The organism is Neoaquamicrobium sediminum (assembly GCF_040970315.1).
GTDB classification, from domain to species: Bacteria; Pseudomonadota; Alphaproteobacteria; order Rhizobiales; family Rhizobiaceae; genus Aerobium; species Aerobium sediminum.
The window spans coordinates 340714-397232 of the sequence record NZ_JAZHFV010000001.1; the positions used below are offsets into that span (position 1 = coordinate 340714).

At 63.6% G+C, this 56519-nt stretch carries 55 protein-coding genes and 1 tRNA gene (2 of these 56 only partly in view); 32 read left to right on the plus strand and 24 right to left on the minus strand.

Translation table 11 applies throughout. From position 1 onward, the window contains the following. From V1479_RS01680 to trxA, 6 genes are all read left to right on the plus strand, one after another. A protein-coding gene (locus V1479_RS01680; RefSeq protein ID WP_368801969.1) for a sensor histidine kinase crosses the window boundary here: on the plus strand, positions 1–1754 show its 3' portion. 787 nt of this gene lie to the left of the window's left edge; only the last 1754 of its 2541 coding nucleotides appear in the window; its start codon lies beyond the left edge, outside the window; its stop codon occupies positions 1752–1754. Between the two features lie 5 nt (positions 1755–1759). Next, the gene (gene tsaE, locus V1479_RS01685; RefSeq protein ID WP_368801384.1) at positions 1760–3256 is read left to right on the plus strand and encodes a tRNA (adenosine(37)-N6)-threonylcarbamoyltransferase complex ATPase subunit type 1 TsaE; all 1497 of its coding nucleotides are present in this window, start codon (positions 1760–1762) and stop codon (positions 3254–3256) included. After that, on the plus strand, positions 3253–3963 hold the full coding sequence (locus V1479_RS01690; protein WP_368801385.1) for a nucleotidyltransferase family protein: 711 nt from the start codon (positions 3253–3255) through the stop codon (positions 3961–3963). The genes tsaE and V1479_RS01690 overlap by 4 nt, the downstream gene beginning before the upstream one ends. After that, positions 3960–7076 carry a double-strand break repair protein AddB gene (gene addB, locus V1479_RS01695; protein WP_368801386.1) on the plus strand — a complete coding sequence of 1039 codons (3117 nt, stop codon included), beginning with the start codon at positions 3960–3962 and terminating at the stop codon, positions 7074–7076. The genes V1479_RS01690 and addB overlap by 4 nt, the downstream gene beginning before the upstream one ends. Beyond that, positions 7073–10597: a double-strand break repair helicase AddA gene (addA, locus tag V1479_RS01700; protein WP_368801387.1), complete on the plus strand. Its 3525-nt coding sequence runs from the start codon at positions 7073–7075 to the stop codon at positions 10595–10597. Before addB ends, addA begins: the two co-directional genes overlap by 4 nt. A 72-nt stretch (positions 10598–10669) precedes the next feature. Then, positions 10670–10993: a thioredoxin gene (gene trxA / locus V1479_RS01705; RefSeq protein WP_173188623.1), complete on the plus strand. Its 324-nt coding sequence runs from the start codon at positions 10670–10672 to the stop codon at positions 10991–10993. Between the two features lie 55 nt (positions 10994–11048). Here the strand turns inward: trxA and V1479_RS01710 are convergent, their stop codons facing one another. The 7 genes from V1479_RS01710 to V1479_RS01740 are packed head-to-tail and all read right to left on the minus strand — an operon-like array spanning position 11049 to position 17171. Beyond that, positions 11049–12386, minus strand: coding sequence for a bifunctional folylpolyglutamate synthase/dihydrofolate synthase (locus V1479_RS01710; RefSeq protein ID WP_368801388.1), 1338 nt, complete (start codon positions 12384–12386; stop codon positions 11049–11051). A 43-nt stretch (positions 12387–12429) separates the two neighbouring features. Then, positions 12430–13353, minus strand: a complete 924-nt coding sequence (gene accD / locus V1479_RS01715) for an acetyl-CoA carboxylase, carboxyltransferase subunit beta (RefSeq protein ID WP_173188619.1) — start codon at positions 13351–13353, stop codon at positions 12430–12432. 45 nt (positions 13354–13398) lie between these two features. Continuing rightward, the gene (gene trpA / locus V1479_RS01720; protein WP_173188617.1) at positions 13399–14238 is read right to left on the minus strand and encodes a tryptophan synthase subunit alpha; all 840 of its coding nucleotides are present in this window, start codon (positions 14236–14238) and stop codon (positions 13399–13401) included. A 3-nt stretch (positions 14239–14241) separates the two neighbouring features. Next, positions 14242–14571: a divalent-cation tolerance protein CutA gene (gene cutA / locus V1479_RS01725; protein ID WP_368801389.1), complete on the minus strand. Its 330-nt coding sequence runs from the start codon at positions 14569–14571 to the stop codon at positions 14242–14244. Between the two features lies 1 nt (position 14572). Then, the gene (gene trpB, locus V1479_RS01730) at positions 14573–15793 is read right to left on the minus strand and encodes a tryptophan synthase subunit beta (RefSeq protein ID WP_173188613.1); all 1221 of its coding nucleotides are present in this window, start codon (positions 15791–15793) and stop codon (positions 14573–14575) included. 26 nt (positions 15794–15819) lie between these two features. Beyond that, positions 15820–16479, minus strand: coding sequence for a phosphoribosylanthranilate isomerase (locus V1479_RS01735; RefSeq protein WP_173188611.1), 660 nt, complete (start codon positions 16477–16479; stop codon positions 15820–15822). A gap of 32 nt (positions 16480–16511) precedes the next feature. After that, positions 16512–17171, minus strand: coding sequence for a hypothetical protein (locus V1479_RS01740; protein WP_173188609.1), 660 nt, complete (start codon positions 17169–17171; stop codon positions 16512–16514). Positions 17172–17305: 134 nt separating this feature from the next. Here V1479_RS01740 and V1479_RS01745 point away from each other — a divergent pair, with 134 nt between their 5' ends. Further along, on the plus strand, positions 17306–17524 hold the full coding sequence (locus tag V1479_RS01745) for a hypothetical protein (RefSeq protein WP_173188607.1): 219 nt from the start codon (positions 17306–17308) through the stop codon (positions 17522–17524). On the opposite strand, the gene V1479_RS01750 is transcribed toward V1479_RS01745, so the two are convergent. The 4 genes from V1479_RS01750 to V1479_RS01765 form a co-directional block, all read right to left on the minus strand. Then, positions 17525–18289, minus strand: coding sequence for a M48 family metallopeptidase (locus tag V1479_RS01750; protein WP_368801390.1), 765 nt, complete (start codon positions 18287–18289; stop codon positions 17525–17527). Between the two features lie 119 nt (positions 18290–18408). Then, on the minus strand, positions 18409–18846 hold the full coding sequence (locus V1479_RS01755; RefSeq protein ID WP_368801391.1) for a DUF2852 domain-containing protein: 438 nt from the start codon (positions 18844–18846) through the stop codon (positions 18409–18411). A gap of 106 nt (positions 18847–18952) precedes the next feature. Then, positions 18953–20107: a benzoate/H(+) symporter BenE family transporter gene (locus V1479_RS01760; RefSeq protein WP_368801392.1), complete on the minus strand. Its 1155-nt coding sequence runs from the start codon at positions 20105–20107 to the stop codon at positions 18953–18955. After that, positions 20107–20889: an alpha/beta hydrolase gene (locus tag V1479_RS01765; RefSeq protein WP_368801393.1), complete on the minus strand. Its 783-nt coding sequence runs from the start codon at positions 20887–20889 to the stop codon at positions 20107–20109. The genes V1479_RS01760 and V1479_RS01765 overlap by 1 nt, the downstream gene beginning before the upstream one ends. A gap of 216 nt (positions 20890–21105) precedes the next feature. Here V1479_RS01765 and infC point away from each other — a divergent pair, with 216 nt between their 5' ends. The 9 genes from infC to V1479_RS01810 all read left to right on the plus strand — a co-directional run bounded on the left by infC (position 21106) and on the right by V1479_RS01810 (position 28727). After that, the gene (gene infC / locus V1479_RS01770) at positions 21106–21642 is read left to right on the plus strand and encodes a translation initiation factor IF-3 (protein ID WP_368801970.1); all 537 of its coding nucleotides are present in this window, start codon (positions 21106–21108) and stop codon (positions 21640–21642) included. A 120-nt stretch (positions 21643–21762) separates the two neighbouring features. Beyond that, positions 21763–22416 carry a methyltransferase family protein gene (locus tag V1479_RS01775; RefSeq protein WP_368801394.1) on the plus strand — a complete coding sequence of 218 codons (654 nt, stop codon included), beginning with the start codon at positions 21763–21765 and terminating at the stop codon, positions 22414–22416. 175 nt (positions 22417–22591) lie between these two features. Next, positions 22592–22801, plus strand: a complete 210-nt coding sequence (gene rpmI / locus V1479_RS01780; protein WP_173188599.1) for a 50S ribosomal protein L35 — start codon at positions 22592–22594, stop codon at positions 22799–22801. 34 nt (positions 22802–22835) lie between these two features. After that, positions 22836–23237 (plus strand): 50S ribosomal protein L20, encoded by a 402-nt coding sequence (rplT, locus tag V1479_RS01785; RefSeq protein ID WP_368801395.1) that lies wholly within the window; start codon positions 22836–22838, stop codon positions 23235–23237. Between the two features lie 127 nt (positions 23238–23364). Then, positions 23365–24462, plus strand: coding sequence for a phenylalanine--tRNA ligase subunit alpha (gene pheS / locus V1479_RS01790; protein ID WP_368801396.1), 1098 nt, complete (start codon positions 23365–23367; stop codon positions 24460–24462). Continuing rightward, positions 24459–24878, plus strand: coding sequence for a GFA family protein (locus tag V1479_RS01795; protein WP_438620475.1), 420 nt, complete (start codon positions 24459–24461; stop codon positions 24876–24878). The genes pheS and V1479_RS01795 overlap by 4 nt, the downstream gene beginning before the upstream one ends. A gap of 3 nt (positions 24879–24881) precedes the next feature. Continuing rightward, the gene (gene pheT / locus V1479_RS01800) at positions 24882–27362 is read left to right on the plus strand and encodes a phenylalanine--tRNA ligase subunit beta (RefSeq protein WP_368801397.1); all 2481 of its coding nucleotides are present in this window, start codon (positions 24882–24884) and stop codon (positions 27360–27362) included. A 124-nt stretch (positions 27363–27486) separates the two neighbouring features. Then, positions 27487–27717, plus strand: coding sequence for a hypothetical protein (locus V1479_RS01805; protein WP_368801398.1), 231 nt, complete (start codon positions 27487–27489; stop codon positions 27715–27717). Between the two features lie 23 nt (positions 27718–27740). Then, positions 27741–28727, plus strand: coding sequence for a Gfo/Idh/MocA family protein (locus tag V1479_RS01810; RefSeq protein ID WP_368801399.1), 987 nt, complete (start codon positions 27741–27743; stop codon positions 28725–28727). Here the strand turns inward: V1479_RS01810 and V1479_RS01815 are convergent. Further along, positions 28724–29080, minus strand: a complete 357-nt coding sequence (locus V1479_RS01815) for a DUF423 domain-containing protein (RefSeq protein WP_368801400.1) — start codon at positions 29078–29080, stop codon at positions 28724–28726. The genes V1479_RS01810 and V1479_RS01815 overlap by 4 nt on opposite strands. Positions 29081–29257: 177 nt before the next feature. Further along, positions 29258–30628 (minus strand): HD-GYP domain-containing protein, encoded by a 1371-nt coding sequence (locus V1479_RS01820; RefSeq protein ID WP_368801401.1) that lies wholly within the window; start codon positions 30626–30628, stop codon positions 29258–29260. A gap of 275 nt (positions 30629–30903) precedes the next feature. On the opposite strand from V1479_RS01820, the gene dnaK reads away from it, so the two are divergent. The 10 genes from dnaK to V1479_RS01870 all read left to right on the plus strand — a co-directional run bounded on the left by dnaK (position 30904) and on the right by V1479_RS01870 (position 39877). Continuing rightward, positions 30904–32820, plus strand: a complete 1917-nt coding sequence (gene dnaK / locus V1479_RS01825; protein WP_368801402.1) for a molecular chaperone DnaK — start codon at positions 30904–30906, stop codon at positions 32818–32820. Positions 32821–33035: 215 nt separating this feature from the next. After that, positions 33036–34163, plus strand: coding sequence for a molecular chaperone DnaJ (gene dnaJ / locus V1479_RS01830; protein ID WP_368801403.1), 1128 nt, complete (start codon positions 33036–33038; stop codon positions 34161–34163). Between the two features lie 109 nt (positions 34164–34272). Further along, complete coding sequence (gene pmtA, locus V1479_RS01835; RefSeq protein ID WP_368801404.1) at positions 34273–34875, plus strand: phospholipid N-methyltransferase PmtA; 603 nt, start codon at positions 34273–34275, stop codon at positions 34873–34875. 90 nt (positions 34876–34965) lie between these two features. Next, positions 34966–35556 carry an NADPH-dependent FMN reductase gene (locus V1479_RS01840; RefSeq protein ID WP_368801405.1) on the plus strand — a complete coding sequence of 197 codons (591 nt, stop codon included), beginning with the start codon at positions 34966–34968 and terminating at the stop codon, positions 35554–35556. Beyond that, positions 35553–36137, plus strand: coding sequence for a histidine phosphatase family protein (locus V1479_RS01845; protein ID WP_368801406.1), 585 nt, complete (start codon positions 35553–35555; stop codon positions 36135–36137). The genes V1479_RS01840 and V1479_RS01845 overlap by 4 nt, the downstream gene beginning before the upstream one ends. Beyond that, on the plus strand, positions 36127–36825 hold the full coding sequence (gene pyrF / locus V1479_RS01850; protein ID WP_173188579.1) for an orotidine-5'-phosphate decarboxylase: 699 nt from the start codon (positions 36127–36129) through the stop codon (positions 36823–36825). Before V1479_RS01845 ends, pyrF begins: the two co-directional genes overlap by 11 nt. 20 nt (positions 36826–36845) lie before the next feature. Then, a complete protein-coding gene (locus V1479_RS01855; RefSeq protein WP_173188577.1) occupies positions 36846–37139 on the plus strand; it encodes a DUF1330 domain-containing protein in 294 nt (97 codons plus the stop codon). Further along, complete coding sequence (locus V1479_RS01860; protein ID WP_368801407.1) at positions 37129–37683, plus strand: GNAT family N-acetyltransferase; 555 nt, start codon at positions 37129–37131, stop codon at positions 37681–37683. The genes V1479_RS01855 and V1479_RS01860 overlap by 11 nt, the downstream gene beginning before the upstream one ends. A gap of 141 nt (positions 37684–37824) precedes the next feature. Further along, positions 37825–39102, plus strand: a complete 1278-nt coding sequence (locus V1479_RS01865) for a polyhydroxyalkanoate depolymerase (RefSeq protein ID WP_368801408.1) — start codon at positions 37825–37827, stop codon at positions 39100–39102. A 151-nt stretch (positions 39103–39253) separates the two neighbouring features. Then, entirely contained in the window at positions 39254–39877 is a 624-nt protein-coding gene (locus V1479_RS01870) for a transglutaminase-like cysteine peptidase (RefSeq protein WP_368801409.1), read from the plus strand. A gap of 210 nt (positions 39878–40087) precedes the next feature. On the opposite strand, the gene V1479_RS01875 is transcribed toward V1479_RS01870, so the two are convergent. The 5 genes from V1479_RS01875 to V1479_RS01895 form a co-directional block, all read right to left on the minus strand. Next, positions 40088–41620: a YifB family Mg chelatase-like AAA ATPase gene (locus V1479_RS01875; protein WP_368801410.1), complete on the minus strand. Its 1533-nt coding sequence runs from the start codon at positions 41618–41620 to the stop codon at positions 40088–40090. A 239-nt stretch (positions 41621–41859) separates the two neighbouring features. Continuing rightward, positions 41860–42342 (minus strand): SRPBCC family protein, encoded by a 483-nt coding sequence (locus V1479_RS01880; RefSeq protein WP_368801411.1) that lies wholly within the window; start codon positions 42340–42342, stop codon positions 41860–41862. A gap of 80 nt (positions 42343–42422) precedes the next feature. Then, complete coding sequence (gene gshB / locus V1479_RS01885; protein ID WP_368801412.1) at positions 42423–43364, minus strand: glutathione synthase; 942 nt, start codon at positions 43362–43364, stop codon at positions 42423–42425. Between the two features lie 92 nt (positions 43365–43456). Continuing rightward, positions 43457–43840 (minus strand): GtrA family protein, encoded by a 384-nt coding sequence (locus V1479_RS01890; RefSeq protein ID WP_368801413.1) that lies wholly within the window; start codon positions 43838–43840, stop codon positions 43457–43459. Further along, the gene (locus V1479_RS01895; RefSeq protein ID WP_368801414.1) at positions 43837–44829 is read right to left on the minus strand and encodes a glycosyltransferase; all 993 of its coding nucleotides are present in this window, start codon (positions 44827–44829) and stop codon (positions 43837–43839) included. Before V1479_RS01895 ends, V1479_RS01890 begins: the two co-directional genes overlap by 4 nt. 91 nt (positions 44830–44920) lie before the next feature. Here V1479_RS01895 and V1479_RS01900 point away from each other — a divergent pair, with 91 nt between their 5' ends. Continuing rightward, a complete protein-coding gene (locus tag V1479_RS01900) occupies positions 44921–46705 on the plus strand; it encodes a GtrA family protein (protein WP_368801415.1) in 1785 nt (594 codons plus the stop codon). Positions 46706–46811: 106 nt separating this feature from the next. Beyond that, positions 46812–48164: a putative bifunctional diguanylate cyclase/phosphodiesterase gene (locus V1479_RS01905; protein WP_368801416.1), complete on the plus strand. Its 1353-nt coding sequence runs from the start codon at positions 46812–46814 to the stop codon at positions 48162–48164. Positions 48165–48180: 16 nt separating this feature from the next. Here V1479_RS01905 and V1479_RS01910 read toward each other — a convergent pair whose 3' ends face one another. Together V1479_RS01910 and V1479_RS01915 are read right to left on the minus strand one after the other, a co-directional pair. Further along, on the minus strand, positions 48181–48540 hold the full coding sequence (locus V1479_RS01910) for a septal ring lytic transglycosylase RlpA family protein (protein ID WP_173188553.1): 360 nt from the start codon (positions 48538–48540) through the stop codon (positions 48181–48183). Between the two features lie 142 nt (positions 48541–48682). After that, the gene (locus V1479_RS01915) at positions 48683–49561 is read right to left on the minus strand and encodes an amidohydrolase family protein (RefSeq protein WP_368801417.1); all 879 of its coding nucleotides are present in this window, start codon (positions 49559–49561) and stop codon (positions 48683–48685) included. 209 nt (positions 49562–49770) lie between these two features. Between V1479_RS01915 and V1479_RS01920 the strand changes: the two genes are divergently transcribed. The 4 genes from V1479_RS01920 (at position 49771) to V1479_RS01935 (ending at position 53581) form a co-directional block, all read left to right on the plus strand. Then, the gene (locus V1479_RS01920) at positions 49771–50103 is read left to right on the plus strand and encodes a DUF1330 domain-containing protein (protein WP_368801418.1); all 333 of its coding nucleotides are present in this window, start codon (positions 49771–49773) and stop codon (positions 50101–50103) included. Between the two features lie 639 nt (positions 50104–50742). Further along, positions 50743–52350: a sensor histidine kinase gene (locus tag V1479_RS01925; protein WP_368801419.1), complete on the plus strand. Its 1608-nt coding sequence runs from the start codon at positions 50743–50745 to the stop codon at positions 52348–52350. A gap of 34 nt (positions 52351–52384) precedes the next feature. Then, positions 52385–52795, plus strand: coding sequence for a response regulator (locus V1479_RS01930; protein ID WP_368801420.1), 411 nt, complete (start codon positions 52385–52387; stop codon positions 52793–52795). Positions 52796–53161: 366 nt separating this feature from the next. After that, on the plus strand, positions 53162–53581 hold the full coding sequence (locus V1479_RS01935; protein WP_368801421.1) for a hypothetical protein: 420 nt from the start codon (positions 53162–53164) through the stop codon (positions 53579–53581). 44 nt (positions 53582–53625) lie between these two features. Here V1479_RS01935 and V1479_RS01940 read toward each other — a convergent pair. The 4 genes from V1479_RS01940 to V1479_RS01955 form a co-directional block, all read right to left on the minus strand. Further along, positions 53626–53710, minus strand: a tRNA-Leu gene (locus tag V1479_RS01940). Positions 53711–53831: 121 nt separating this feature from the next. Further along, positions 53832–54452: a 2,3-bisphosphoglycerate-dependent phosphoglycerate mutase gene (locus tag V1479_RS01945; protein ID WP_368801422.1), complete on the minus strand. Its 621-nt coding sequence runs from the start codon at positions 54450–54452 to the stop codon at positions 53832–53834. A 39-nt stretch (positions 54453–54491) separates the two neighbouring features. Then, complete coding sequence (dapB, locus tag V1479_RS01950) at positions 54492–55292, minus strand: 4-hydroxy-tetrahydrodipicolinate reductase (RefSeq protein WP_368801972.1); 801 nt, start codon at positions 55290–55292, stop codon at positions 54492–54494. Positions 55293–55294: 2 nt separating this feature from the next. Next, positions 55295–56519, minus strand: the 3' portion of a protein-coding gene (locus V1479_RS01955) for an ABC transporter ATP-binding protein (RefSeq protein WP_368801423.1). It continues 599 nt past the right edge of the window; only the last 1225 of its 1824 coding nucleotides appear in the window; its start codon lies beyond the right edge, outside the window; it ends in the stop codon at positions 55295–55297.

The following is a 56519-nucleotide window of genomic DNA, read 5'->3' on the forward strand; positions in this document are numbered from 1 at the left end:
TGAATGCGGCCTATGCGCAGGCGGTGGAAGCAGCAAACGCTGCGGCAGCCATCCACGAAAGCCGCGAATTCCTTGGAACCAGCGCACGCGAGCAGATCGCGCGCGACCACCTTTCGTCGCCCGTCTTCGCGCAACGCCTGTCGACCGTGATCGGCGGCGATCGGCGCATCTTCACGGTTACGGACGTGGTCGACGGCGAGGGTTCCGCAGGGCTGGCTTGCGATGTCAGCGATGTCGAAACGATCCGCGAGGAGCACGAGCGTACGGTCCGCAGCCATGCCGATACGCTTGACCAGCTCAACACGGCGGTCGCGATATTCGATACGGACCAGAAGCTGCGCTTCTTCAACCAGGCCTTCCAGAAGCTCTGGGAGCTCGATCTGTCCTTCCTGGAAAGCCGGCCCGACAACACGTTGCTGCTCGACAGGTTGCGCAGCGACGGCAAGCTTGCCGAACAGCCCGAATGGCGCCGCTGGAAGGAGAACCTGCTGGGGGCCTATCGCGCCGTGGAGCCGCAGGAGCATCTGTGGCACCTGCCCGATGGCCGTACCCTGCGTGTCGTCGCCAACCCGCAGCCCAATGGCGGCGTCACCTGGGTGTTCGAGAACCTCACCGAGAAGATCAATCTGGAAAGCCGCTACAACACGATCGTGCGGGTCCAGGGCGTCACGCTCGACAATCTCGCGGAGGGCGTCGCCGTGTTCGGCCCGGATGGGCGCGTGCGGCTCTCCAATCCGGCTTTCGCGAACCTTTGGGGCATGCCCGAGGGGCTGGTGAAGGCCGGCACGCATATCTCCGTGATCCGCGCTGCTTGCCAGACGCTCGCCAAGGCGAGCCCCTGGAGCGAACTCGCCGCCGCAGTGACCGGCTTCGACGAGGATCGTCAGGACCGCCACGGCCAGGTCGAGCTCAATGATGGCAACGTACTCCGCTTCGCGGTTATCCACCTGCCGAACGGGCAGGTGATGACGACGTTCATCGATGTGACCGACAGTGTGAACGTCGAGCGCATGCTCAAGGACAAGAACGAGGCTCTCGAGCGGGCCGACCAGCTCAAGAACGATTTCGTCCGCCACGTCTCCTACGAGCTGCGTTCGCCGCTGACGAGCATCAGCGGGTTCACCGAATTGCTGGCTCAGGAGACGGCCGGGCCGCTCAATCCGCGCCAGCGCGACTATGTCGACCACATCGCCTCCTCGTCTTTCGAACTGGAGACAATCGTGGACGACATCCTCGACCTGGCCACCATCGATGCCGGCATCATGGAGCTGGAGATCAGCGAGGTTGTCATCGAGCGTACGGTGCGCTCCGCAGCAGATCTCGTGGCCGAGCGGCTGCGCGAACATTCCATTGCACTGGACATCGAACTGGAGCAGGCCCCGGCCTCATTCCACGCAGATGAAAACCGCCTCCGGCAAATTCTGTTCAATCTGCTCAGCAACGCTGCCAATTATGCGCCGGAAGGATCGACGATACAGCTGACCTGCATGCGCGATCCGGCGGGCGTCGCTTTCAGGGTTCATGACGACGGGCCGGGCATCCCGCCCGATGTGCTCGACGGAATCTTCCGTCGGTTCGAGCCGCATGCCAATGGCGGTCGCGAGCGCGGCGCCGGACTTGGCCTGTCGATCGTCAAAAGCTTTGTCGAGCTGCATGATGGTTCGATCGAGATCGATACCGGTGAAGGCCGCGGCACGACGGTCATCTGCCGCTTCCCCATGGCGCCGGAAGGATTCCGGGAGGCGGCGGAATAGCGTTCATGGTCGAGCGCTCGATCGAACTGGATCTGCCGGACGAGATCGCCTCGTCCATCCTTGGCGAAGACCTGGCTGCGATGCTGCGCCCCGGTGACGTGCTGGCGCTTCACGGCGATCTAGGGATGGGCAAGACGACGCTCGCACGCGCAATCATCCGCGGCCTGTACGGGGAGCCGGATCTGGAGGTTCCTAGCCCGACCTTCACGCTCGTGCAGGCCTACCAGGCGCGTTTTCCGATCCACCACTTCGACCTCTATCGTCTGACCGCCGCGGATGAATTCGAGGAGCTGGGTTTCGACGAGGCGGTCCGCGATGGCGTGGCGTTGATCGAATGGCCGGAACGCGCGGAAGAAAGATTGCCCGGCGACGCCGCCGCGGTTGTCCTTTCCGAACATGGAGCCGGCCGGCGCGCGCGCATTACAGGCCCGGCAGAGTTCATGGCGCGGCTCGACCGGTCTCTGGCCATCCGCGGGTTCCTCGACCGGTCCGGATATCGCGGGGCGACCCGCGCCTATCTGGTTGGAGATGCTTCTGCGCGCGCTTACGAAACCATATCTCTCGAGCAAGCCGCGCCGGTCATCCTGATGAACGCGCCACGTCCGCCGTCGGGTCCACCAGTCCGCGACGGCAAGCCCTATGCGCAGATCGCACATATATCGGAATCGGTGGTCCCGTTCGTCGCCATCGCACGGGCGCTGCGTGACAAGGGCTTCTGCGCTCCGGAGGTCTACGCATCGGATTTCGAGCGGGGGCTGTTGCTGATCGAGAATCTCGGCAGCGAGGGTGTTCTCGATGCCGACGGCGAGCCGATAGGCGAGCGCTATCTTGCTTCGGCTGAACTTCTGGCAGGCATACATCGCCACGAATGGCAGCCGCAGATCGAGGCTGCGCCAGGCACAGTCCACACGATCCCGCCCTTCGATCGCGACGCCCTTTCGATCGAGAGCGAACTGCTTGTCGACTGGTATCTGCCCCATATTGCCGGCCGCCCGGCAGCGGATGCGGAACGCGTGGCCTTCTCGCAGGCGTGGGGCGCCGTGTTCGACACGCTCGAACACTGCGAGAAAAGCATCCTTCTCCGCGATGTCCATTCTCCCAACATCATCTGGCGGGAGGATCGTTCGGGTAGCGATCGCATCGGGCTCATCGACTTCCAGGATGCCATGATCGGCCCATCCGCCTACGATGTCGCATCGCTCGCCATGGACGCCCGGGTCACGATCCCGGCGGAACTGGAAAACGCAATTGTCGAGGCATATGTCGCCGCGCGCCAGGCGCAGGGCGGCTTCGACCGGCAGGCTTTCGAGGCGGCCTATGCCATCACGGCCGCGCAGCGCAACACGAAGATCCTCGGCATCTTCGTGCGTCTCGATGTCCGCGATGGCAAGCCCGGCTATCTGAAGCACCTGCCTCGCATTCGTTCTTATGTAGCCCGCGCCATCACGCATCCTGCGCTGCGCCCGGTGCGTGACCTTTATGCGGAGCTCGGTATCCTATGAAGACGGCGATGGTTATGGCTGCCGGGCTCGGCAAGCGGATGCGACCGCTGACCGACACCATGCCGAAGCCGATGATAAGCATAGCCGGCAAAACCCTGCTCGACCGCGGCCTTGACGCCTTGGCTCAAGCGGGGGTGGAGAAGGCGGTGGTCAATGTCCACTACCTGCCACGGCAGATCATCGATCATGTGGGCCAGCGCAGCCGACCGCATATCGTCGTGTCCGACGAGAGTGGATTGCTGCTCGATTCCGCAGGCGGCATTGTCAAGGCGTTGCCCGAACTTGGGGCCGAGCCCTTCTTCATTCTCAACGCCGATACGTTCTGGATCGATCGTGACGGCCAGGATCTCGAGCAGCTTGCACTTGCGTGGGACGGCACGCGCATAGATATTCTTCTCATGCTCGCCCGACCCGACGATGCCACCGGACATAGCGGCTCGACAGATTTTCTGCTCGACGCCGAAGGCAGGCTTGCGCGCGCCCGCGGCGCGCCGGAGGGCCTGATCTATGCCGGGGCGGCAATCGTGCATCCCCGCATCTTTGAGGGCGCGGCTGCGGAGCCGCATTCGCTCAACATCTATTTCGACCGCGCCATTGCGGCTGGCCGGCTGTTTGGCATGTCCATGCGCGGCCACTGGATCACCGTCGGCACGCCGGATGCGGTCGCAGCGGCGGAAGCCGCGATAGCGCGCCATGGCGGGTCATGACCGGCCGCCCTGCGCCGCGCGTTTTCACCATTCCACCCGGCCAGCCGTTCCTGCCGACACTGGCTGACGCTATCCTGTCGGGCCGTCTGGTGCCGGGCTTTGCCGTTGATGGCGATCCGCTCAAACTGGCTTCGGCCACCATCTACCTGCCAACACGCCGTGCCGCCCGCGCGCTTCGCAGCGCGTTCGTCGACCGACTTGGCGGCGTGTCCGCCATCCTGCCGACGATCCGGCCGCTGGGCGAGTTCGATGAGGACGCTGCGATATTCGAGGGCGGACAAGCCGACGAACTGACGCTGGCGCCGCCGATCGAACCGCTCGACCGCATTCTGCTCCTGAGCCCACTGGTTCAGGCCTGGAAGCGCCGCCTGCCTGCCCATGTGGCCGCGCTGTTCGACGAAGAGGTGGTGGTGCCGGCCTCGTTGGCCGATGCGATCTGGCTGGCGCGCGATCTTGCCGCGCTGATGGACGAGATCGAGACCGGCGGTGCGGAATGGAATCGCCTCACGCAGCTCGTGCCGGAAGATCTTGCCAACTGGTGGCAGGTGACGCTCGAATTCCTGCAGATCGTCACCGGCGCTTGGCCCGACCTTCTGAGAGAACGCGACCGTTCCAACCCGGCAGCGCATCGCAATGCGACGATCCTCGCCGAGGCCGAGCGTCTTGCGGGCAATCCGCCGGTTGGCCCGGTGATCGCTGCCGGCTCCACAGGCTCGATACCCGCGACAGCGCAGTTGCTGGCAGCCATCTCGCGGCTTCCCCAAGGCGCGGTCGTGCTGCCCGGGCTGGACTTGGTGCTCGACGAGGCAAGCTGGCGCGAGATTGGCCGGCCTGATAGCCCGCCCGCCAGCTTCGGACACCCACAGGCCGGCCTGAAAAAGCTGCTCGGCGTATTGGGTCTCGGCCGCGATCACGTGGTCGAGGTCGCCACGTCGCTTCCGTTCGTTGCCGCTCGCATCGCGGCGGTCAACGAAGCGCTTCGTCCCGCCGAGACGACAGACGCCTGGATTCGCAATCGCGATGCGGCAACGCCGGAAGCGTTCGAAGGCGTTCGCCTCGTCGAAGCCGCCAACGAACGCGAAGAGGCACTGGCGATAGCGGTGGCGTTGCGGCTGGCCATTGCGGACGGAAACAGATCGGCGGCACTGGTAACCGGTGATCGCGAACTAGCGCGGCGGGTGGCGGGCGAACTGCGCCGTTTCGGGATCGAGGCGGACGATTCCGGCGGCACCCCGCTGGTCCTGACGCCGCCCGCATCATTGTTCCGGCTGATGCTTCAGACCGCTTTCACGCCGGGCGATCCGGTTTCGATCATGGCGCTTCTCAAGCATCCGCTGCTGCGGGCGGGTCTGGGTCGCGAGCGGGTCCGGGACGGCTCGGAAACGATAGATCTGATCGCGCTGCGCGGCGGGACCGGAAGGCCGGACATCGCCAGTCTGGGCGCGGATTTCGAACGCCAGTTCGAGGAACGTCGCGCGAACCCGAGAAAGCCGCCCTGGCTCGCACGCCTTCGAGGGGATCAGGTAGACGCGGCGCAGCTCCTGCTCGTCAAGGTCGCCGAGGCCATGACTGCGCTGTCTGCCTTGCGCGGCAATGACGTGCCGATTGCCGCGCTCGTCCGGGCGTCGGTCGAGTGCTTCGAAGCGCTTGGCCGCGACGCCGATGGATCGCTGACAGAACTTTATCGCGGCGATGCGGGCGAGGCCTTCGCTTCTTTCCTGCGCTCACTGGCCGGCACCAGCGTCTCGCTCGATGTGGAGGCAGGACAGTGGCCGGACGTGTTCGAGGCCCTGATCGCCGGCGCCACGGTCAAACCCTCGGTCACGGGCGACAGCCGCATCGCGATCTGGGGGGCACTTGAAGCTAGGCTCCAGTCGGTCGACACGCTCGTGATCGGCGGCCTCAACGAAGGTTCCTGGCCCCGCAAGGCGGAGCCCGATCCGTTCATGTCGCGGTTCATGAAGGCCGGCATGGAGCTGGAGCCGCCGGAACGGCGTATCGGTCAGGCCGCGCACGATTTCGTCATGGCAATGGGCGCGCCCGAAGTGGTACTGAGCCGCGCGGCGCGCGCGGGCGACGCACCCGCGCTCGCGTCTCGCTGGCTGCAGAGGCTGAAGACATTTGCCGGCGAAGAAGCCGTCGAATCCATGGCTGCCCGCGGTCGCACCCTGCTCGAATGGGCGCGCGAGCTGGACAAGGCCGAGCCCGTCCCCTTTGCGCCGCGGCCTTCACCCAAGCCGCCGCTTGCGCTGAGGCCGCAGCGTTTCTCCGTCACTGAGATCGAGACCCTGCGCCGGGACGCCTATGCGGTCTATGCACGGCGCATCCTGAAGCTGGAGCCGCTGGAGCCTCTGTTGCGCGACCCCGGAGCGGCGGAACGCGGCACGCTGTTCCACGACATTGTGCACGCATTCGCGATGTCCGGCACCGATCCGTTTGCGCCCGAGGCGGAAGCGAGTCTGATCGAGATCGGCCGAGAGCTGTTCGATCGCGCAGCACTTCCGGCCGACATCGACGCAGTCTGGTGGCCGCGCTTCGTGCGCATGGCGAGCCACTTCATCGTGTGGGAGCGGGGACGGCCACCGGGCATAAAGGGCAGGCTCGCCGAGGTGAAGGCAGACGCCACGCCTGTCGGCGTGACTGGCATCTCGCTTTCCGGGCGTGCCGACCGTATCGATCTGCGGGCAGCCGGCATGGCCGACATCATCGACTTCAAGACTGGATCGCCCCCTTCCAAGGCGCAGGCGCATACGCTCCTGTCGCCCCAACTGGCGCTGGAAGGCGCGCTCCTGATGCGCGGCGCCTTTGCCGATGCGGGCGCAGCCACGCCGGCAGAGCTCGCCCATGTGCGCATGAAGGCCAATGGCGAGGTGATCGAAGAGTCGATCCTCGAATACAACCGGCAGGTCAAATCCGCTGACCAGCTCTCGACCGAGGCGTGGGAGCGATTGGAGCGGCTGCTCGCGTATTATGGCAGCGAGACGACGGGCTATCTGTCGCGTGCCTTGCCGTTCCGCGAGGGCGACACCAGCGGCGACTACGACCATCTCGCGCGCGTGCTCGAATGGTCGGCCGGTGGGGACGGCCCGGGTGATGGGAGCGAGGGCGAATGAGCGCGCGGCTCACGGTCCCGGAGGATACGCGTACGGCGCAGGCTACGGCCTCGATGCCGGGCGTTTCGGCCTGGGTGTCGGCCAATGCCGGCTCGGGCAAGACGCACGTGCTCTCGCAGCGGGTCATCCGGCTGCTCCTCGGTGGCGCCGAGCCGTCGCGTGTCCTCTGCCTCACCTATACGCGCGCGGCAGCGGCCAACATGGCGAACCGTGTCTTTGCCAGCCTTGCCCGGTGGACCATGCTGGACGAAGACAAGTTGGCTGCCGAACTGGCCGAACTTGACGGCAGAAGCCCGGACCAGAAACGTCTTCGCTTTGCCCGCCAGCTTTTTGCCCGTGCGCTGGAGACCCCCGGCGGACTGAAAATCCAGACCATCCACGCCTTCTGCGAGGCGGTGCTGCACCAGTTCCCGCTGGAAGCGAACATTGCCGGCCATTTCCAGTTGCTGGACAGCCAGATGGAGGCGGCGCTGGTGGCCGAGGCGCGCCGCGAAATGGTCGCGCTGGCTGCCGGCGATGCGCAGCCGGAACTCGCCGAAGCGTTTGCAAGCGTGTTGGACTATGGCGGTGAAAGCGGGCTCGAGTCCCTGCTTGGTGCGATCATCGCGCAGCGTGGCGCGTTGGGCCGCTTCATCTCTAACGTGGGCGAGGGCGACACGCACTTTCGTCCATTCTTTGCCGAATTCGGATTTGCCGGCGAGGAAACGCCGGCATCCCTGGCCGAAGCCATCTGGCCCGACCCGTATTTCAATCCTGCACTGGCCAGGGCCATCGGCAGCCGGGCATCGGCGGCCGGCAAGTCGATCGCCGCGACCTTCTCCGCTGACCTTGCAGGCGCCTGCGCGCTCGCCGATCCCGTCGAGCGGCTGAAAACCTTGCGCACGATCTTCTTGACCAGGAAGGCCGGTATCTGGTCGCCGAAATCCGCGACGCGGATCATGGCCAAGGGCGTCGGCGAGTATTTTCCGGAGTTCGCGCAGGAGTTCGAACGATTTGCCGGTGCAATCGAGACGACCTGCGACCGCGTCGCGCTCCTGTCCATGCTGGAAGCCACCCGTGCGGCGCTGGTCCTCGCAGACTGGCTGATAGCACGCTACGAACGCCTCAAAAGTGCGCGCGGCTTCCTCGACTTCAATGACCTCATCGCGCGCACGGCGGCGCTGCTATCCCGCGAGGATGCCGGTGCCTGGGTGCAGTACAAGCTCGACAAGGGCATCGACCATATCCTGCTCGACGAGGCGCAGGATACGAGCCCGGACCAGTGGGCGGTCGTCAACGCGCTCGCGGCCGAGTTCTTCTCCGGACAAGGCGCGCGCGAGAACGAGAGCCGAACCGTGTTTGCGGTGGGCGACGAAAAGCAGTCGATCTATTCCTTTCAGGGTGCCGAGCCCGAGTCCTTTGCGCTCAGTGGGCGGGCCTTCCGCGATCGCGTTCTGGCGGCTCGCGGGGCGTTCGAGCAGGTCAAGCTCACCCGTTCTTTCCGTTCGACGGAGGATGTGCTTTCGGCGGTCGATCTCGTCTTTGCTTCCGAGGTGGCGCGCGACGGCCTCACCCGCGACCCCGAGCCGGTCGAGCATCTGGCCATTCGCGAGAACGCGCCGGGCCATGTCGAGCTATGGGAATCGTTAAGCCCCACCGTGGTCGAGGAGCCAGACGACTGGACCGAGGCGATCGATCATGCGTCCGCGCCCGCCGTGCGGCTCGCGCGCCAGATCGCCGACACCGTGGCACACTGGCTGTCATCGGATGAAATGATCCCGGGTCGCGGCAGACGTCTGACGCCTGGCGACGTGATGGTGCTGGTCAGGAAGCGCGATCGCTTCATCCACGCGCTTGGCCGCGAACTGAAGACGCGCGGCATTCCCGTTGCCGGCGCCGACCGGCTGATGTTGACCGGTCACATCGCCGTTCAGGACCTGATGGCGGTGGCGCGCATCGCCCTGCAACCGGAGGACGATCTCTCGCTTGCAGCATTGCTCAAGAGCCCGGCCTTCGGGTTCAGTGAAGAGATGCTGTTCGAGCTGGCTGCGAGGCGGCCGGAGGGCCGCTCCTTGCTTTCAGCGATGCGGGCCGCCGGCGAGAGTGACGACGCAATAGCCCAGGCCTGGCAAACGCTGACTCGCTGGAGAAATGAAGCCGGCTACAGGCCGCCATTCGAGTTCTTCGCCAACCTGCTTGCCCGAGATGGCTTACGCCGAAAGTTCATAGCCCGGCTGGGGCCGGAGGCGGGCGACGTGGTCGACGAGTTCCTCAATTTCTGTCTTGCCGCCGAAAGGACCGGCGTGAACAGCCTTGAGGCGCTGATTGCTTTGCTCGACGGCGGCGGCCCGGAAATCAAGCGCGAGATGGATCAGACCCGCGGCGAGGTGCGTATCATGACGGCTCATGCCGCTAAGGGGCTGGAGGCACCCGTGGTGTTTCTCGTCGACAGCGGCTCGGCGGCCTTTTCCGACAGTCACCTTCCGCGCCTCGTGCCCTTTGCCGCGCCATCCGGCGGTTGGGTCGGCAACGGGTTTCTGTGGCGCGCCACCGCCGACATGAACAACAGCTTCGCTCTCGGCTTGTCGGCATCCGCCCGTCGCAAGGCCGAGCAGGAATATCGGCGTCTCCTTTATGTGGGCATGACACGTGCCGAGGACCGGTTGGTTATCTGTGGCTACCATGGAAAGCGCGGTCAACCCGAGGGGAGCTGGCACGCGCTGGTGCGCGATGCGCTCATGGCGTCCCCGCATACGAGCGAAGTGCGGAATCCTGCCACAGGCGAAACCGTCCTGCGTTACCAAGTGACGAAAACAGGTGCGGTCGTCGCGGCGCAGGGGACCGTCGAGAAGCCGGGTTCGGCAAATCCGCCGCCGCACGCCCTGTACCAACCGTTACCACCCGCCCCTTTGTTGCCCCGCCCGCTGTCGCCGTCGGGTGCCGGTGCGACGGTCGAACGCGATGCGGACGTCGTGCCCGGGTCCCGCTCGCCGGTACTCGACGCGCCCGCCGCGCAGTCCTATGCGCTCGAGCGCGGGCTGGCGGTGCACAGGCTGCTGCAGGTTCTGCCGGCGGTACCCTTCACCGAACGCGCCGCCGCCGGGAGCCGCTATATTGCGCGCATCGGAAATGCCTGGCCGGATGGAGAGGCTGAACGACTATGGGACTCCGTCGATACCGTGCTGCACGATCCCGGTTTCGCCGCGATCTTCGAAGATGGGTCGCGCGCCGAAGTTGAAATCATGGGCCGCGTAGCGCTCGGAAGCGGAGAGCGCGCCGTCTCCGGACGCATCGACAGGCTTGTCATCACCGAAGATGCAGTGCTGATCGTCGACTACAAGACCAATCGTCCGCCGCCCGGCAGCCTGCACGAAGTGCCGGAAACGCATATCGCTCAGATGGCGCTATATAGAGCGCTTCTAGCACCGCTCTATCCGGATCGTGAAATCCGGGCTGCCCTTGTCTACACCGAGGCGCCGGTGTTGATTGCCGTGTCGGCGCAGACGATGGACGACGCGCTTGCCCGACTCACCCATGCGTGACAGAACAATGCTTGAATGGGGCTTCCGAGAGTCCCACATATCTGGCGACACAATCCTATCAAGGAGACCCACATGGCCACCGTCACCACAGACAAGAACACCTTCCAGGCCGAAGTGCTCCAGGCTTCCGAGCCTGTGGTGGTCGATTTCTGGGCAGAATGGTGCGGCCCCTGCAAGATGATTGCGCCCGCGCTCGAGGAAATTTCCACGGAACTCGGCGGCAAGGTGAAGATCGCCAAGCTGAACATCGACGAGAACCCGGAACTCGCCGCACAGTACGGTGTGCGCTCTATCCCGACGCTGATGCTCTTCAAGGACGGCGAAGTCGCCGACATGAAGGTTGGCGCCGCTCCCAAGACTGCGCTGTCGGCATGGATCGGTGGCGCCGTCGCCTGACGGTCACGCAGGTACCGACAAAAAGCCCGGCCTTAGCGCCGGGCTTTTTCTTTGATCACACAGGCGGTGTGCCGTTTTTCGCCAGCACTTCGCCGACAAGGTAGAGCGATCCCGAGATCAGGATGCGCGGGGGATGCTCCGGATCGTCCCAGGCGTCCCGCAGCAGCATCAGAGCGTTCTCGACCGATGCGACCGGTTCGGCAGCAAGCCCCGCCGCAATGGCACGGGCAGCCAGCTCGTCGTTGGGCACGCCTGCATCGCTTTCATTGACCGGCACCGTGAAGACGTGCCGCACCATGCCGACGAAGTTGTGAAAATAGCCGGTCTGGTCCTTGGTATTGATCATGCCGGCGATCAGCACCAGCGGCAGAGGCCGCTTTTCCTCCTGGTCGGCCAGTGCCTCGGCTACGGCCGCGCCTGCACCGGGATTGTGCCCACCATCGATCCAGATTTCGGCGCCGCGTGGTGCGAGGTCCACCAGCCGCCCCTCGGTCAGCTTCTGCATGCGCCCCGGCCAGTAGACGCGCGCCATCGCCGCTTCGGCAACGCGGTGGCCGATCTCGAAGCCGGCCGCCTTGACGGCGGCAATGGCTGCGGCGGCGTTGGCATATTGATGCCTGCCGGGCAGGCGTGGCGGCGTTACGTCGAACAGCCCGTCATCGTCCTGATAGATCATCCGGCCGTTTTCCTCGAAGGCCAGGAAATCCTGCCCGTAAACAAGCAACGGGCAGTCGAGGCGGTCGGCGGTTTCGATCAGGACATCGCGCGCGTCCTCGTATTCCTGCGCGCCGATGACCACCGGGCATGAGGGCTTCATGATCCCGGCCTTCTCGGCCGCGATCAACTCTACCCGATCGCCCAGATAGGCTTCATGGTCGAGCGAGATCGGCATGATGAGGCTGACCGCCGGCCTGGCGATCACGTTGGTGGCGTCGAAGCGTCCGCCCAGTCCCACCTCGACGATTGCCACGTCTGCCGGATGTTCGGAGAACAGCAGGAACATCGTCGCGGTGAGGATTTCGAAGACGGTGATCGTCTCGCCCTGATTGGCCTCGGCAACGCGGGCAACCGCGTCAGCCAGCACCGAATCCTCGACCAGCCGGCTGCCGCCGGGCGCGCCGATGCGATAGCGCTCGTGCCAGTTGACCAGGTGCGGCGAGGTATGAACGTGGCAGCTCAGACCCGATGCCTCGATCAGAGCGCGCGAAAATGCGGCGGCCGAGCCCTTGCCGTTGGTGCCGGCGATATGGATCACCGGCGGCATGCGATCCTGGGGGTTGCCCAACCGCTCCAGCAGTCGCGAAATGCGGTCCAGCGAAAGGTCGAAACCCTTCGGATGAAGGGTCATCAGGCGCTCGATCTCGCGCTCTGCGGCGTGTGCTTGCGTGGTCATCGTGACCAATCCCGGCGTCGTTGCAGGGCTTTCGACCTCAAGATCATGCTTCCGGGCGGTTCTCTACAGCCGGTTCGGCAGGCGGCGGCAGGACTTCCATCTCGGGGTCTGCCACCACCTTTTCCTTGACCAGTATCTTCAGAAGCCGCGCCACGGTTTCCTTCATCTCCAGCCGCGACACGACCATGTCGACCATGCCGTGCTCCATCAGATATTCGGAGCGCTGGAAGCCTTCGGGAAGCTTTTCGCGGATAGTCTGCTCGATCACGCGGGCGCCGGCAAAGCCGATCACCGCGCCCGGCTCGGCGATATGGATGTCGCCCAGCATGGCGTACGAAGCGGTCACGCCGCCCGTGGTGGGGTTGGTCAGCACCACGATATAGGGCAGGCCCGCTTCCTTCAGACGGTCCACGGCAACGGTCGTGCGCGCGAGCTGCATCAGCGACAGGATGCCCTCCTGCATGCGCGCCCCGCCCGAGGCCGAGAACAGCACCATCGGGCGCTTCAGTTCGACGGCGGTTTCGAACGCCTTCACGATCGCCTCGCCGGCCGCCATGCCGAGCGAACCGCCCATGAAGGCGAAATCCTGCACGGTGACGACGATCGGCAAGCCCTCGATGGCACCGGTGGCCGAAAGCACCGCGTCTTCGAGGCCGGTCTTGGTCCGGTAGTCCCGGAGGCGGTCGGTGTAGCGCTTCTCGTCCCGGAACTTCAGCGGATCGGCCGCGACCTTGGGGTTCTCGATCAGCTCGTAGGCGCCGTTGTCGAGAAACGCCTTGAGGCGTTCCTTCGCCGAAATCTTCATGTGGTAGCCGGAAGATGGGATAACCCACTGGTTCCCCTCCAGCTCGGTATGGAACACCATTTCGCCGGTCTCCGGATCCTTGATCCAGAGATTTTCAGGCATCTCGCGGCGGCCGAGGAAGGAATTGATCTTCGGGCGGACGAAATTGGTGATCCAGTTCATGGCGATGTCCTCGATACTGCGTACAGGCTCTAGATGGAGCGTCTATCAGGCCGGAGCAAGGCGGGCACGCCGAACACCGTGCGCCAGCCCGTCGACCAGGGTCGCAACCGCCTCGGCGGGGTCGGCGACCAACTTTCCGTCCGCCCCGATGACATTTGCGACGGCGTTGACGATCGCGGTGCCGACCACCACGCCATCCGCGGAAGCCCCGATCGCGCGCGCCTGCTCCGCCGTCTTGACGCCGAAGCCCACACAAACCGGCAGCTCGGTATGCGCCTTGATGCGCGCGACGGCCGAGCCGACCTTGCTCGTATCGGGCAGGGCCGAGCCGGTGATGCCCGTCATCGATACGTAATAGACGAAGCCCGAGGTGTTTTCGAGCACCTTGGGGAGGCGCTTGTCATCCGTCGTGGGCGTGGCGAGGCGGATGAAGTTGATGCCGGCCTTCACCGCCGGAATGCAGAGCTCGTTGTCCATTTCCGGCGGCAGGTCGACGATGATGAGCCCGTCAATGCCCGCCTCTTTCGCGTCTTTGAGGAAGCGATCCACACCGTAGATGAAGATCGGATTGTAGTAGCCCATCATCACGATCGGGGTCTCGTCGTCCCCTTCGCGGAATTCGCTCGCCATGCGCAGCGTCTTGGCCAGCGTCTGCCCGCTCTTCAGCGCGCGCAGGCCTGCCGCCTGAATTGCGGGACCGTCCGCCATCGGGTCGGAAAACGGCATGCCAAGCTCGATCACGTCGGAGCCTGCCTTGGGAAGCGCCTTCATGATCGCCAGCGAAGTGTCGTAGTCGGGGTCGCCGCCCATGAAATACGTCACGAGCGCCGGCCGGCCCTCGGCCTTCAGTTTCGCCATGCGGCGGTCGATGCGGGTATCGGTCATGGATCAGGGTTCCCTGGTTTCGGCGGCCAGCCAGTCGGCATAGCCCGCGTTGATGGCAACCAGTTCGGTCGCGACGATCGACGGCGTCTCGTATGGGTGGATGGAGCTTACGAGCTCTGCAACGGCTTCGAAGTGAGCGGAACGCGACTTGAGCAGCAACGGTATCTCGTCGGCCTGCTCCACTGCGCCCTTCCATCGATAGATGCTGGAAATCTGCGGAAAGACATTGGCGCACGCGGCGAGCCGGTCGCCGACCGCCGCTTCCGCTATGCGTTCGGCAATGGCGCGATCGGGACAGTTGATCCAGATGTCGACGAATTGCGCGCCGGCCAACTCAGATCTCCATGCCCATCATCTTGGCGACGGTGTGCACGTCCTTGTCGCCCCGGCCGGAGAGGTTGACGACGATGATCTCGTCCTTGCCCATCTTCGGTGCGATCTTCATCGCATGCGCGATGGCGTGGGACGATTCGAGTGCCGGGATGATGCCCTCGGTGCGCGTGGTGAGCTGGAAGGCCTCCATCGCCTCGTCGTCCATGATCGGCACGTAGTCGACACGGCCGCTGTCGCGCAGCCACGAATGTTCGGGGCCTACGCCCGGATAATCGAGCCCGGCCGAGATCGAATGGCCGTCGAGAATCTGCCCATCGTCGTTCTGCAGCAGATAGGTACGATTGCCGTGCAGCACGCCGGGCCTTCCGGCATTCATCGAGGCGCAATGTTCGTCGCCGTCGAGCCCGTGCCCACCAGCCTCGATGCCAATGATCTTGACGTCCTTGTCGTCGAGGAAGGGGTGAAAGATGCCGATCGCGTTGGATCCGCCGCCGACGGCGGCGATCACCACATCGGGCAACCGGCCTTCCTGCTCCAGGATCTGGCCGCGCGCCTCGGTGCCGATCACCGACTGGAATTCGCGCACGAGTTCCGGATAGGGGTGCGGGCCGGCCGCGGTGCCGATCAGGTAATAGGTGTCCTCGACATTGGTGACCCAGTCGCGCAACGCCTCGTTCATGGCGTCCTTGAGCGTGCCGTGGCCGGCCGAAACCGGCTTCACCTCCGCACCGAGCAGCTTCATGCGGAAGACGTTGGGCTTCTGACGCTCGACATCGGTGGCGCCCATATAGACAACGCAAGGAAAGCCGAACCGCGCCGCGACGGTGGCCGAGGCCACGCCGTGCTGGCCGGCGCCGGTTTCCGCGATGATGCGCTTACGGCCCATCCGCTTGGCCAGAAGGATCTGCCCGAGGCAGTTGTTGATCTTGTGCGAGCCGGTGTGGTTGAGGTCCTCGCGCTTGAAGTAGATCTTCGCGCCGCCGAGATGCCGGCTCAGCCCTTCCGCGAAATAGAGCTTCGAAGGTCTGCCGGCGTAATGCGTCGACAGTGCCTGCAGCTCGGCCTTGAATTCAGGATCGTTCTTGGCTTCGTTCCAGTGGGACTCGAGATCGAGGATCAGTGGCATCAGCGTTTCGGCAACGAAACGACCGCCGAACATACCGAACATGCCCTGCTCGTCGGGGCCGGTACGGAACGAATTGGGGGTCACAGGCTGGTTCACGGCCGGTCTCCTCGGGAACGGTCCCGTCAGGCGGCGCTTCTGCCCCGTGCAATCCTGACGGATTTGAAGAAATCTTCGATCAACGCCGTGTCCTTGACGCCCGGTGCACTTTCCACGCCCGACGAGATGTCTATGCCGGGCGGGTTCGCTAACCTCAGCGCGTCGCCGATATTGGCGGCGTTCAATCCTCCCGAAAGCATGTAATCGATGCTCGGGTCAAGGCCTGCCAGCAGACGCCAGTCGAACGAAACGCCGTTGCCGCCGGGAAGTTCTGACCCCCTGGGAGGCTTGGCGTCGAACAGGAACCGGTCCGCGACCCCACGCCAGGGGGCGATCCGGTCGAAATCAGCCGCCGCGCTGACCGAAAAGGCCTTCATCACCGGCAGGCCGTAGCGCGCCTTGACCTCGGCCACGCGTTCGGGGCTTTCCTTGCCATGAAGCTGCAGCATGTCCGGCGCCATTGCCTGGACGATCGCGTCGAGAAACGCGTCGTCCGCGTCGACGGTAACGGCCACCGCCTGCGCCTTGCCTCTCGCGGCCAGCCGTAGAGCACCCGCCTGCTCCGGTGCCACGTTGCGAGGGCTCTTGGCGAAGAAGATGAAGCCGACATGCGAGGCGCCGCCCGCAACGGCAGCATCCAGCGTCTCCGGCGTCTTCAGTCCGCATATCTTGATGTCGAAGGTCATACGTTTCTTATCGGCACGAAAAACGGCAGATTTCAAGAAGCTGCCACGAGACCGAGCACGATGCCGCCAATGATGCCGAGCAGCAGCACGGCGGGAGCCAGAAGCAGCGAACGCACAACGGTCTGACGTGCGTAGTCGCGAAAGAAGATATACTGCACGGCCAGAAACCAGAGGGTCACCGCCGCGAACGCGGCATAGACGGGCATGGAATCGTGCTGGATGTTGACCAGCGTCGGCGATGCGATCAGCGCGAAAGGGGCGCAGATATAGCACTGCAGATAAAATGGCGTTCGCAGCGTTTCGCGAGAGATAGAGCCCGGCGTCAGCAGGTCGAGCAGCAGCGCGCCGCAGAGCGGAAAAAACGAAAACACCACCATCCTGTAGAAGATCAGGAAGAACCATGAGCTCGTAAGCAGGCTGCCGATGGTTGTCCCAAGCAACAGGGCGCGCTGTTCGTCGGTGAAGGGAGTGAGGAGCGTACCGATGGTGATCGAGATGAAGATCATGAGCGCCGGGCGCATGGCCTCCGAAAAGGCCACGTCTGGATCGCCTCGCGATTCGGCGTAGACATATTGCAGTGTTGAAGCCGGGCGCACGATCATGCGCAGCAGTGTCAGTGGATAGAAAAGTATCCACATCATCACATCGTAGATGCCCTGCTCGACTGCCTTGGCGAAATTGAAGAAGTCCAATCCGGCCTCCGGGGACGCGCAACGTGGCAACGCTTGCCATGAAATGCCGACCAAGTCGAGAAACCCGGCGGTTCAATCCGATGGCGTCATGGTCTAGGTTTAGACCTGATCCAGCGAGGCGGGAGAAGGTGGCGATGAGCGATAACGAAACGATGAAGGTGCGCGCAAAGCTGGAGCAGGCCCGCTCCGTAATCGCATCGCTGCTCGGCGATGGTCTGGCAGCCGGTTCCGAAGGCCAGCGCGCGCTCGACTATTTCGCAAGCGATCGGTTCGAGCCCGATTTCCTACCGTGGCCTCGAACCGCCTCCGAAGGCACCCGCCCCGAAGACCTCAACGCCGCGAACGATGATTGACTAAGCGAACTGTATCGCCTGCAAGGAGCCGCCATTGCGTTTGAGCCATGCGCGGGCCTCGTCCGTTCGTGGGCAGAGTTCGCGACACAGTGCCCAGAACTTCGGCCCGTGGTTCATTTCACGCAGATGCGCGACCTCGTGGGCAACGAGATAGTCGATCACCGTCGGGGGCGCCATCATGATGCGCCACGAGAAGGACAGGCTGCCATCGGCCGTGCAGGACCCCCAGCGTGAAGAGGTATCCTTGAAGCGCACAGCTTTCGCCGCCCTGCCGACGGCTGCGGTGTGCTTGGCCACCAGCGCCTCGATGTCGCGCTTGGCCTCGCGCTTGAGGAAGTCTGCTAGACGCCGGGGCAGATGCCGCCGCTCTCCGTGCACGAAAAGCGCAGGCACATCGTCTTGCCGGCCCACGGTGACGGTTCCGCGCTTGCCCGGTTCGTGGACGATGAGATGAGGCACGCCTCGTAGCGGGATCTTGATACCCGTCCGCACCTGCGGCTGATCCGGCACCTTGGCGAGTTTCGTCTCCAGCCAGCCCTGGTGTCGGTCGAGAAAGCGCTCGACCTCGCCGCGCGCCAGACCGGGCGGCACCGTGATCCGCAGCCCCCGACCGCCCGCATCGATGCGCAGCGTCAAACGCTTGGCACGGTCGTTCTCGACGATCCGCAGCGGCAATTCGCGGCTTCCGACCACGTGAAGGCGCTCCTGCGCAACGCTGCGCGTTGCCTTCGTCGTGCGGGATTGTCTGAGAAAGCCAAGGACCATGTCGATAATCTATCCGATTCGCCGTGGTGGTGGAGTGACAGCAAATACGCTCAAACGAAAACGGCGCTGGAGATTTCCAGCGCCGTTTCCGGGAGGATGCACTTGCGTGCAAACCAGTATCAGACTTCGTCGAGCAGGCCTTCGCCACCCTTCTTGCCCTTGCGGGGGGCAGGGGTAGACTTCGAGCGTTCGGCCATGAAGCGGTCAAACTCCTGCTGGTCCTTCGCCCGGCGAAGTTCGCGGGCATAGTCGTCGAATTCCTCGCGCATTTCGTCGAGCTTGCGACGCTCTTCAGCGAGGCGCTCGAGTTCCTTGGCGCGCCAGTCGTCGAAAGCGACGTTTCCTGTCCGTGCGTGCATGTGTGCTCCTTTCCGGCAAGAGCCGAAAAAGCTTTCGCGGGTCCTGCTCCAGTCACCCTTGAAATCTTCAAGGCGATCGCCCCACAGAATGTAGGCGAGCATGGCAAGGCCGAGCGGCCAGAACACCATGAAACCAACGACCATCAGCGCGATGGTGGCAGGCGTCCACGCAGGACGGATCAGAGCGGTCTTGGTCATGATCATCCGTTCCCTTTGGTTGGGCGCAGCCCCGATCGGCTGCATGATTTCGAAATGGGAACGGCCAAATCGCCATTCAAGACTGGGCAGTGGAAAACCGGATAAGCTACTGTTTGGAAAAGCGGATTTTCGCTGCGTCCAGCGCCAGAACGACAATGCCGGCGACCAGGCCCCAGAAGGCGGAGCCGATCCCGGCCGCTGTGAGGCCGGACGCGGTGACCGCGAACGCCACCGTGGCGGCGATGCGATCGCCCGGTTCGGCGATGGCGATCGATAGCGCGTTGGCGAGCGGCGCCAGAAGGCCGAGGCCGGCGACGAGCACGATGAGGCTCGGCGGCAGCACGGCAAAAAGTGACACCAGTGATGCGCCGAACAAGGCGAAGACCAGATAGGTCAGGGCGTAGAATGGGCCTGTCAGCCAGCGCTTCTGCGGATCGGGATGCGCGTCCGGGCCGGTGCAGATCGCGGCCGAAATCGCCGCAAGGTTGGTCGTGATCGCGCCGAACGGTGCCGAAACAAGCGAGAAGAAGCCGGTCACGGCAATCAGCGGGCCGGCCGGCGGTTCGTAGCCCGATGCCCTGAGTACGGCGAGACCCGAGAGGTTCTGCGACGCCATCGTCACCAGATAGAGCGGGATCGCCAGCCCGATGACCGCGGTTGGCGAGAATTCTGGCGTGATCCAGGTCAGGGTGGAGATTTCCAGCGGCGGCAGCGCCGGCACCCGGCCCGTCAGCCATGCCAGGACAACACCTCCGACAAGCACGAAGAGCACCGACATGGCCGGACTGACCAGCCGGATCAGAAAGAATGCCGCCAACAGCGGCAACACGAGCCCGGCGTCCGCCTGGGCCGTTCTTGCCGCCGCCATCACGAAGCTGACGACAATGCCGGCAAGCATGCCAGATGCCACCGATGCCGGAATCCGCGAGATCAGGCGGGTTAGCGGCTTGAACAGACCTGTTGCGACCAGCAGCAGGGCGGCGACGATGAAGGCGCCAACGGCCTGCTCTATGGTGAAACCCGAACTCGCCGCGACCAGCGCGGCGCCCGGCGTCGACCATGCCGTCACCACCGGCATGCGGTAGCGCCATGAAAGCCAGGCCGTTTCGAAGGCCATCGCCAGGCAGACCGCCGCGACCCAGCTCGTCGTCTGCTCGCGTGTGGCCCCGACCGCGGTCGCCGCCGCGATGATCAGCGCCAGCGTTCCACCGAAGCCGACGATTGCCGCGACGAACGCGGAAGCCGGGACGGATGTGCGCATCAGGAGCGTTCCGCCGCGCGTTCGACCAGGCCTTCAAGGGCGGCGACCATCATCGACAGGTCCTGCGGCCGCGACAGGCGATGGTCGCCGTCGCGAACCAGAGAAAGCGTCACGTCGTCGGCCGGCAGGTGCTCGACAAGCTTCAGCGCATGCTCGTAAGGCACGTCGGGATCGGCCATGCCCTGCAGGATATGCACCGGGCAGTGCGTATCGATGAGCCCGACCATGACCCGGTTGGCGCGCCCGTCTTCGAAAAGCGCGCGCGTGTAGATGTTGGGCTCCGGAGAATAGTCCGACTGCTCGGCGAAAAAACCTTGTTCCTCGAGATCGCGGCGCTGGCTGTCGGTGAGCTGCGGCTCCATCAGCTCGACCGTGAAATCGGGCGCCGGGGCCAGAAGCAGCATGCCGGCGACACGGTCGCCTCCTCCAGCCTTGTGCAACTCCTGCACCATGCGCAGCGCGATCCAGGCGCCCATCGACGACCCGACGAGAATCTGCGGTCCGACCGTGCGCTGGCGGAAAACGGCGAGGCTCTGCGCCAGCCAGCGCGAGATCGTCCCGTCCGCAAAGGCGCCACCCGATTCACCGTGGCCCGAATAGTCGTGGCGGGTGAACGCATGGCCATGCTCCGCCGCCCATTGGTCGAGAGTCTCGGCCTTCGTGCCCAGCATGTCGGAACGGTAGCCGCCGAGCCACACGATGCCTGGCGTCTTGCCGTTGCGGTGGCGCACGGCGATGCGGTCACCATCGACCGACAGGTATTCGGGAGTGCTGTTTTGCATGGACGAAACCTCCGGGCCTTCCTATATGACGAGCTTGCCGGCACGCCTACCCCCGTGACGATCACCCGGTGACGCTCGTTCCCTCGAGGCAAAGCGTTCAGGGGGCTCGTGATTCTTCCGCTCATGTGCTAATGACGGTCGCGCCGAGCGCGCTGCAAGGCATGCGCAGGCATATTCTACAACCAATCTCGTCAACGATTCGAGGAGACTACGACCATTCGCAGACCACACAGAGCCGCAGCCCCGGTCAAGGAAGGGCCGCGCGCAAATCTCGAGATTCGCGTTCCGCAGGTGCAGCTTATCGATGCCGAAGGTGTGAACCGCGGCGTCGTTTCAATCAATGATGCGCTGCTTGCCGCGGAAGACGCCGGCATGGATTTGGTCGAGATCGTGCCCCACGCCCAGCCTCCGGTGTGCAAGATCGCCGACCTCGGCAAGATGAAATATCAGAGCCAGAAGAAGGCCGCCGAGGCTCGCAAGCGCCAGAAGACCATCGAGATCAAGGAGATCAAGATGCGTCCGAACATCGACGACCACGATTATGAGACGAAGATGAAGGCCGTTCGCCGCTTCTTCGACGAAGGCGACAAGGTCAAGCTGACGCTTCGTTTCCGCGGCCGCGAAATGGCGCATCTGGAGCTTGGTATGCAGCTCCTCAACCGGGTCAAGGAAGAGGTCGGCGAAATCGCCAAGGTCGAGGCCGAGCCGAAGCTCGAAGGCCGTCAGATGATGATGGTCCTGGCGCCCAAATGACGGCGCAGACCTCCTGAAACGAAATATGGAAGGCCGCTTCGGCGGCCTTCTGCTTTTTTGCCACGATTGCGTTTCAATGCGCGGTGACGGGCAGGTAAACTTCGCGGGGAGGCGGTTTTGATGACCGACACCAGTCGCCACGCCTCAGGGCAGGCCAAGTCGTACGACGAATTGCGTCGCTATCAACGTCGCCGGCGCTACGTACTCGCCTTGCTGATCGGTCTGATTTTCCTGGCGCTTTTATTTGTCCGCTCCGAGGCGGCTCCCGGGCAGGCGATGCACGAATACATGGAATGGATCGGCGGTGTGCTGATCCTGGTGGCCATCCTGGGACGCACGTGGTGCACGCTTTATATTGGCGGACGCAAAAGCGCGGAGATTGTCACCGAGGGCCCGTATTCGGTGACCCGCAACCCTCTCTATGTGTTTTCCGCGATAGGCGCAGCAGGTATTGGCGCCATGACCGGCAGCATCATCATCGCGCTGGCCTTCGCCGTGCTCACATGGCTGGCCTTTCTGGCTGTGATCCAGGTCGAAGAACGTTTCCTGGAGCAGAATTTCGGTGATCCCTACCTGCGCTATATGGAGCAGGTTCCCCGCTTCTTTCCCAAGCCCTGGCTTTTCAGGGAAAGTGAAATGCTCGCCGTGAAGCCCAAGCTGCTTTACCGTACCTTCACCGACGGCCTCTTTTTTGTGCTCGCCTTTCCGTTCTTCGAGTTGGTGGAAGGGCTTCAGGAGGCTGGAGTTCTGCCAGTGATCCTGCATGTCTGGTGAGCGGGCAGTCTTCTAATCGGCTGTTGCGCTTTTTCGGGCTCGCCGCTATAAGGCCGCGTTCAAAACAGAAAGCCGCCCGGCAGGGCATGCCGTGGCGGTCTTTTATGCTTTTCGGACTTTGGTCGGTCCGAAGCAAGACAACGGCGCTTCACTGCGTCTCCAGAAAGGAAGCAAAATGCCCAAGATGAAGACCAAGTCGGCCGCCAAGAAGCGGTTCAAGATCACGGCCACCGGCAAGGTGAAGTCCGCTGCTGCGGGCAAGCGCCACGGCATGATCAAGCGTACCAACAAGTTCATCCGCGATGCCCGCGGCACGATGGTTCTCGCAGAACCGGATGCCAAGAAGGTCATCAAGAACTTCCTGCCCAACGGCGGCGGCCTCTGAGCCGGCTGGATACGAGATTTAAGGAGATCATGACATGGCACGCGTGAAGAGGGGCGTTACCGCCCACGCCAAGCACAAGAAGGTTCTTTCCCAGGCCAAGGGTTTCTACGGCCGCCGCAAGAACACCATCCGCATCGCCAAGCAGGCGGTCGAGAAGTCGCTGCAGTACGCCTACCGCGACCGCAAGAACCGCAAGCGCAATTTCCGCGCCCTGTGGATCCAGCGCATCAACGCGGCCGTCCGCGAGCACGGCCTGACCTATGGCCGCTTCATCGACGGCCTCAACAAGGCCGGCATCGAGATCGACCGCAAGGTTCTGTCCGACATGGCCATCCATGAGCCGCAGGCATTCGCTGCGCTGGTCGCCAAGTCGAAGACCGCGCTCGAATACCTCAAGGACACCACGCCGAATGCTTTTGAAAGCGCTGTCGCTTAAGACCAGCGCTTCCCAAGCATTCGAAAACTGATATTGGGAAACCCGCGCTGGCAGGGCTGGCGCGGGTTTTTTCGTATCCGCCGAGCGCGTTTCACGTGAATCTGACCGCAGGAAGTGACCCGAAGACATGAGCGCACAGCAAGCCGAACTGGAACAACTTGAAGCCGCGCTGCTTTCCGACATCGCCGGCGCGGCCGACGAGCAGGCGATCGAGGCGGTGCGCGTCTCGGCCCTTGGCAAGAAGGGCAGCGTCTCCGAGAAGTTGAAGACTCTGGGCGCGATGAGCGCGGAAGAGCGTCAGGTGATGGGGCCGGCGATCAACGGCCTGAAAAACCGCGTGGCCGAGGCGCTCGCCGCGCGCAGGAACGAGCTGCGCGATGCGGCGATCGACGCCCGTCTCGCCGCGGAAAAGCTCGACGTGACTCTGCCGGTACGTCAGTCGCCCGCCGAACGTGGCCGCATTCACCCGATCAGCCAGATCGTCGACGAAATCGCCGCGATCTTCGGCGACATGGGCTTCTCGATCGCCGAGGGGCCGGACATCGAGACCGACTACTACAACTTCACCGCGCTGAATTTCCCGGAAGGCCACCCGGCGCGCGAGATGCACGATACGTTCTTCTTCAATCCGAACGAGGCGGGCGAGCGCATGCTTCTGCGTACCCACACCTCGCCGGTGCAGATCCGCACCATGGAAACGCAGAAGCCGCCGATCCGCATCGTCATTCCGGGCAAAACCTACCGGCAGGATTCGGACGCCACCCATTCGCCAATGTTCCATCAGCTCGAAGGGCTGGTGATCGACAAGACCGCCAATGTCGCCAACATGAAGTGGGTGCTAGAGGAGTTCTGCAAGGCCTTCTTCGAGGTGCCGTCGCTCAACATGCGGTTCAGGCCGTCCTTCTTCCCGTTCACGGAACCGTCGCTGGAGGTGGACATCCAGTGCGATCGCTCGCGGCCGGGCGAAGTGCGCTTCGGCGAGGGCAACGACTGGATGGAAATCCTCGGCTGCGGCATGGTGCATCCGAACGTGCTGCGTTTCGGCGGGCTCGATCCGGACGAATATCAAGGCTTCGCCTGGGGCATGGGTATCGACCGCATCGCGATGCTGAAATACGGCATGCCGGACCTGCGCGCCTTCTTCGATGCGGACGTGCGCTGGCTCCAGCATTACGGCTTCCGCCCGCTCGACATGCCGACGCTGTTCGGCGGGCTGAGCTCGTGAGCAAGGTCCACACCGGCTCCTGCCGCTGCGGACTCATCTCGGCGGAGATGAGGACGGAGCCGTTTCTGCGCTCCTATTGCCACTGCCGCGACTGTCGCAAGCAGACAGGCGCGCCGTTGATGGCTTTTGTCGCCTGGCGCGAGACCGAGATCGCCTGGTTCGGCACGCCGAAGACGTTTCGTTCCGGCGGCGTGGAGCGCTCGTTCTGCGAGCATTGCGGCAGCCAGATCGGCTATCGCGACGACCTGTTGCCGGGCGATCTCTATTTCGCGCTCGGCTTCATGGACGAGCCGGAGCGCTATCCGCCGACACTGCACGCCTTCGAGAAGCGGCGCCTGCCATTCGTGCATATGGATGACGGCCTGCCCCACCTCGACGGCTTCTCCATCGAACGCCAGCCCGAGCAACGGAACTGAACCATGAAATTCACCCTTTCCTGGCTGAAAGATCACCTCGACACCGACGCCTCGCTGGCTGAGATCGTCGACACGCTCACCATGATCGGCCTCGAGGTCGAGAGCGTTGACGACAAGGCGGCGCTGAAGCCGTTCGTCATCGCCAGGGTCCTGACCGCCGAACAGCACCCCGACGCCGACCGGCTGCGCGTGCTTTCGGTCGATACGGGCTCCGGCGATCCCGTGCAGGTCGTCTGCGGCGCGCCGAATGCGCGCGCCGGCCTTGTAGGTGCGTTCGCGGCCCCCGGGACCTATGTTCCGGGCATCGACGTGACGCTGTCGGTCGGCAACATCCGCGGCATAGAAAGCCGCGGCATGATGTGTTCGGAGCGCGAGCTGCAGCTTTCCGACGAGCACGACGGCATCATCGACCTGCCGGAGGATGCGCCCGTCGGCACGCCGTTCGCGACCTGGGCCAAGCTCGATGACCCGGTGATCGAGATCAACCTGACGCCGAACCGGCCGGACGCGACCAGCGTCTACGGCATCGCGCGGGACCTTGCAGCGGCCGGACTCGGCACGCTGAAGAATGGCCCGGCCGCACCGGTGGCTGGCGAAGGCGTCTGTCCTGTCAAGGTGACGATCGAGGCGCCGGAGCTCTGCCCCGGTTTCGCGCTGCGGCTGGTCAGGGGCGTGAAAAACGGCCCGTCGCCGAAATGGATGCAGCAGCGCCTCATCGCCATCGGCCTGCGTCCGATCAACGCGCTGGTCGACATCACCAACTACGTCACCTTCGACCGTGGCCGCCCGCTGCACGTCTTCGACGCGAAGAAGGTTGCGGGCAATCTTGTCGTGCGTCGCGCGAAGGAGGGCGAGACGGTGCTGGCGCTCGACGGGCGTGAATACACGCTTACGCCGGACATGTGCGCCATCGCTGATGATAATGGGGTCGAATCGATCGCCGGCATCATGGGCGGCGAGCATTCGGGCTGCGACGAGACGACGACCGACGTGCTGATCGAATCGGCGCTGTGGGACCCGATGGCGACCGCCCGCACAGGCCGTACGCTCGGCATCGTCAGCGATGCCCGCTACCGGTTCGAGCGGGGCGTCGATCCCGAGTTCATGGTGCCAGGCATCGAGCTGGCGACGAAGCTGGTGACCGAGCTGTGCGGCGGCACGCCCAGCGAGACTGAAGTGGCGGGTTATGCAGGCCACGAGCCCAGGGTCGTTTCCTTCCCCTTCGCCGAGGTGAAGCGTTTGACCGGCATCGAAGTCGCGCCGGAGGAAAGCCGGGCGATCCTGTCGCGTCTCGGCTTCACGGTGGCCGATGCGGTCGAGATGACGATTTCGGCTCCTGGCGGGCTTGCCGAGCTTATGCCATCGAGCGGCGTGCATGCCGTGCCGTCCGGCGACCGGGTCGACGTGGCGGTGCCTTCCTGGCGTCCGGACGTCGACGGCAAGGCCGACCTGGTCGAGGAGGTGATGCGCATCCACGGCGTCGAGAAGATCGACCCGCAGCCGCTGGTCTCCCACGATGCCGTCAACGGCCGCATCCTGACGACCCTGCAGATCCGCACCCGCGCCGCAAAGCGCGCTCTGGCCGTGCGCGGCATGATGGAGGCCGTGACCTGGTCGTTCATCCCCGCAAGGCATGCCGAGCTCTTCGGCGGTGGACAGCCTGAATTGAAGCTGGCGAACCCGATCGCGGCCGACATGTCGGACATGCGCCCGTCGCTGCTGCCGGGGTTGATTGCCGCTGCCCAGCGCAATGCCGATCGCGGCTTCGCCGACGTGGCGCTGTTCGAGGTGTCGGGCACCTATGAGGGCGACAGGCCGGAGCAGCAGCGCCGGGTGGCCGGCGGCGTACGGCGCGGCACGGCGAAGATGGAAGGTCAGGGGCGCCACTGGGCCGGCAATGCCGCATCCGTCGGCGTCTTCGACGCCAAGGCCGATGCCTTCGCCGCGCTCGAAGCCTGCGGCGCGCCGGTCGACAAGCTTCAGGTCGAGGCAGGCGGCCCGGCCTGGTACCATCCCGGTCGTTCGGGCACGATCAAGCTCGGCCCCAAGGTAGTGCTGGGAACTTTCGGCGAGTTCCACCCCAAGACGCTCGAGGCGCTCGACGCTGCAGGCCCGCTATGCGGCTTCGAGGTGTTCATCGACGTCGTTCCCGAGCCGAAGGCGAAGGCCACGCGCACCAAGCCGCGGCTGGACCTGTCGCCGTTCCAGGCGGTGCGGCGTGATTTCGCCTTCGTGGTCGACAGAAACGTCGAGGCAGCCGCGCTGACCCGTGCGGCGGGCGCCGCCGACAGGAAGCTGATCACCGGCGTGCGCGTCTTCGACATCTTCGAGGGGCCGTCGCTCGGCGCTGACAAGAAGTCGGTCGCCATCGAGGTCGCCATCCAGCCGGTCGAGCGCACGCTCACCGATGAGGATTTCGAGGCGCTGGCAGGCCGCATCGTGGAGAACGTCGCCAAGCAGACCGGCGGCGTACTGCGGGGGTGATGTGTCGAGACTGACGCCGCTCGAGTTGTTCTTCGTCCGAGAATTCTGTCGAGCCGTGAAGCTTTCACTTACACCGGTTGAAGAGCTACGTGTTCGGAAGCGGAGGCAGGCTCTAACTGGCTTCATGACTGAGTTCGAGTCTGGGTCAGTCGCAGATGCTTTGAGATGGAATAAACGTGTTTTCGAGAGCCAGCGCATTGCGATCGTAGGTCCCGAAAGAATCGAATGCGGGATGCTTCTTTTCTTCGATAAAGAGTCAGGCAAACTCGATGCCGTTGAAGGCTTTGTGTATGGCGAGAGGTGGCCTGACGCGGAAGAACCGTTCTATTGGTCGGAAACCGAGCGTTTGAGCTAGGGCATATTTAAGGAGTAGAGGTCATGTTCCGCTGGGGGGTTCTCTCCACCGCAAAGATCGCCCGCGAGCAGGTGATTCCTGCTATCGTCGAAGCCGACAACGGCGTGCTTTCGGCGATTGCCAGCCGCGATGCCGAGCGCGCACGCGCCGCCGCGCTGCGCTTCGGTGCCCCGCATGCCTTCGGCTCCTACGAAGCGATGCTCGCCTCCGACACAATCGATGGCGTCTACATCCCGCTGCCGACCTCGCAGCATGTTGAATGGGCAATAAGGGCGGCCGATGCCGGCAAGCATGTGCTGGTCGAGAAGCCGCTGGCGCTGAAGGCGGGCGACATCCAAGCGGTGATAGAAGCGCGCGACCGCAACGGCGTGTTGATCTCGGAAGCCTTCATGGTCACGCACCATCCGCAGTGGCTGAAGGTGCGCGAGCTGGTTCGCGGCGGGGCCATCGGCCGGCTGCGCCACGTGCAGGGGGCGTTCGCCTATCACAATGTCGATCCGCACAACATGCGCAACCAGCCCGAGCTTGGCGGCGGCGCATTGCCCGACATAGGTGTCTACCCGACCGTCACTACCCGTTTCGTCACCGGCGCGGAGCCGATACGCGTCCAGGCAAGCGTCGAGCGCGACCCCACCTTCGGCACCGACATCTACGCCAGCATGCGCGCCGATTTCGGCACTTTCGAATTGTCCTTTTACGTCGCCACCCAGCTTGCGGCGCGGCAGTCGATGGTGTTCCACGGCGATGCGGGGTTCATCGAAGTTGCAGCCCCGTTCAATGCCGGCGGCTACGACCACCACCGTGTCACCCTGCACGACCGCGACCACGCGCAAGCGCAGGTGTTCCGTTTCCCCGGAACACAGCAATACCGGTTGCAGGCGCAGAATTTCGCCCGCGCCGCCCGTGGCGAGGACGCGCCGGTCTTCACGCTCGAGGATTCGGTGAAGAACCAGAAGCTGATCGACGCGATCTATCGCGCGGGTGAAAAGGACGGCTGGGAGCCGGTCTAACGTCTGGAGCTGCCAGCGAGCGCCGAGGCAGCGACGCCAAGCCAGCCGGCGATCAGCAGCGTACCCCCGGCGGGCGCGGCCATCGGGAACAGCCTCGACCCGGCGTAGTGACGCGCGAGAAGATCACCGCAGAAGAGCAGCAACCCGAGGAGCAGGATAGCCCCGCCACCTTTCAGCAAGCGGTTGCCGCCGATCAGGCCGATCGCCAGCAAGGCGGGCGCATGGGCAAGCAGGAACGAGGCGGCGGTGCCGACATTGCCGCCGCCGGCATGGGCCGCGACTGCCGAAAGGGCGACACCGGCCGCGCCGGCCAGGCCACCGACCACGATGAAAAAGCGCCCGCTGTCCGCCATCCTGCTACCGGGTCCTTTCAGATTGGGAGGTGTTGATGGCAGTTTGCAGCCAGCCGCGCAAGCATGGGCACACCACGTTTACAGACGGGGCGGGCCAAAATAGGGGGCGGTTTTTGGTCTGCGGAGATTCCGCACTGGTCTGCTCAGCGACATGCCCGCGGGCCTGTTACCGAAGCGTCAGGCCGCAGCCGCCTCCACAGTCGTCATGGCGCGGCGCAGGGCAGCGAGGCAGCCGGGATCGACAGCGGTGCCAACGTCGCGCTCCATGATTGCGAAGGCTTCCGAGACGGGCAGCGCCGCCCGGTAGGGCCGCTCGGCGGTCAATGCATCGAAGATGTCTGCGGTCGTGACGATGCGGGTGTCCGTGTCGATCGCGTCGGCATGCAGTCCGCGCGGATAGCCCTTGCCGTCAAGGCGCTCGTGATGTGCGCCTGCGATCCGGGACAGTTCACTGAAGATGCGGATCCGCCGGAGAATCTTTTCCCCCAGAACGGGATGGTTTCTGACGGAGGCCCATTCCGCCTCGTCCAGCTTGCCGGCCTTGTCCAGTATCTGGTTGGAAACGCCGAGCTTGCCGATGTCGTGCAGCAGCGCCGCCCGTTTCAGACGGCGCCTTCTGTCGTCGGAGTATCCGAGCTCCTCAGCGATCATGTCCGTGAAAAGCGCGACGCGCTCGCTGTGGCCACTGGTGAAGGGAAACTTTGCGTCGATCACCTTCGCGAAGGCGGCTGCGATGTCGTCGAGATAATCATCGTCGACCGGCTGCTGCACGTCGCCTTCTATCAGATCCGCCACCGCGAGTTGAAGTTCCGGCGAATCGAGCATGGTCCAGAAATGGGGCATCTGCGCCGCACGCTCGAACGCCTCTACCACCCTCGGGTCAAACCACGTCCCCGATCGCGCCCGCAGCTCGGCAATGGCCCGCTCGCTCCCGGCGCTCGCATGGAAAACATCGGCGATCTGCGCGGCGAGCGCGATGCGCGCATGTATGGAAATGGCTTCGGCTTCGAGCCCCATGGGATTGCCCGTGCCGTTCCAGTGCTCGTCCAGCTCGTGCACGCCGCGCGCAACCGCTTCGGGAAAGCGCATCTGCCGCACGATCTCGGCGCCCGTCTGGCAGCGTGTCTGGAACAGCTCGTTGACGATGGTCCCGCCGTGCATCGCTATGTTGAGAAGGGCGCGGAAGCGCTCCGCCAGCTTGGCTTTCATGCCGGTGCGTGACAGCACGAAGCCCAGAATGTGGGGCATGCTGTCCTTGACCAGATGGAAATCCTGCTTCAGCGCGATATCGTCGGCCAGGTAGAGCTGGCATATCCGCGCGGCATTGCTGCTGCAGCCGACATCCTTGAGCAGGATCGTGTAATAGAGATCCGAAAGCTCCGGTTCGGAAAGACCAAGCTCCCTGCCCGCGTGAAAACCCAGCCAGCAGGCTCTGACGCAGTGGCCCGTCGGATGGCCCTCGCTGATGTCGAGCGCATAGCTGAGCGCGCCGACGAGCTCGGAAAGGCGGATTCCCGCCTGCGCAGCAGTTTGTAGATCGTCGCCCATGGTTTCCCCCGACCAACCCATCATGGGCTCAGGGTATTAAGGGGCTCACGGTATTAAGGGAGTGTTGAGTTGTATCCAAAAGAGGTTGTGCAACGCCCTTTCCGGCGAAATCGCCTGTCACAGCGACTTGCGTGTCAAATCGGTGCTTCTTATATACGCCGCAACGTCGCGGGGACGTCGAACATGGCGGTTCCGCGAAAATCCAGAGTGTAAGGGGCCGTCCCCCGGAACGCCTCATAGGGTCCAGGACGACCTGCTAGACGGAGAGAATGAACATGGCCAAAGTTATCGGTATCGACCTCGGGACGACAAATTCCTGCGTCGCCGTGATGGACGGCAAGGACGCCAAGGTGATCGAAAACGCCGAAGGCGCGCGCACCACGCCCTCCATGGTTGCTTTTTCGGACGACGGCGAACGCCTTGTCGGCCAGCCTGCCAAGCGCCAGGCGGTGACCAATCCTGAAAATACGCTTTTCGCGATCAAGCGGCTGATCGGCCGTCGTTATGACGATCCGGTCACCGAGAAGGACAAGAAGCTCGTCCCCTACAAGATCGTCAAGGGCGACAATGGCGACGCATGGGTCGACGCCGGCGGCAAGAAGCAGTCGCCGAGCCAGATTTCGGCGATGATCCTGCAGAAGATGAAGGAAACGGCGGAAGCCTATCTCGGCGAAAAGGTCGAGAAGGCGGTCATCACCGTTCCCGCCTATTTCAACGACGCCCAGCGCCAGGCCACCAAGGACGCCGGCAAGATCGCCGGCCTTGAGGTCCTGCGCATCATCAACGAGCCGACCGCGGCCGCACTCGCCTACGGTCTCGACAAAAAGGACGGCAAGACCATCGCCGTCTATGACCTTGGCGGCGGCACCTTCGACATCTCGGTTCTGGAGATCGGCGACGGCGTGTTCGAGGTGAAGTCGACTAATGGCGACACCTTCCTCGGTGGTGAGGACTTCGACATGCGTCTGGTCGAATATCTGGCCGACGAGTTCAAGAAGGAACAGGGCATCGACCTGAAGAACGACAAGCTGGCTCTTCAGCGCCTCAAGGAGGCCGCCGAAAAGGCCAAGATCGAGCTGTCGTCCTCTTCGCAGACCGAGATCAACCTGCCCTTCATCACGGCCGACCAGACCGGCCCGAAGCACCTGACGATGAAGCTGACCCGCGCCAAGTTCGAATCGCTGGTTGACGATCTGGTGCAGCGTACGATCGGCCCCTGCAAGGCGGCGCTGAAGGATGCCGGCCTCAATGCCGGCGAGATCGACGAGGTGGTCCTGGTCGGCGGCATGACCCGCATGCCCAAGGTCCACGAGGTCGTGAAGCAGTTCTTCGGCAAGGAGCCGCACAAGGGCGTGAACCCCGATGAGGTTGTCGCCATGGGCGCGGCCATCCAGGCCGGCGTGCTCCAAGGCGACGTCAAGGACGTGCTGCTGCTCGACGTGACCCCGCTGTCGCTGGGCATCGAGACGCTGGGCGGCGTGTTCACCCGCCTGATCGAGCGCAACACCACGATCCCGACCAAGAAGAGCCAGGTCTTCTCGACCGCCGAGGACAGCCAGTCGGCTGTGACGATCCGGGTCTTCCAGGGCGAGCGCGAGATGGCGGCGGACAACAAGATGCTCGGCCAGTTCGATCTGGTCGGTATCCCGCCCGCACCGCGCGGCGTGCCTCAGATCGAGGTCACGTTCGACATCGACGCCAACGGCATCGTCAACGTTTCGGCCAAGGATAAGGGTACCGGCAAGGAGCATCAGATCCGCATCCAGGCCTCCGGTGGTCTGTCCGACGCCGACATCGAGAAGATGGTCAAGGACGCCGAAGCCAATGCCGACGCCGACAAGAAGCGCCGCGAGGCGGTCGAGGCTCGCAACCAGGCGGAAGCGCTCGTCCATTCGGCCGAGAAGTCGCTGAAGGACTATGGCGATAAAGTATCCGAGGACGACCGCAAGGCGATCGAGGATGCCGTGGCCGAGTTGAAGACCGCGATCGAGGGCGACGACGCCGAGGATATCAAGGCGAAGTCGAACGCGCTTGCTGAAGCCTCGATGAAGCTGGGCCAGGCCATGTACGAGGCCAGCCAGGCGGAAACCGCCGAGGCGGATGCCAAGGCTGACGCTGAAAAGAGCGGCGAGGATGTCGTCGATGCCGATTTCGAGGAAATCGACGACGACGACAAGAAGAAGTCGGCCTGAACGGCCTGATGAACGACGGAAACCCGGCCTTGCGCCGGGTTTTTCCGTGGACGGACGGGAGCCGCCCTCCCGAAGTCGCCAAAGCCGATCCTTAGAGCGCGGACTATGGCAAAAGCGGCCAAGGCTCATTAAATCGATGTCCAGCCGCGTGAAGGCGCAGACCTAGAACCTGCGCCGACGCTTGAACCAAGGCGGCCAACCGCCCAGGAAAGACGATGAAGGCTGATTTCTACGAAACGCTCGGGGTGCAGAAGGGGGCGGACGAAAAGGAACTCAAGAGCGCGTTCCGCAAGCTCGCCATGCAGTTCCATCCCGACCGCAATCCCGGCGATTCCGCCTGTGAGCAGAAGTTCAAGGAAATCAACGAGGCCTACGAAACGCTCAAGGACCCGCAAAAGCGGGCCGCCTATGACCGTTTCGGCCACGCAGCTTTCGAAAATGGCGGCATGGGTGGCGCGCAGGGCTTCGGTGCCGGTGGTTTCGCCGATATCTTCGAAGACATCTTCGGCGACATGATGGGTCGCCAGCGGCGTTCCTCCGGCGGCCGCGAGCGTGGCGCCGACCTGCGCTACAACATGGAAATCACGCTCGAAGAGGCTTTCAACGGAAAGACCGCCCAGATCCACGTGCCGGCTTCCGTGGTCTGCGACGAGTGCACGGGAAGCGGAGCGAAGCCGGGCACCCAGCCGGTGACCTGCTCGATGTGCCAGGGCTCAGGCCGCGTGCGCGCCTCGCAGGGCTTCTTCTCGATCGAGCGCACATGCCCGCAATGCCAGGGCCGCGGCCAAACCATTGAGGACCCGTGCCCGAAATGTTCGGGCCAGGGCCGCGTCACCGAAGAGCGCTCGCTCTCGGTCAACATTCCAGCAGGCATCGAAGACGGCACCCGCATCAGGCTCGCGGGCGAAGGCGAGGCGGGCTTGCGCGGGGGTCCATCGGGCGATCTCTACATATTCCTGTCGGTGAAGCCGCACGAATTCTTCCAACGCGACGGCGCCGATCTCTTCTGCAAGGCGCCGATCTCCATGACCACGGCCGCGCTTGGCGGTTCGTTCGAGGTGGCCACGCTCGATGGCACGCAGACGCGGGTGAAGGTTCCTGAAGGCACCCAGAACGGCAAGCAGTTCCGCCTGCGCGGCAAGGGCATGCCAATCCTCCGGCAGCCGACGATCGGCGATCTCTACATTCAGGTGGCGATCGAGACGCCGCAGAACCTGACGAAACGTCAGAGGGAATTGCTTGAGGAATTCGAAAAGATCTCCTCGCAGGAGAACAACCCGCAATCGACGGGCTTTTTCACCCGCATGAAGGACTTCTTCGAATCGTTTGGCGACAAGGCGTAGCGGTTTTGACGCGCCTTTATTTCGAGGTAAAATTTGCAGGCACGCTTGCAACGTAAAAACGCCACTTTAGTTTAGTAAGCGACATTTCCTACCCGGGAGGCGACATCGCATGGCAGAAACCCCTCGCAGGTCGCTTGCGCGCCGCTTCGATGAAGAACTGCGCTTCTTCAAAGGCTGGATCGACAAGCCTCGTGCGGTGGGTTCCATCGTGCCCACGAGCAGCGTCACGGCTCGGAAGATGGCGACCGTCGTAAATCCCGAGTCCGGACTTCCTGTGCTTGAGCTGGGGCCCGGCACGGGCGTTATCACCAAGGCCATTCTCGAAGCTGGCGTGAAGCCCGAAAATCTGTGGTCAATCGAATATTCGCCGGACTTTGTCGAGCATCTGCGCCTGAATTACCCCGGCGTGAACGTCATCCATGGTGACGCCTTCGATCTGGACAAGACGTTGGGCGACAAGCGCGACACCGTATTCGATTCCGTCATTTCGGGTGTGCCGCTGCTCAACTTCCCCGTTGCCCAGCGCATTGCATATGTAGAGAGCCTGCTCGATCGTATCCCCGCCGGCCGGCCGATCGTGCAGCTCACATACGGTCCGCTCTCGCCTGTTCCTCCGGGCAAGGGCAACTATACGGTGGCGCATTTCGACTTCATCATAAGGAATCTGCCGCCGACCCAGCTGTGGCTCTACAGCAGGCCAAAGGCTTCCTGATGAAGCGCGGCCGATAAAACGCCGCCACCTTTGACAAGCAGGTCGGATCGGACTATGCGGTGCCGACCCAACGGGAGGCCACCCCCCGACATGACGCCAAAAATCCTTGTCTTCGCCGGCTCGATCCGCACCGGAGCCTATAGCGGCAAGACGGCGGACGTGGCGCAGAAGGAACTGGCGGTGCAGGGCGCGGAAGTGACGCGCATCTCGCTTGCCGACTATCCCCTGCCGATCATGGATCAGGACCTCGAGAAGGAAAAAGGCGTCCCCGAAAACGCCTATCGGCTCGCGCGCCTCTTCGCCGCCCATGACGGCATCCTGATCGCCACGCCCGAATATAACGGCTCGATGCCGCCCCTTCTGAAGAACGCCATCGACTGGATCAGTCGCGTCAAGACCGACGACGGAAAGCCGCTGCGCCCGCTACCGGGCAAGGTGGTCGCGATCTGCTCGTCGTCGGACGGCCACTTCGCTGGCATTCGCAGTGCTGCGCATCTGCGCGCCGTTCTGGCGCATATCCAGATGGACGTGATCGCGCCGCAATGTTCGGTGCCCAACGCCGACCAGGCCTTTGACGAGGATGGCGCATTCCGCGAGGAGCGGCTGCGCAAGTCGATGCATCGCGTTTGCGAGGTACTGATCGAGCGCGCCTGGCAGGCCTCTGACAGGGTGGCGCGGTGATCGGCTACTATCTCACCCATCCCCAGGTTGAGATAGATTCAAAAATTCCCGTTCCTCTCTGGAGACTTTCAGGCGTTGGTCGCTCCCGTGTCGAAGCGGTGCTCGACAGGCCGTGGCTGCGAACGGTGAAACGCATTCTGTCGAGCGACGAAACCAAGGCGGTGGAGGCTGCAGCCATGATCGCCGCCCATCTGCGCGTGCCGATCGAGATCGACCCGCAGATGGGCGAAAACGACCGGTCTTCGATAGGGTTTCTTGAGCCTCTCGCCTTCGAGGCCGCCGCCAATCAGTTTTTCGCTGAACCGGACAAAAGCTGGAACGGCTGGGAACGTGCCGTCGACGCAGCCGATCGCATCGAACGCGCGGTGAAACGCGCGCTGACAGGCCACGAGCCCACGGAACCGGTCCTACTCGTCGGCCATGGCGGCGTGGGAACGTTGCTCAAGTGTCGGCTGACCGGCGCGGCCATCGCGCGCAACAGGGACCAGCCACCCGGCGGCGGCAACATCTTTGCATTCACCCTGGCCGATGGCGGCCTGCTTTGCGACTGGACACCGATGGAGGATTTCGATGGTATCTGACAACATGACCGAACGACTGATCGTGGGGCTGGACCTGCCGAATGTTGCCGACGCCGAAAAGGCGGTTCGGGACCTCGACGGCGTCGCGAGTTTCTACAAGATCGGGTACCGGCTGGCCTTCGCCGGCGGACTGGAACTCGCCCGCGACCTCGTCGCCGACGGCAAGAGCGTCTTCCTCGACATGAAGCTGCTCGACATCGACAACACGGTGGCCCAGGGCGTCGAGAGCGTCGTCAACATGGGGGTGACCATGCTCACGCTGCATGCCTATCCAAAGGCCATGCGCGCGGCGGTTGCCGCTGCCAAGGGGTCGGATCTGTGCCTGCTGGGCGTCACGGTGCTGACCTCGATGGACGAGCAGGATCTTGTGGAGGCGGGTTACGAATACGATCCGCACACGCTTGTGCTGCGCCGCGCGGAGCAGGTACTTGCGGCCGGCATGGGCGGCATCGTCTGCGCTGCCACTGAAGCGGCGGCGGTGCGCAAGATCGTGGGCGCGGACCTTGCAGTGGTCACGCCCGGCATCAGGCCGGCCGGTGCCGACCATGGCGACCAGAAACGCGTGATGACGCCGGCGGACGCGCTGCGCGCCGGCGCAAGCCACCTCGTAGTGGCAAGACCGATCGTTGCCGCGCCGGACAAGCGCGCGGCCGCGCAGGCCATTCTGGCCGAGATGCAGGCAGCCTGAGTCAAACCAGGGAGGATGAAATGCCAAAAGGATACTGGATTGCCCATGTCGATGTACGCGACCCCGAGCGCTACAAGGACTATGTCTCGACTGCCAAACCGGCATTCGAACGCTTCGGCGCACGCTTCCTCGCGCGAGGCGGCGCCTCGCAGGCCATGGAGGGAGCCGGCCGCGCGCGCAACGTGGTGATCGAGTTCCCGTCGATGCAGGCGGCGCTCGACTGCTACAACTCGCCAGAGTATCAGGCCGCAAAGGCGATCCGGGTCACCGTCGCCGACGGTGAGATCACTATCGTGGAAGGCAATGACGGCTGAACAGGCATTCGTGGCGGCATTCGAAGCGCCGCCGGGCTACAGCATCCGTGCGCATCGCCCGGCTGACGATGCAGCGCTGCTGAGAATCGAGAACCGGGCAGCGCAGCTCTTCCGGGCGCATGGCTATCCCGAGATCGCCGACAATCCGTTTGCCAGCGTCGACGACTTCCGCGCGATGGCGACTGGGCACGAGGTGCTGGTGGCGGTGGCTGGCGAGGGCAGACCTGTCGGCTATGCCGTTTCCGGAGCACGGAGCGATTTCCTGCATTTGCGGGAGTTGTCGGTCGATCCCGATCATGGTCGCCGGGGCCTGGGCTCCGCATTGGTACGCGCGGTGATCGCACGCTGTCTTGAACGGGCACTGCGCGGCGTGACGCTGACCACGTTCAGGACCGTCCCGTTCAACGCCCCCTTTTATGCCGCGCTGGGGTTCGTAGAACTGCCGCTCGAACAGGCGTCGGCGCCGTTGCGCGACGTCTTCCATCAGGAGTTGCCCGAAGGCATTGCGGCCACGTCGCGCGTTCTGATGGTGCATCCATGCTGAAATTGAAGGACGCATCGTAAACACGCGCCGGGGCTGTATTCTATTGCAATGCAGCAAAAGACTGTTAGCTTTTGCCGCATAACATCTGCTTCGACCGGCGATCTTGTGTCCCGCTGCCGGCCGCAGCCGTCAGGAGCGCCGATGTACTATCAGCTCTACGAATTGAACCATGCTGCACTGCAGCCCTTTCGTGCCTATGCCGACGCGATGCGGCTTTTCTATCAGAACCCGCTGAACCCTCTCTCTGCAACGCCTCTGGGTCGCTCGGCTGCGGCTGCCGCCGAGGTGTTCGAGCGCACCACACGGCGCTACGCCAAGCCGGCTTTCGGGCTAGAGACGACCAAGGTCGATTTCTCCGAGGCGGCGGTAACGGAGCGCGTGGTCTGGTCGCGGCCGTTCTGTAACCTCATTCATTTTCAGCGCGAACTGCCCGCCGGCCGCCGGCCAGATCCCAAGCTGCTGATCGTTGCGCCGATGTCGGGCCACTATGCGACGCTGCTGCGCGGTACGGTCGAGGCGATGATGCCGCATGCCGACGTCTACATCACCGACTGGACGGACGCCCGCATGGTGCCGCTGGCAGACGGGCGTTTCGACCTCGACGACTATGTCGACTACGTCATCGACATGCTGCACCATATCGGGGCGGGAACGCATGTAATGGGCGTGTGCCAGCCATCGGTACCGGTGCTGACAGCCGTAGCCCTGATGGAGGGACGCGGCGATCGCTTCGCGCCGGCCTCCATGACGCTGATGGGCGGGCCCATCGACACGCGTCACAACCCGACCGCGGTGAACCTGCTTGCCGAGGAAAAGGGCATCGAGTGGTTTCGCGACAATGTCATCATGCAGGTGCCGTGGCCCAATCCCGGCTTCATGCGCGATGTCTATCCCGGCTTTCTCCAGCTTTCGGGCTTCATGAGCATGAATCTCGACCGCCATCTGATCGCCCACAAGGACTTCTTCATGCATCTGGTGAAGGACGACGGCGATTCGGCGGAAAAGCACCGCGACTTCTACGACGAATACCTGGCCGTCATGGACCTTACGGCGGAGTTCTATCTCCAGACTGTGGAAACAGTCTTCGTGCGGCACGATTTGCCGAAAGGCCGGATGAAGCATCGCGGCGAACTTGTCGACCTGAGCGCGGTGCGCAACGTGGCGCTGTTCACAGTCGAAGGCGAGAACGACGACATTTCCGGTGTCGGCCAGACCAAGGCCGCGCACGATCTGTGTGTCAACATCCCTGAAGAGATGCGCGCGCACTACATGCAGCCGAAGGTCGGCCATTACGGCGTTTTCAACGGTTCGCGCTTCCGCGCCGAGATCGTTCCGCGCATCGTCGATTTCATGGCAAGCCATGGCAAGACGAAGGCGAAGCCAGCCGCGAAGCCGCGCCTCGTCAGTTCCAAGAGCTGAGCCCGTCTCGCACTGTGTGCGAGACGCCACACTGTCGCAGCTACAGTAACCATCCCGCCAATCCTCACAATCCCGTCAATTGACGGGTCGAAAAACCCCGCTTAACGTTTCTTTAACAAGCAAAAGAATCGGTGATAGGGGCTTGGGCGATATGAATGCCACACTTGGGAGGTGGCGGCTGTGGCCGCTCGCGGCCGCGGTGATGTTCCTTGCGGCAACGACCGGAACGATGTCAGAGGCATCCGGCGTCGGCGCAATGGCAACGGGCGGTTTGACCTCGCAGCCAATCGGTCACTACGAATTCTGCCGCGCCAATCCGTCCGAGTGCTCCTCTCGCCTTCGCGACCGCGGACCGATCGTGCTGACCGACGCGCTGAGGCGCGTGGTCATTCAGGTCAACCTGGACGTGAATCGCGCGGTCAAGCCGATGAGCGACTTCGACATCTACGGGAAGGACGAGGTGTGGGCCTATCCTGACCAGGGCGTTGGCGATTGCGAGGACTACGCGCTGGAAAAGCGCAGGCAGCTTGCCGCCAAGGGCATTCCGCTTTCCAATCTGCTGGTCACCGTTGTCCGCAAGCTCGATGGCGAGGGCCATGCCGTGCTGACGCTGCGCACCGACCGTGGTGACTTCATCCTCGACAATCTGAGCGACGAACTGCGCCCCTGGCAGAAGACGGGCTATCGCTATCTCAAGCGCCAGGCGAGCACGCATACAGGCCGCTGGGTAACGCTGCGCGAAGACCAGAACATGCTGGTGGGCGCACTCGAGTAGCGCTTCCTCAACTCGGATGCTTTGCCGCCACTTAGTGGTGGTCATGAAGCGGCCGCCGAGCCTGTCAGGCGCTGCGAATTAAGCAGCTATTTGGCGCCGAGCTCCCGGCATCGGCCGGTAAAGCTCTTCCTTGTGCCGAGGGGAGTGGCGTGAACACAGCCGTGCCGCTGAGAGTGCGGCCAACCCCTCTGCGACGATTCCATGTAACCGTCACGCCGCCTGCGCGATCCTTTCGCCGGCCATGCGATAGGAAATCGCTTCCGCCAGATGAAGGCGGCCGACCGTGTCGCTGCCATCGAGGTCAGCGAGCGTTCGTGCGACCTTGAGCACCCGGTGATAGGCACGCGCCGAAAGGCCGAGTTTCTCGCTGGCCTCGCCGAGCAGTGCTGCGCCACCTGAATCGAGAGCCGCGATTTCTTCGACCATGGCGGCCGGACAGGCTGCATTGACCGTGACTCCTTCCAGACCGAGGCCCGCGAAGCGGTTGGCCTGGACAGCGCGCGCTCTGGCAACGCGCTCGGCAACCGCAGCGCTTGATTCGGCGCGGGCCGGCCGGATCAGATCGGCGGCGGTGACGGCCGGCACCTCGACCCGCAGGTCGATACGGTCGAGCATTGGTCCCGAAATGCGCGCCTGGTAGTCGCTCTGGCAGCGCGGTCCCCGTGCACAGCGATGGCCCGGCTCGCCGGCCATGCCGCACCGGCACGGGTTCATTGCCGCCACGAGCTGGAACCGTGCAGGGTAAGCAACCCGACCGTTGGCGCGCGCCACCACGCATTCGCCGCTTTCGAGCGGCTGGCGCAGCGAATCGAGCGCCTGTGGCGAGAACTCCGGCAATTCGTCGAGGAACAGCACGCCGTGATGTGCGAGCGAGGCCTCGCCGGGCCTGACGCGGAAGCCGCCGCCCGTCAGGGCGGCCATGGTTGCCGAGTGATGCGGCGCGCGGAAAGGCCGTCTGTCCGACAGTTTGCCGCCGACAATGCTGCCTGCCACCGAGGCGATCATCGACACTTCAAGCAGTTCGCGCGGCGACAGCGGCGGCAGGATCGAAGGCAGGCGCTGTGCCAGCATCGATTTGCCGGAACCCGGTGGACCGCAGAACAAAAGATGGTGGCCGCCGGCAGCCGCGATCTCCAGTGCCCGCTTGGCACTTTCCTGGCCCTTGATATCGGCAAGGTCCGGCAGGTTGCCGGGAGTTGCATGAACGGCGGCCTCGGGTCGCGACAGAACCTGCGTCCCGCGAAAATGGTTGGCAATGGCGATCAGGCTGCGCGGCGCGAGAATGTCGATATCCGCGCCGGCCCATGCCGCCTCGGAGCCCACGCCATGCGGGCAGATCAGACCCTTGCCGAGCGCATTGGCCCCAATGGCCGCCGGAAGTGCACCGGCGACCGGCGCCGTCGTGCCATCGAGAGCCAGTTCGCCGACGACGACATAACCTGCGAGCGCATCATGCGGGATCGCACCCAGCGCGGCCATTAGACCGAGCGCGATCGGGAGGTCGTAGTGACTGCCCTCCTTGGGCAGGTCGGCCGGCGCAAGGTTGACGGTCACCTTCTTGGCCGGCATCGACAGTCCCGACGCATGCAGCGCAGCCTGTATCCGCTCACGGCTCTCGGTCACCGCCTTGTCGGCGAGCCCGACGATCTGCATGCCGACCTTGCCCGGCGCCACCATCACCTGGACGTCGACCGGCACGGCCTCGATACCTTCGAATGCGACTGTCGTTACGCGCGAAACCATGCTGCCCCAGCCTTTCCCGCCGCCGGCTCGAGCCAAGCAACGATCCCCTGTCCCGGAATGAACCAGCCAGCGTCCAGTGAAGCATAAAGCTGCCCCAACGGCAAGAACATTACCGGAACATAATCGCGTTGGGCGTGTGCTCAGGTTGCGGCCGGTTGCAAAGAAAGAACGCATGTTCCGCTGGAACGAAAAAGGCCGGCGCGATGGCCGGCCTTTTTGGGTTGTTGTAAGCAACGACTTCAGAGTGTCTTGGCGAGTTCCTCGAGCTGGTCGGCGCACTGGCCCCAGCCTTCATGAAAACCCATCTTCTCGTGCGCTTCCTTGTCTTCCATGTTCCAGTGGCGGGCCCGCGCGGTATAGCGGGTCTTGCCGCCTTCATCTTCGAAGGTCAGCACTCCGACGAAGAACGGCTTCTCCGGTGTCTTCCAGCCTTCGTTGAACGCGTCGGTAAAGACCAGCTTCTCGTTGGGCACCACTTCGAGGTAGACGCCAAGGTTCGGATACTCGTTGCCCTCGGGGTCGCGCATGGTGATGTTGCTGCGGCCACCGGGCCGCACGTCGACGTCGACTGCCGAAATGCTCCACGGCTTCGGCACGAACCACTGCTTCAGCAGTTCTTTCTCGGTCCAGCAGCGCCAGACCTTTTCGCGTGGGGCATCGATAATACGGCTGAGCACCAACTCGCGGTCGTCGGATGGGGTGGCTTCGATCTTGGTGGTCATGGGTGGTTCCTCTCTCTTGGATGCCCCCAGGACGTTCAGCGGACGCGCGGTCCGACAGCCACCCGCCAAAAAATTCGCACTCAGGCTCGCTTTGCCTCGACGGCATCCCAGAACAGCGCCGCGATGTCGGCCCCGCCGAACTTCTTCACCTCGCGCACGCCCGTCGGCGATGTAACGTTGATTTCGGTCATGTAGTCGCCGATCACGTCGATGCCGACGAGGATGAAGCCGCGCTCGCGGAGCGAAGGTCCGATACGCGCGCAGATCTCGCGCTCCCGTTCGGTGAGCTCGGTTGGTTCCGCGCGGCCGCCGACATGCATGTTGGAGCGCGAATCGTGCTCCGCCGGCACGCGGTTGATCGCGCCCACCGGCTCGCCGTCGATCAGGATGATGCGCTTGTCGCCCTTGCGCACGTCCTTGAGATAGCGCTGCACGATGAAGGGCTCGCGGAACATCTGCTGGAACATCTCCAGCAGCGAAGCGAGATTGCGGTCGGCCTCGTGCAGGTGGAAGATGCCCGCGCCCCCATTGCCATAGAGCGGCTTGACGATGATGTCACCATGTTCCTTGCGGAAGGCGTCGACCTCGCGTGCGTCCTTGGTGATCAGGGTTTCCGGCATCAGGTCCGGAAACTCGGTGACGAAGATTTTCTCGGGGCTGTTGCGAACCCATGCCGGATCGTTGACCACGAGGGTCTTGGGGTGAATGCGTTCCAGCATGTGCGTGGTGGTGATGTAGTTCATGTCGAAGGGTGGGTCCTGGCGCAGCAGGATCACGTCCATCTCCGAAAGATCGGTGCGCACCTGCTCGCCAAGCGTAAAGTGATCGCCTGCCACATCGCGAACCTCCATCGCTTCGACCCGTGCGAAGACCTTGCCGCCGACCATCGACAGCCGGTCGGGCGTATAGTGATACAGCGTGTGGCCTCGCCTTTGTGCCTCAAGCGACAGGGCGAACGAGGTATCGCCGGCGATCGAGACGGTCGAGATATGGTCCATCTGGACGGCGACTTTGAGGGTCATGCGGCGCTCCACCTGTTGCACGTGTCGGCCAAACCTCTACCGGCTGGCGCGGCACTTGCCAATCGGGGGGCCAATCGCTGTGCGCCGGTGGTCTATCCCGCGCCCGTCCCGAAGACGAAGCGTGAATAGCCGAGGAACGACAGGATCATCGCTGCGAGCGATGCGATCGCGAGTGCTGCAACGGGGTGCAGATCCGGGAATGCCAGAAGCAGCCCCGCATAGGCGAGATAATTGAACAGCCCGACCGCAACAGCGACGATGCCGTAGCGTGCGCCTTCCCTTGCAAGGGACCTCTCGCTTGGGCCGAAAGTCACGCGCCTGTTGATCGCCCAGGTCATGCAGACGGCCGCAGCAAACGAGACAAGCCGGGCAAGGAACGGGTTCACGCCGGCTGGTCCGGTCAGCAGGTAGAGAACGGCCGCGTCGGTCGCAAAACCCGCGCCGCCCGCGAGCACGAACGCGGCAATGCGCTTCATGCTGCCCGGATGGACCGGTGTTTTTCGGCCTCGCCCGCGGCCTTGGCAATGGTCTGCGCGGGTGCGTGGCTAAGATAATGGATACGCTTCTGCTCGGCCCGGCCGCGCGCCACGGAATCGAGGATCAGTCCCGCCACCATCATGATCATCGACAGCATCAGCAGCCCGATCGACAGAATCCAGGTCGGCACTTTCGCCACGTAGCCGGTGGCGAAATATTCGTAGAGCACGGGGGCGGCGAAGCCGGCGCTTGCTGCGAGCGACAGGATCGCAAGAGCGCCGAAGAAGCGTGCCGGCCGGGTCTCCTTCATCAGCATCGCAAACATCCAGAGGATCTTCGCACCGTCGCGGAAGGTCGACAACTTCGATTCCGAGCCTTCCGGCCGTCGGCCATAGTCGAGCGGCATCTCGCAGACCGGGATGCGCAGCGCGGACGCATGGACCGACATCTCGGTCTCGATTTCGAAACCACCTGAAACGGCGGGAAAGCTCTTCACGTAGCGGCGCGAGAACACGCGGTAGCCGGAGAAGATGTCGGTGAAATCGCGGCCGAAGAGGAACTGGTAGAGCGTATTGAATATGCGGTTGCCGAAGGCATGTCCGGCGCGGCCGGCATCGTCGGTCACGCCGCGTCGCGTGCCGACCACCATGTCGACCCGTTCCGTCAGCAGAGTGTTGATGAGTTGTGGCGCATCCTGCGGGTCGTATGTGCCGTCGCCATCGGCCATGACATAGATGTCGGCCTCGACGTCGGCGAACATGCGCCGCACCACATTACCCTTGCCCTGGCGCGGCTCGCGGATGACGATCGCGCCGCCGGCGCGCGCCTGGAGCGCGGTCAGGTCGGTCGAGTTGTTGTCGTAGACATAGATGGTGGCTTGCGGCAGCGCCTCCCGGAAGCCGCGAACCACCGCGCCGATCGTCTGTTCCTCGTTATAGCAAGGCAGCAACACCGCAATCGCGGGGTCGGCCGGGTGCAGGCTCTTCATGCGGCGCTCCGGGGTCGGACAGTGGGCTTTACTATTTCTTGAAGCCGTTAAGGCTAGGTTTAGCGCCAGACGAAAACGGGCGGAGCGCGTCTTGGCGACGGTCACCACACCCACCACCTGGGCGCGGTTGCGCTCACATTTCGCTGTCGATGCAGCGGTGGCCGTCGGGGCTGCTGCTCTGATGCTCGTCATGCATGCCTTGCGCGGCTTTCCCACCCTCGCCGACAGCAAGGGCGATAATGACAGCGTCATGCGGCTGGTTCAGGTCCGCGACCTGCTCGCCGGCCAGGGCTGGTTCGATCTCACCCAATACCGGATGGGCCTCGAAGGCGGCTTCGAGATGCACTGGTCGCGGCTGGTCGACCTGCCGATAGCTCTCCTTGTCGCGGGGTTCGGCGAGCCTGCGGCGCTGGTGATCTGGCCGACGCTTCTCTTTGCCGTGGCACTCTTTCTCACCGTTCGCGCCGCCCGTGCCCTTGGCGGCGAATGGGCCGTGTTGCCCGCGACCGTGATCGGCGGGCTTGCGCTCTATTTCGTCGACCTCTTTCCACCTGCCGCGCTCGATCATCACAACATACAGCTCGTGCTGGCACTGGCGACTTTCCTTTGTCTGGTGAATGCGCGTGTCCAGCGTCACGCGGGGTTGGTCGCAGGCGCATGCGCGGCGCTGATGCTTGCGGTCGGCATGGAAGCCGCACCTTATGTGGCGGCTGCCTGCGCCACCGCGGCCATCGGTTTTCTGGTTGGCAACGATGGTGATGCGCGGGTGGCACGCGGGTTCGGTGCGGCCTTCGCCATCGTGGGGGCGGTGGCGCTGGCGGCAACCGTGCCGATGCGCGACTGGCTCGCGGTAGAGTGTGACGCCTTTTCGTTTCCGCAGGCGTCTCTGGCGGTGCTGGGCGGGGCAGGCCTTGCCGCGATTGCGGCGACGCCGGCTCTTGCGGCCTCCCCTCTGCGGCGGCTTGCCGGCCTGATGGTGCTGGGCGGGCTGGCGGCGGCGCTGTTGCTTGCTGCTTTCCCCCAATGTCTTGCCGATCCCTATGCCGATCTCGATCCGCGTCTGCAACGCTATTGGTTGAGCGCGGTCTCGGAAGCGCAGTCCGTCGTGTCAGTACTGCGTTCCGATCCGGCAATGTTTGCCGGCTTCTATGTCACGCCCCTCATCGCGCTTGGTGTCTGCGGCTGGGCCGTCGTTCGCGAGCGCGGTGATCGTGCGTGGATCGTTGCGGCGGCTTTTCTTGGCATCGCGCTGCTCGTGAGCTTCTGGCAGGTGCGCGGCGCGATGTTCTCCGTGCCGCTTGCCGCTGTTCCGCTTGCCGCCTGGGTTGGCGGATTGCGCCGCGGTGTTAAGATGAGAGGCGGTGCGCTGCCCCAACTCGCAATGGTGGCGAGCTGGCTAGCCTCGCTGAACATTGTCTGGCAACTCGCCGCACTGCCATTGAAACCCGCTCCGGAAGCAGGCGGTGGCGACGAGATAGCCAGACTTGAACGTTGTTACGCGCTCTCCGATTACACGACCCTGGCCACCCTGCCGGCTGGGCTGGTGCTTGCAGTGTCTAACCAGGGCTCGACGATTCTGGGCGCGACCGACCACCGCGTGCTCAACGGTCCCTATCATCGCAACAACGCCGGCAATCTGGCCGCGCTGGACATGCTGATGGGCAATCCGCACACAGCCGCCGATACCGCACAGCGGCTTGGAGTAACCTACGTCGCGCTCTGTCGCGGCAACCCGGAAACGTCGTCCCTGCGTCGGTGGGCACCTGAAGGACTTTTGGCAACTCTCTTTGCCGGCAACACGCCGTCATGGTTGGTGCCGGTGGCCGGCACGGCGGACGCGCCCATCGAAATCTGGCAGGTGCGCGACCACCGCTGACCGCTATGCGAAAAAATTGTTCTCCGGGATACCTTTCCTAAAGGGTTTGCTGCCAAGGTTCTCTCCCGCAGGCCTGGAAATAAGAAAAACAGAATAAGGGGCGCCGATGCAGCATCCATTCGGCAGCGGCAAGATGGGGAACGAATCGGCGGATCTGGCCTTTACCGATCCGCTTACAGGCCTTGGAAATCTGAGGCGCTTCTTCGACAAGATCGACCGGCTGATCCTTGATCGTGCCGACGACCCCGCACCCTTCGCCATCGGCATTCTCGATCTCGACGGTTTCAAGCCGATCAACGATCTGTTCGGCCGCAGGGCCGGAGATAACATCCTACAGCAGGTCGCGATGCGGCTGAAGGCGTCGATGGACCAGCATTCGACCGTCGCCCGTGTCGGTGCGGACGAGTTCGCCTTCCTGTACCCCTTGGTGTTCAGCGAAGAGGCCGCCCAGGAACGCGCGCTGATGCTGATCGAGATTCTGTCCGCGCCTTACGATGTCGGCGACCGGACGGCGCGCCTCTCGGCATCAGCAGGCTGCTCGCTGTTCTACTCCGGCGAGGAGAACACAGAGACACTCATCTCCAAGGCCGAAACGGCACTCTACCATGCCAAGCGATCCGGCCGTGGCAAGGTGATGGTCTACACGCGCGAGATGGAGGAGGCCGCACGACGGGTGACGCATATCGAGCAGGCTCTTCGCCGCGCGGTGGCGGCCGAGGAGGTCGAGCCGCATTTCCAGCCGATCGTTGAACTGAAGACCGGGCACGTGATCGGTTTCGAGGCGCTGGCGCGCTGGACGGATCGGGACCTCGGTGTAATCCCGCCAAACGTCTTCATCCCCATCGCCGAGGAACGCGGGATCATCGGTGCCCTCTCGCAGCTTTTGCTGCGCAAGGCGACGGAAACCGCGCGCAACTGGCCGGACGAACTTTTCCTGTCGTTCAACCTGTCGCCTTCCCAGCTTGTCGACCAGAACACCGCGCAGCAGGTTCTGGCAATCCTGGCGCGTACTGGTTTCGACCCGCGCCGTCTCGAGATCGAGATCACCGAGACCGGCCTGATGACCGATCCCGCATCGGCGGAGAAGATCGTCAACGATCTGCGGGCGGTTGGCATCCGCGTGTCGCTCGACGATTTCGGCACCGGCCAGTCGTCGCTTGGCCGTTTGCGCGAGTTCCATTTCGACAAGCTGAAGATCGATCGCAGCTTCGTTTCGTCGATCCTGGAGGACAAGCCGTCCGAGCACATCATTCGCGCCATTCTCGCCATGTGCGAGGGGCTTGGCATGAATGTGGTGGCCGAAGGGATCGAAGAGGAAGCCCAGGCCGACCGTCTTGTCGAATTCGGCTGCGCGGGAGGACAGGGCTACCTGTTCGGCAAGCCGAGCGACGCCGAGGCGACGATGGCGTATCTTAGAGAAGCGTATCGCGGCATGGTGCGAGACCGCCGGCGCGGCTAACCGCCGGCCCGGAAGTTCAGCCCAGCTTTTCCATACAGATCTTGGTGTGACCCGCCCGGATAAACCCGAGTTCAAGCGCAGCCGCCTTGGACAGGTCGATCACGCGCCCCTTGATGAACGGCCCGCGGTCGTTGATCCGCACCACAACCGACTTGCCGTTGCGCTGGTTGACGACTTTCATCTTCGAGCCGAACGGCAGGCTGCGATGCGCCGCCGTCAGCGCGGCCGGGTTCATGCGCTCGCCCGAGGCGGTCTTCGAGGTTAGCGCATACCATGAAGCGCTGCCGCATTGGGCGGAAGCCGTGGTGGCGGAGAACGCAAGGAGTGTCGCGGCGGAAAGGCTTGCTGCCGCGATCCGCAGGCTGGTTCTGTTCATCTGAAAGGTCCGGTTCCGTTGATATCGAAAGCGGCACTAGGAACGGAATCGGGCAATCGAGAGGCCGGCAACACTCTGCCGGTACAACAATGGCGACAGCCAGTAATATTAAGTCAGGCGGCGGCGCTGGACTGACCTATATTCAGCGGAGATTCAGCAGCTTCGCCGCGTTGTCCTTGAGGATCAACGGCCGCACCTCGTCCTTGATCTCGATGTTCTCGAAATCGGCAAGCCAGCGATCCGGCGTGATTGCAGGCCAGTCTGAGCCGAACAGCATCTTGTGCTTCAGCATCGTGTTGGCATAGCGCACGAGTATCGGTGGGAAATACTTCGGAGACCAGCCCGACATGTCGATATAGACGTTGGGCTTGTGGGTCGCGACGGAGAGCGCTTCTTCCTGCCACGGGAAGGACGGGTGCGCGAGGATGATCGGCATGTCCGGAAAATCCACCGCAACGTCGTCGAGATGGAGCGGATTGGAATATTTGAGCCGCATGCCCATGCCGCCCCGCATCCCGGCACCGACGCCGGTCTGGCCGGTGTGGAATAGCGTGATGGCGCCCTCTTCGGCAATCGCTTCATACAGCACATAGGCCGAGCGGTCGTTTGGATAGAAGCCCTGCATGGTGGGGTGAAACTTGAAGCCGCGAACGCCGAATTCGCGCACCAGTCGCCGTGCCTCGCGGGCGCCTGCTCTGCCCTTGGCCGGATCGATGGAGGCGAATGGGATCATGATGTCGCTATTTTCGGCGGCGATCTGCGCCACTTCTTCGTTGTTGTAGCGCCGGAAACCCGTCTCCCGCTCTGCATCGACTGGAAAGATCACGCAGCCGATCTTGCGCTCGCGGTAATAGGCCGCCGTTTCCTGCACTGAGGGCAGCATGCCTTTGGCGCCGGCGGGGTTCCTGAAATAGTTCGCCATGCCGGCCTGGAACTCGTCGTAGCCGTCATCGCGCGGTCCGCAGCAAGGCTCTTCCGCATGGGTATGGATGTCGATCGCGACGAGCTCGTCGAGTTTCATTCAGGCTTTTCCTCCGCTTGCTGGCGACGGTTGCACAGTCTGCGAAGCATGTCCGGGTGTAAACACCCAAGTTCATCGAAACCCCGAAACGCGCATTTCGCTTCTCTCCGGGAAAATAAGAATCATTACGTGAGGCGTAATCGCCGGATCGCGCAACCAAAGGCATGATGCACCTGCAATCGCAACTCAAACCGCAACGGGAGCAGACCATGGCAGCCTACGGAATCGGATATCTCTGGAACGTCAATCTCGGCCCCGGCATCGTCGAATATCTGGAACGCATCGATGCGACGCTCGCGCCTTTCGGCGGCCGCTTCATCGCCCATGGCGGCCAGATAGAACACTTCGAGGGCAGCCTGCCGGAAGGCAATGCCATCATCCTCGAGTTTCCCGACTACCAGCACGCGCGCGACTGGTATCACAGCGATGCCTATGCCGCGATCAAGGCCCTTCGCAGCGACAATGCCGAAGGCCACATCTTCATCGTCGATGGCGTCTCGCCCGACCACAAGGCGATCGAGGTGCTGGCAGCGAACGGGTGAGCGTGGCCGGCCCTTAATACTCCCGCGATCCAGTCCGTGGAGCCCGCCGCGGGCCATGGCGCGGGAGAACACCTGCAGCGGTGGCGTAGCGTTGTCACAAAAATTGGCTTCTGGCGGAACCTTGTTGGGCTTCCGGCGTTTTTGCGTTCGCCGAGGGGTATTTCATGCAACATGTCCGCAAGTGCAGACCAGCTGCGCCGCGCGCGGAAAACCGAAGGTCGCGGGAACTTCGTCCTGGGGCTGTCGGGCTCCATCGTTGCGGAGTCTTTGCGCATCGAAAAGAGTGGTATGTTGAAGACAGGGCTTGCTGCATGACCTTAAACGATCCGTCGGGTTTCCCGGAAAACAAGGCTATCAAGACATATGGACGCCGAATTGAGTTCGCCTGATCCGGTGTCGTTTCTGTCCGGTGGTGGCGAAATGGGCCGCCTGATCCGATCCCACTCGTGGAGCGAGACCCCGCTTGGGTGTCCGACGACGTGGCCGCAATCACTGCGTTCCGCCCTTTCAATCTGCCTCCACTCGAGTTTTCCCACGGCGATATACTGGGGTCGGGAGCTGAGGCTGCTCTATAACGATGCGTGGGCGCCGATTCCCGCGGAGCGGCACCCCTGGGCTCTCGGCCGACCAGGCGCGCAGGTGTGGGCGGACATCTGGGATGTGGTGGGCCCGCAATTCGAACAGGTCATGCAAACCGGAGAGGGCTTTTCGGTTTTCGACCAGATGCTGCCGATGGTCCGAAACGGCGTGAGGCACGAAACATACTGGAATTACAGTTTCACCGCGATCCGGGGTGAGGATGGTTCGGTTGTCGGGGTCTTCAACCAGGGCAATGAAACGACCCACGCGGTGCTGGCGCGCCGGCAGGCGGAGGCGGAGCTCGAGCGAATGGGAAACATGTTTGCCCAGGCGCCAAGCGCTGTAGCCATGCTCGCCGGCCCGGATCATGTCTTTGAGGTCGTGAATGCTGCCTATGAGGAACTGGTAGGGCGGAAGGACCTGATTGGACGGCCTGTTGCAGAGGTCCTGCCGGAGGTTGTGACCCAGGGGTTCATCGAACTTCTCGATCGCGTTTTCGAAACGGGCGAGCCATTTGTCGGGCGCGCGGTTTCGGTGGAACTATCGCGCACGCCCGGCGGTCCGATGGAGGAGCGTCTTATCGATTTCGTCTATCAGCCGCTTACGAACGTTGCCGGATTGCGCAGCGGTGTTTTCGTACAGGCCACGGATGTGACGCATGCAGCCAGGGCCGAAGATGCGCTGCGCGCCAGCGAGGCCAAATATGAGGCGATGGTGAACGCGATCGACCAGATGCTCTGGTCGACGCGCCCCGACGGCTTCCACGACTATTACAATGACCGGTGGTACGAATATACGGGCATGCCCTATGGGTCGACTGACGGCGAGGCATGGAACGGCATGTTCCATCCAGACGATCAGGAGCGCGCCTGGCAGGTCTGGCGCCAAAGCCTTGCAACGGGTGAGCCGTACCACATCGAGTACCGATTGAGGCACCGTTCAGGTCAATATCGCTGGGTGATCGGTCGTGCACAGTGCGTTCGCGACACCAACGGTGAAATCATGCGGTGGTTCGGAACGTGTACCGACATCCATGATCTGAAGGAGGCGGAAGAAGCGAGGCAACTCCTGCTCAGGGAGATGAATCATCGGGTCAAGAACCTGTTTGCGATCGCCTCCGGGATGATCACGATGACGGCCCGCACGGCGCCATCGGTCAAAGAGATGAGTGAAAGGTTGAGGGGACGATTGGGTGCGCTTGCCAAGGCACATGAACTGATCCGCTCAGCCATCGCGACAGACGCCGACAGTTCGCAGCAATCATCGCTTCGCTCGCTCGTCGAGGAGGTCACCAGGCCGCATGTGGAATTTGCCGACGGCCGGCAGCTTTCGATCAGCGGACCCGAGGTCTGGCTTGGCAAGGATGCCTCGACGAGCCTCGCGCTGATTTTTCACGAACTGGCGACCAATGCGTCAAAATACGGTGCCTTGCACTCTCATGATGGCGCGATCGCCATCGAATGGGTCGTGGTGGCTGACCAACTGGAGCTTCACTGGAAAGAGACTGTCGCCGACCGGGAAATTCATCCCCCTACACTTGAAGGATTCGGCAGCAAGCTGGCAAACTCGAGCGCGACCGGCCAATTAAGGGGAGAGATAAGCTACGACTGGCGCGCCTCCGGCGTTCACATTCATTTCAGGCTGCCGATGGAACAACTCCACCGTTGATGGCATTTCAGTCGAGTTGAACTATTCCGAGACCATGAAAGAGATTGATAACATTACCGGGTCTGCGTTGGATGGACGGCGTGTATTGATCGTCGAAGACGAGCCCTTCATTGCATTTGATCTGGCCGATGCGATTGAAAGCGCTGGCGGAACTGTCGTGGGCCCTGCCGCCACCGTCAGGCAGGCCCTGGCGCTGATCGATACAGAACAGGTGGAAGCCGCAATTCTCGACGTGAACCTTCCAGACGGTGATATCGGTCCGGTCATCGCGGCGTTGACGAACGAAGACGTCCAGTTGCTGGTGCATACTGGCGCGGGTTTGGGGCCCGAACTGGAACGGCAGTATCCAAGCCTCAGGGTCTTTTCCAAGCCCACCCCGCCGCCGGTACTGGCGAGCGTGCTCGCTGCGACACTCGCACAGAGGCGAGATCAACCACATTCGTGAAGGCGAAGCCTGCATTTCCACTGAGCTTTTCAGAACGTGGGACGGCATATCTTTGCTCGGCATGCAGTCAACGCAACGTCGGGTGAAACTCGTCGCTTCACCGAAAAGCCTTACGCGTAGACACGAGGGCACCTGCTATTCGCCGCAGCGAGCCTGCACGGCCTATTGTACCCACTTGGGATGATGGGTGCCGGATGGAATCGGACAGGGGCAAGAGCGATTGGTCGGACATGGCCTTCTTCTGCCTGTTCAGGCGGCGCTTGACGCTAGAATAGGTCGCGGTCATGCTCGATCTGGGCGATTCCGCAATGGAGAAAAATCTGTACGATTGCCTGCTATTTGGCCCCGGAAGCGTGAGCCGCAGATATGACCGACGAGAAAACCGCCATCGTTGCCGCCGCCCGACTGTTCGCCGTGGGGGAGAGCAGCGAGCCCTACCACCTTGGCACACTCAGGCGTCATGCGCGCAACATCGGCCGGATGGCTCTTAGCTGCGATGATCCCAGTGAGCGCGATGCGCTGGCAGCGCTGCACATGCGGCTCCAGAGGATCGGCACGGAAGGTATCGAGCCGTTCAGCATGCGGCGGATCGGGAGCGAGTTTTATCCGCTTGGTCGCTTTTGTATAGAGACGCTTCAAATGTCTCGTGAGCAGATCGGCGCGATGATCTGTCCCGATGGCACACCGCGCCAACAGCTTGGCTGCGCCCGTTTCATGGAAGGTATTATCAATAGGGTAGAGCGGCACCGCGTCGTTTACCAGCATTTCGGACACCACCTGAAGTAGTGGCAGGCTCGCGACATGCTTCGGCTGGAAGCTCAGCGGTGTAGTGGTGCCCAGGAGAGGACTCGAACCTCCACGCCTCGCGGCACACGGACCTGAACCGTGCGCGTCTACCAATTCCGCCACCTGGGCTAGATGACCGCACGGGCCTTCCCGAAGAGTTCGGTTACGGGACCATGCGTGGTGCGAGGCCGATGTAAGCGGGCGCGCCTGTGCTGTCAATGACAATCTCGCGACAGACGCGCAAAGCCGCTCAGCTTTCGATGATCTCCTTGGAGGCGACCGTCGAATCGGCATTGAGGCGGTAGATGATCGGCACGCCGGTGCCGAGCTCGACCTTGACAACCTCCTCGCCCGAAAGCCCGTCGAGCGCCATGATGAGCGCGCGCAGCGAGTTGCCGTGCGCGGCGACCAGAACCGTCTCGCCGCGCAGCACATGCGGCTGGATCACATGCATGTAATAAGGCCAGACCCGTGCGCCGGTGTCGCGCAGGCTCTCGCCACCAGGCGGCGGAACGTCGTAAGAGCGCCGCCAGACATGAACCTGTTCCTCGCCCCACTTGGCGCGCGCGTCGTCCTTGTTGAGGCCGGCGAGATCGCCATAGTCGCGCTCGTTCAGCGCCTGGTCGCGCACCGTCTGCAGATCGGCCTGGCCGACCGCGTCGAGGATGTGCTGGCAGGTCACCTGCGCGCGCACGAGCGCGGACGTGTAGGCGATGTCGAATTTGAGGCCACGCGCGGCGAGCTTAGCGCCGGCAGTCTTGGCCTCTTCATGGCCCTGCTCGGTCAGCCCGACGTCGCGCCAGCCGGTGAACAGGTTCTTCAGGTTCCATTCGCTCTGTCCGTGGCGGACGAGGACCAGCGTTCCGGACATGGGGTTCTCCTGCTGTTGATGGTGGTTTGGATTGAGGCGCTAGAGGCCGAGTACATCGCGCATCGAATAGAGGCCGGGCTTGCGGTCGTGCGCCCAAAGCGCCGCCTTGACCGCGCCGCGCGCGAACAGCGCCCTGTCCTCCGCGTGGTGTGAAAGGACGATGCGTTCGCCTGTTCCCGCAAGGATAACGGAGTGGTCGCCGACGACGGAGCCGCCGCGCAGCGATGCGAAACCGATCGTGCCTTCCTCGCGCGGGCCGGTGTGGCCGTCACGCACGCGCACGCTGTTCTGCGACAGGGCGACCGCGCGGCCCCCCGCCGCTGCTTCGCCAAGCAGCAGCGCGGTGCCCGACGGCGCGTCGACCTTGTGCCGGTGGTGCATCTCAAGCACCTCGATGTCGAAATCCCCGGCGTCGAGGGCCTTGGCGGCCTGTTCCACCAGCGCGGCGAGCAGATTGACGCCGAGACTCATATTGCCGGACTTGACGATCGTCGCGTGGCGCGCCGCCGCGGCGATCTTCGCGTCATCAGCATCCGAGCAGCCGGTGGTGCCGATGATATGCGCGATGCGGGCCTGGGCGGCATAGCCCGCGAAAACCGTCGTGGCTGACGGAACGGTGAAGTCGAGCACGCCGTCGGCCCTAGCGAATACCGGCAGAGGATCGTCACTGATCGTTACGTCGAGCGGTTCCACACCTGCCAGCATGCCTGCGTCCTGGCCGATGAACGGCGAGCCTTCCCGTTCCACGGCGCCGACTAGGCTTGCGCCCGGCGTCTCGTGTACGGCTCGTATCAGCGTGCGGCCCATGCGGCCTGCAGCACCCACGACGACGAGCCCCATAGTCACGCGGCATTCCCTCCCTTTCTGGAAACCGGTTCGCCCTGCAGCCGGTGAAACCGTGCATAAGCGCCGGCCTGGCTTTTCATCAGGCTCGCATGCGTGCCTTCCTCGACCACGCGGCCCGCTTCCAGCACGACGATATGGTCTGCCTTCACTACCGTCGACAGGCGGTGCGCGATCACGATCGTGGTCCTGTTCTGCATGATCGTTTCAAGTGCAGCCTGAACGCGGGCCTCCGATTCGGTGTCGAGCGCGGAGGTCGCCTCGTCGAGCAGCAGGATCGGCGCGTTGCGCACGATGGCGCGGGCGATCGACAGCCGCTGGCGCTGGCCGCCGGAAAGCGTCACGCCGTTCTCGCCAACCGGCGTGTCGTAGCCTTGCGGCATTCCGGCGATGAATTCGTCCGCATGGGCGAGGCGTGCCGCCTCCTCGATTTCGGCATCCGTGGCGTCAGGCCGGCCGTAGCGGATGTTGTCGCGCACCGATCCCTCGAACAGGTAGGGATGTTGCGAGACATAGGCGATGTTGGCGCGAAGCGAAGCCTTGGTGACGTGTGCGATGTCTTGTCCGTCAATCAGGATCGCGCCCTCGGCAAGGTCGTAGAACCGCTGCAGAAGCGTCACGATCGTTGACTTGCCGGCGCCGGAGCCGCCCACGAGGGCGGTCGTCTTGCCGGCCTCGGCAACGAAACTGACCGCGCGCAGCACTGGCAGGTCATCGGCGTAGGAGAACGACACGCCGTCGAACCGCACCTCGGCCCGGGATACGTCCAGTGGCCTGGCATCCGCGCCATCGCGCTGGCGTGGTTCGATGTCGAGCAGCTCGTAGATCATGCGCGCGTTCACCAGCGAGCGCTCGAGATTGACCTGGACGCGCGCAAGCCTGCGGGCGGGATCGTAGGCAAGCAGAAGCGCGGTGATGAAACCGAAAACCGAGCCGGGCGGCGTGCCTGAGGCCGATGCCTGATAGGCCGAATAGGCGATGACGCCGGCGATCGCGAAACCGGCCAGCGCTTCGGAAATTGGCGTGACGCGTTCGGAGACGCGGGCGATCTTGTTGGCGCGGTTTTCGGCTTCGGCGACCAGCCCGTCCATGCGGCGCGCAAGTTGTTCTTCCATGGTGAACGCCTTCACCACGGCGATGCCCTGGGTCGTCTCCTGCATGGCGCCGACGAGCCGTGCGTTCACCTCGACGGCCTGACGCGCAACCTTGCGCAGCCGCCGCATG

Excerpts from the sequence above, each read along its gene's own strand:
- tsaE (WP_368801384.1), top strand. The coding sequence starts at position 1,760 with ATGGTCGAGCGCTCGATCGAACTGGATCTGCCGGACGAGATCGCCTCG.
- V1479_RS01690 (WP_368801385.1), top strand. The coding sequence starts at position 3,253 with ATGAAGACGGCGATGGTTATGGCTGCCGGGCTCGGCAAGCGGATGCGA.
- addB (WP_368801386.1), top strand. The coding sequence starts at position 3,960 with ATGACCGGCCGCCCTGCGCCGCGCGTTTTCACCATTCCACCCGGCCAG.
- addA (WP_368801387.1), top strand. The coding sequence starts at position 7,073 with ATGAGCGCGCGGCTCACGGTCCCGGAGGATACGCGTACGGCGCAGGCT.
- trxA (WP_173188623.1), top strand. The coding sequence starts at position 10,670 with ATGGCCACCGTCACCACAGACAAGAACACCTTCCAGGCCGAAGTGCTC.
- V1479_RS01710 (WP_368801388.1), bottom strand. The coding sequence starts at position 12,386 with ATGACCACGCAAGCACACGCCGCAGAGCGCGAGATCGAGCGCCTGATG.
- accD (WP_173188619.1), bottom strand. The coding sequence starts at position 13,353 with ATGAACTGGATCACCAATTTCGTCCGCCCGAAGATCAATTCCTTCCTC.
- trpA (WP_173188617.1), bottom strand. The coding sequence starts at position 14,238 with ATGACCGATACCCGCATCGACCGCCGCATGGCGAAACTGAAGGCCGAG.
- V1479_RS01735 (WP_173188611.1), bottom strand. The coding sequence starts at position 16,479 with ATGACCTTCGACATCAAGATATGCGGACTGAAGACGCCGGAGACGCTG.
- V1479_RS01745 (WP_173188607.1), top strand. The coding sequence starts at position 17,306 with ATGAGCGATAACGAAACGATGAAGGTGCGCGCAAAGCTGGAGCAGGCC.
- V1479_RS01750 (WP_368801390.1), bottom strand. The coding sequence starts at position 18,289 with ATGGTCCTTGGCTTTCTCAGACAATCCCGCACGACGAAGGCAACGCGC.
- V1479_RS01755 (WP_368801391.1), bottom strand. The coding sequence starts at position 18,846 with ATGACCAAGACCGCTCTGATCCGTCCTGCGTGGACGCCTGCCACCATC.
- V1479_RS01760 (WP_368801392.1), bottom strand. The coding sequence starts at position 20,107 with ATGCGCACATCCGTCCCGGCTTCCGCGTTCGTCGCGGCAATCGTCGGC.
- V1479_RS01765 (WP_368801393.1), bottom strand. The coding sequence starts at position 20,889 with ATGCAAAACAGCACTCCCGAATACCTGTCGGTCGATGGTGACCGCATC.
- V1479_RS01775 (WP_368801394.1), top strand. The coding sequence starts at position 21,763 with ATGACCGACACCAGTCGCCACGCCTCAGGGCAGGCCAAGTCGTACGAC.
- rpmI (WP_173188599.1), top strand. The coding sequence starts at position 22,592 with ATGCCCAAGATGAAGACCAAGTCGGCCGCCAAGAAGCGGTTCAAGATC.
- rplT (WP_368801395.1), top strand. The coding sequence starts at position 22,836 with ATGGCACGCGTGAAGAGGGGCGTTACCGCCCACGCCAAGCACAAGAAG.
- pheS (WP_368801396.1), top strand. The coding sequence starts at position 23,365 with ATGAGCGCACAGCAAGCCGAACTGGAACAACTTGAAGCCGCGCTGCTT.
- pheT (WP_368801397.1), top strand. The coding sequence starts at position 24,882 with ATGAAATTCACCCTTTCCTGGCTGAAAGATCACCTCGACACCGACGCC.
- V1479_RS01805 (WP_368801398.1), top strand. The coding sequence starts at position 27,487 with ATGACTGAGTTCGAGTCTGGGTCAGTCGCAGATGCTTTGAGATGGAAT.
- V1479_RS01810 (WP_368801399.1), top strand. The coding sequence starts at position 27,741 with ATGTTCCGCTGGGGGGTTCTCTCCACCGCAAAGATCGCCCGCGAGCAG.
- V1479_RS01815 (WP_368801400.1), bottom strand. The coding sequence starts at position 29,080 with ATGGCGGACAGCGGGCGCTTTTTCATCGTGGTCGGTGGCCTGGCCGGC.
- V1479_RS01820 (WP_368801401.1), bottom strand. The coding sequence starts at position 30,628 with ATGGGCGACGATCTACAAACTGCTGCGCAGGCGGGAATCCGCCTTTCC.
- dnaK (WP_368801402.1), top strand. The coding sequence starts at position 30,904 with ATGGCCAAAGTTATCGGTATCGACCTCGGGACGACAAATTCCTGCGTC.
- dnaJ (WP_368801403.1), top strand. The coding sequence starts at position 33,036 with ATGAAGGCTGATTTCTACGAAACGCTCGGGGTGCAGAAGGGGGCGGAC.
- pmtA (WP_368801404.1), top strand. The coding sequence starts at position 34,273 with ATGGCAGAAACCCCTCGCAGGTCGCTTGCGCGCCGCTTCGATGAAGAA.
- V1479_RS01840 (WP_368801405.1), top strand. The coding sequence starts at position 34,966 with ATGACGCCAAAAATCCTTGTCTTCGCCGGCTCGATCCGCACCGGAGCC.
- pyrF (WP_173188579.1), top strand. The coding sequence starts at position 36,127 with ATGGTATCTGACAACATGACCGAACGACTGATCGTGGGGCTGGACCTG.
- V1479_RS01855 (WP_173188577.1), top strand. The coding sequence starts at position 36,846 with ATGCCAAAAGGATACTGGATTGCCCATGTCGATGTACGCGACCCCGAG.
- V1479_RS01860 (WP_368801407.1), top strand. The coding sequence starts at position 37,129 with ATGACGGCTGAACAGGCATTCGTGGCGGCATTCGAAGCGCCGCCGGGC.
- V1479_RS01865 (WP_368801408.1), top strand. The coding sequence starts at position 37,825 with ATGTACTATCAGCTCTACGAATTGAACCATGCTGCACTGCAGCCCTTT.
- V1479_RS01870 (WP_368801409.1), top strand. The coding sequence starts at position 39,254 with ATGAATGCCACACTTGGGAGGTGGCGGCTGTGGCCGCTCGCGGCCGCG.
- V1479_RS01875 (WP_368801410.1), bottom strand. The coding sequence starts at position 41,620 with ATGGTTTCGCGCGTAACGACAGTCGCATTCGAAGGTATCGAGGCCGTG.
- V1479_RS01880 (WP_368801411.1), bottom strand. The coding sequence starts at position 42,342 with ATGACCACCAAGATCGAAGCCACCCCATCCGACGACCGCGAGTTGGTG.
- gshB (WP_368801412.1), bottom strand. The coding sequence starts at position 43,364 with ATGACCCTCAAAGTCGCCGTCCAGATGGACCATATCTCGACCGTCTCG.
- V1479_RS01890 (WP_368801413.1), bottom strand. The coding sequence starts at position 43,840 with ATGAAGCGCATTGCCGCGTTCGTGCTCGCGGGCGGCGCGGGTTTTGCG.
- V1479_RS01895 (WP_368801414.1), bottom strand. The coding sequence starts at position 44,829 with ATGAAGAGCCTGCACCCGGCCGACCCCGCGATTGCGGTGTTGCTGCCT.
- V1479_RS01905 (WP_368801416.1), top strand. The coding sequence starts at position 46,812 with ATGCAGCATCCATTCGGCAGCGGCAAGATGGGGAACGAATCGGCGGAT.
- V1479_RS01910 (WP_173188553.1), bottom strand. The coding sequence starts at position 48,540 with ATGAACAGAACCAGCCTGCGGATCGCGGCAGCAAGCCTTTCCGCCGCG.
- V1479_RS01915 (WP_368801417.1), bottom strand. The coding sequence starts at position 49,561 with ATGAAACTCGACGAGCTCGTCGCGATCGACATCCATACCCATGCGGAA.
- V1479_RS01920 (WP_368801418.1), top strand. The coding sequence starts at position 49,771 with ATGGCAGCCTACGGAATCGGATATCTCTGGAACGTCAATCTCGGCCCC.
- V1479_RS01930 (WP_368801420.1), top strand. The coding sequence starts at position 52,385 with ATGAAAGAGATTGATAACATTACCGGGTCTGCGTTGGATGGACGGCGT.
- V1479_RS01935 (WP_368801421.1), top strand. The coding sequence starts at position 53,162 with ATGACCGACGAGAAAACCGCCATCGTTGCCGCCGCCCGACTGTTCGCC.
- V1479_RS01945 (WP_368801422.1), bottom strand. The coding sequence starts at position 54,452 with ATGTCCGGAACGCTGGTCCTCGTCCGCCACGGACAGAGCGAATGGAAC.
- dapB (WP_368801972.1), bottom strand. The coding sequence starts at position 55,292 with ATGGGGCTCGTCGTCGTGGGTGCTGCAGGCCGCATGGGCCGCACGCTG.